Raw genomic sequence first — 57,671 nt, forward strand, 5'->3', positions numbered from 1 at the left:
GGCCGGCAATGTCCGCTCTCAAACGCTGCGTGCGTTCACAAAAGACGAAATCAGCGCGGTTATCGGGCGACTCCCTTAATTCACGCTCCAACCGAAAAAATAAAACGCGCCCCACGACGTTGCATCGTGAGGCGCGTTGCAAGCAGGACGTGTACGCGAATGGCACGCGCCCTGCTCATCACCTACTTTATTCGCCCACTCATTCACCCAGATAGGCGGCCCGAACCTTCGGATCGTCGAGCATCTGTTTCGCGTCGCCCGACATCGTGATCAGACCGGAGTCCATCACGTAACCGCGATTCGCCGCCTGCAGCGCGAGACGCGCGTTCTGCTCGACGAGCAGCACGGTCATGCCTTCGCCCGAAATCAGGCGCACCACTTCGAAGATCTTCTCGACCATGATCGGCGACAGACCCATCGACGGTTCGTCGAGCAGCAACAGTTTGGGACGCGAGATGATCGCGCGCGCCATCGCGAGCATCTGCTGCTCGCCGCCCGACAGCGTGCCCGCGTATTGCGTCGCGCGTTCCTTCAGACGCGGAAAGAAGCCGAACATGCGCTCGACGTCCGACTTGATGCCATCCTCATCGTTGCGCAGATACGCGCCCATCTGCATGTTCTCGACGATCGACATGCGCGCGAAAATGCCACGCCCTTCCGGCACCATCGCGAGACCGCGCTTGAGCAACTCGTGCGCCGGCAGCCCCTTGATCGACTGACCCATGTACTCGATGTCGCCGCCCGCATACGCCTTCAGGCCCGTGATCGCCTTCATCGTCGTGGTCTTGCCCGCGCCGTTCGCGCCGATCAGCGTGACGAGTTCGCCCTGCCCGACTTCGAGGTCGACACCCTTGACCGCCTGGATGCCACCGTAGTTGACCTGCAGGCCCTTGATTTTCAACATTGCTTGCGTCGTGGACATCAGTGGACCCCCGCACCCAGATAAGCTTCGATCACCTTCGCATCCTTCTGCACGTCCTGCGGCAGACCCTGCGCAATCACCTTGCCGTAGTCGAGCACCGTCATCTGGTTGCACAGGCCCATCACGAGCTTCACATCGTGTTCGATCAGCAGAATCGTCCTGCCGTCCGCGCGGATCTTGTCGAGCAGCCTGGTCAGCTCGACCTTCTCGGTGGCGTTCATGCCGGCCGCCGGTTCGTCGAGCGCGAGCAGCTTCGGATCGGTCGCCAATGCACGCGCGATCTCCAGACGACGCTGGTGGCCGTACGACAGGTTGCGCGACGTGTAGTCCGCGTACTGCGTGATGCCGACGTAGTCGAGCAGTTCGAGCGCGCGTTCCTTGATCTCGCGCTCTTCCTGGCGTTCGGCCGGCGTCTGGAACACCGCGCCGAGCAGACCGTGCTTCGTGCGCACATGACGGCCGACCATCACGTTTTCGAGCGCGGTCATGCCGCCGAACAGACGGATGTTCTGGAACGTGCGCGCGATGCCCGCCTTCGCGACCTGATAGACCGCGGTCGGCGTGTAGTTCTCGCCGTCGAGCTTGAACTCGCCTGAATCCGGCGTGTACAGACCCGTGATCACATTGAAGAAGGTGGTTTTGCCGGCGCCGTTCGGGCCGATCAGACCGTAGATCTCGCCCGCGCGGATCTGCAGGCCGACCTCGGAAAGCGCCTGCAGGCCGCCGAAGCGCTTGTTGACGCCCTTCACCGACAGACGGATCGCCGCATTGTTGCTTACGTTATCGCTCATGTCTTTATCTCCACCGGACCTTATGCGCGCACCGGCTTCTTGCCGCTACGCTTCGCCAGTTTCGCAATCTTGTCTTCGTGCTTCGGCGCGGGCCACAGGCCTTCCGAGCGATACAGCATGATCACGACCATCGCGAGACCGTACAGCAACTGACGGATCACTTCGGTATCGACGATTTCATGGCCGAAGATCATGTTCTGCAGCGGACCCATCGTCGAGCGCAGAAACTCGGGGAACACCGCCAGCAGCACCGCGCCGAGGATCACGCCCGGAATGTGGCCCATGCCGCCGAGCACCACGCAGGCGAGCACCACGACCGACTCCCAGAACGTGAACGATTCCGGTGACACGAAGCCCTGGAACGAGCCGAACATCGCGCCCGACAGGCCGCCGAACGACGCGCCCATCGCGAACGCGAGCAGCTTGACGTTACGGGTATTGATGCCCATCGCCTTGGCGGCGATTTCGTCTTCGCGGATCGCGGCCCACGCGCGGCCTATACGCGAATGCTGCAGACGCGTACACGTCCAGATCACGAGCAGCGCGCACAGCACGAACAGGTAGTAGTACAGGTACACCGACGGGAACTGCATGCCGAACAGCGTGTGCGTCTGCGCGAGGCTGAAGCCGCCGACCTGCACCGGGTCGATCCCCGTGATCCCCTTCGGGCCGTTGGTGATGTTCACCGGACGGTCGAGGTTATTCATGAAGATCCGCACGATTTCCCCGAAGCCGAGGGTCACGATCGCGAGGTAGTCGCCCCGCAGTCGCAGCGTCGGCGCACCGAGCAGAATCCCGAACATCGCGGCGATCGCCATCGCGATCGGCACGATGATCCAGATCGGCACGTGGATGCCGTTCGGCGCGAGATGCGCGATCCACTCGAATTGCGTCGCGAGGTGCGGCGAGCTCAGCAGCGCCGCGACGTAGGCGCCGATCGCGTAGAACGCGATGTAGCCCAGGTCCAGCAGGCCGGCAAAGCCCACCACCACGTTCAGGCCCAGCGCGAGCATCACGTACAGCATCGCGAAGTCGAGCACGCGGACCCAGTAGTTGCCGCCCGCCGCGCCGATCACCATCGGCGCGGCGATCACGAAGATCGCCGTGAGGATGCCGATGGTCAGCGTCTTCGTGCGGTTCTTTTCGGGGATGAGCGTCGTGGACGGCTCGATCGGTTGAATTGAGGTCATGATTGTTGACTCCTTGTGGCCCGGGATCAGGCGCGATCCGCGACACGTTCGCCGAGCAGACCCGACGGACGGAACACGAGCACGACGATCAGCACGATGAACGCGAACACGTCCTGGTAGTTACTACCGAACACGCCGCCCGTGAGGTTGCCGATATAGCCGGCGCCCAACTGCTCGATCAGGCCGAGGAGCACACCGCCGACCATCGCGCCGCCGAGATTGCCGATACCGCCCAGCACCGCCGCGGTAAAGGCCTTAAGGCCAGGGATGAAGCCCATGTAGAAGTGCGCGTTGCCGTATTCGGACGCGATCATCACGCCGGCGAGCGCAGCCAGCGCCGAGCCGATCATGAAGGTCGCCGAAATCACGAAGTTCGGGCTCACACCCATCAGGCTCGCGACGTTCGGGTTTTCGGCGATCGCGCGCATTGCACGGCCGAGCCTGGTCTTGTGCACGAGCAGCAGCAGGCCGCCCATCACGAGGAACGCCACCACGATGATCACGATTTCGGTCATCGAGATCACGGCGCCGGGCGTCGTGTCGGTCGCCTTGATCACGTTGATCGGGTCGGTGGGCAACAGCTGCGGGAACGGCAGCGGATTGCGCGACCAGATCATCATCGCGAGCGTCTGCAGCAGAATCGACACACCGATCGCGGTGATCAGCGGCGCGAGACGCGGTGCGCGCCGCAACGGCCGGTAGGCGACCCGCTCGATCGTGTAGCCGACCACCGCGCAGACCGCCGCCGCGATGATCAACGCGATGACGAGCGTCAGCACATTGCCGAGGCCGGGGAAGTGGTTCTGCAGCACACCTATGGCGGAGAGCGCAACCATCGCGCCCACCATCAACACGTCGCCGTGAGCGAAGTTGATGATGCCCAGAATGCCGTAAACCATCGTATAGCCCAGTGCGATGATGGCGTAGACACTGCCAAGCACCAGTCCATTCAGGATCTGCTGGATGAAGATATCCATTTAATGCTCCTTAGCCCGTGCGACTGGATTCGCGTTTTTCATCTGCCGGTGGGCGGTGATGCGCTACGAATCTCAACGGCACTGCGGGTACTGATGTAAAAGACCGGTAAGGGTTATCCGCTGCCGGCTTGCCCTGACGACCGTGATGCGGTCGCGAGCGCCCCTTGGGCGGATGCAAAAACGGCACCGTTGGATGGTGTCGGTGCCGTCAGGCCGAACTTCCCGTCATCACATCTTTACGACGTCGAGCACTGCTTTCTTGCCGTCCTTGAAGTCGTAAAGCGTAATGGCGCCCTCTTTCAAATCACCCTTGTCGTCGAACGCGATGTGGCCGATTACCCCGTTGTAATCGGTCGAAGGCATCGCAGCCAGCACCTTGGGCGCCTCGATAGAATTAGCGCGCTTCATTGCATCGACGATCACATACACAGCGTCATACGTGAACGGCGCGTAAATCTGCACCGGCGTGTGGAAACGGTCCTCGTACTTCTTTTCGAAGTCCGCTCCCTTGTCCATTTTCGAAAGCGCCAGTCCTGCTTCCGAACAGACCAGGTTTTGCACGGCGGTACCCGCCAGCTCACCTACCTTGTCGGTACACACACCGTCGCCGCCAAGGATTTTTGCCCTGATATCGAGCGCCGCCGCCTGCTTCGTGAACGGCCCGCCCGTCGCGTCCATGCCGCCGAACATGATGGCGTCCGGCTGAACACTCTTGATCTTCGTGAGAATGGCCCGGAAATCCGTGGCCTTGTCGTTCGTCGCCTCGCGCGCGACGATCTTCGCGCCGCTCGCCTCGGCGGTCTTCGCGAACTCGTCCGCGAGACCCTTGCCGTAGGCGGTCGCATCGTCCACGACCGCGATGCGTTTGGCGCCCATCGCCTTCGTCGCGTAATTGGCGAGCGCCGGACCCTGCTGCGCGTCGGTCGCGACCACGCGGTAGGTCGTCTTGAACCCCTGCTGTGTGTAGGCCGGATTCGTCGACGACGGCGAGATCTCCACGATGTTCGCGTCGCTATAGATCTTCGACGCCGGAATCGAGACGCCGGAGTTCAGGTGCCCGATCACCGCGACCACGTGATCGTCGACCAGCTTCTGCGCGACGGCGGTGCCGGTTTTCGGGTCCGCCGCATCGTCCTGCGCGTCTAGCTGCAACTGGATCTTGCGACCGTCGATCGTCAGACCTTGCGCGTTGATTTCCTCGACCGCGAGGCGCGCCCCATTTTCGTTGTCCTTGCCCAGGTGCGCGATGCCGCCCGTCAACGGGGCCGCATGACCGATCTTCACGATAGTCGCTTCGCTCGCGGCGGCGACCGCCGCGGCCGAAGCCGCCGATGCGCCCGTTCCCGCTTCGCCATCCTGTTTCTTGCCGCACGCGGTCAGCATCGCAACCGCGGCCGCGATGGACACGGCGTAAGCAAATTTGACTCGCATCAAGTAAGGTCTCCTGCGCCTTGCAAAATCCATTGTTCGGGACCTGAAGGCCTTGAGAACGCGCGCATTGTAACTCCAATTATGCGGGTGGCAATATTGTTGAACCGGTGGGGTTTTCCTGCATTGCAACCTGAATCGGAGACTGAAATGACGCAAAAAGCGCAACCCGGTTGCTACCCGTTTTCGCGCACCAGTTGCACCGTCACAGAGCCCGATGGCATCAAGTGTTGCGGCCGATCGGTCTGGATGCAGGATAGGGCAGGCTTTGCGTCGGTATGACGTTTGAGCGCGCGCTCGCTCGCTTGCACTAAGTCAGTGCATGATTAATTTTGCCGTGGCACGGTAGTGAGCTTAAAACGGGGCTGCATCGCTTGAAAATCAATAAAAGACCTGATCACGTTTCAAAATAATTTCTGCGCGAGATCATCGAACCGGACAAATTCGTCGGATCTGGCACCTAATTTACCTGGACGATCACCGGGCTTGAGCCATAAAAAAAGCGCGCCCTCGGGGCGCGCTTTCCTTTCAGCGATGCTAACGGATTGTCAGGCAGGCAGACCGAGCCCGCGCGGCAGCGGGAACGCGATGTTCTCCTCGATGCCCTCGAGCGCGCGCACGTTGCGCACACCCAGTTCGCGCAGACGCGCGATTACAGCTTGGGCCAGCACCTCCGGCGCGGACGCACCAGCCGTCACGCCGATGCGGTGCTTGCCCTCGACCCAGACCGGATCGATCTGATCGGGCGAATCGACCATATAGGCTGGCACGCCGAGCTTCTCGGCGAGCTCGCGCAAGCGGTTCGAATTCGAGCTGTTGGGACTGCCGACCACAATCACGACGTCGCACTGCGGCGCCATGAACTTCACGGCGTCCTGGCGATTCTGCGTGGCGTAGCAGATGTCCTGCTTCTTTGGCTCACGGATGGACGGGTACTTGGCCTTTAGCGCGCCGATGATCTCGGCGGCGTCGTCGACCGACAGCGTGGTTTGCGTGACAAACGCGATCCGCTCGGGATCGGCGAGCTGCAACGCCTGCACATCCTCGATGTCCTCGACGAGATGCATGCCCTCGGCCGCCTGGCCCATCGTGCCTTCGACTTCCGGGTGGCCCTTGTGGCCGATCATCACGATGTCGAAACCGTCCTGGCGCATCTTCGCGACTTCGATATGCACCTTGGTCACGAGCGGACAGGTGGCGTCGTATACCCGCAGCCCGCGCGACTCGGCCTCCGAGCGCACGGCCTTCGACACGCCGTGCGCGCTAAAGATCACCGTGTTGCCCGCCGGCACTTCGTCCAGATTCTCGATGAAGATCGCGCCCTTCTTGCGCAGGTCTTCGACCACATAGGCGTTATGGACGATTTCGTGACGCACGTAGATCGGCGAGCCATACAGCTTGATGGCCCGCTCGACGATCTCGATCGCCCGGTCGACGCCGGCGCAGAACCCGCGTGGCTGGGCCAGCAGGATCTCCGCTTCGGCAAGAGTCGTATCCGTGATGCTCATGTTTACAGAATCCCGATGATTTTCACTTCAAACGCCAGCGCCTGGCCGGCAAGCGGGTGATTGAAATCGAACAGGGCCGACGTTTCGCCGACTTCCTTCAGCACGCCGGCATAGCGGCCGCCCGCCGGCGCGTTGAATTCGACCAGGTCACCCGGGGAAAAATCCTCGCCGATCATGCTGTTCTCCCGCAGCGTGGCGAGGGACACGCGCTGGATCAGATCCGGATTGCGCGGACCGAACGCCTGCCCCGGCGCTAGCTGAAAGGTCGAATGGTGGCCCACCTTCAAACCCAGCAAAATATCTTCCAGCGGCGGTGCAAGTTGACCGGCGCCGAGCAGCAGCGTGGCCGGCTTGTCGTTGAACGTGTTGATCACTTCGGCGCCATCGGCAAGGGAAAGCCGGTAATGCAGCGTGACGTGTGAACCGGGTTTCACCTCGGAAATATCGATGATGCTCATGCAATGCTCGCTCAGTCGAAGCGCGCTGCACGCGTGCGCCGCGGGCGCAGTCGACGCGTGTGGCTAACCGTCGGGGTGACGTGCGCAAAGCGTCTATTGTAAGCCACCTAGCGGGCGCCGGCTTGAGTCCGTCGCGCGCGACGGCGGCACGGCCCGGCGGCGCGTTGCGCCGCGCGCGCCATCAACCCTACGCGGAGGACTCTATATATATGGCTGATTTCGCCAGCACAATCGACGAAACACCTGCGGCAACGGTGCGGCCGAAGTCGCGGGCACGCGCGAGAGCCGGCGCGACAGCCGCGGCGAATGGGTCGGCCGGTGCTGCTTCGGAAGCCGCCGGCTCGACCGCTCGCAGCCGGCCGCAACTGTTCCGCGGCAAATGGCACCGGCGCGATATGCCGCGCGAACGGCTGATCGACCAGGGCCCCCACGTGCTGTCGGACACCGAAATGATCGCGCTCGTGCTCGGCTCCGGCCTGCCCGGCCACGACGTCTTCAGCGTCGCGCGGGCGCTGCTCGATCGCTTCGGTTCACTGCGCGCGATGCTCGACGCAACTTATGCGGAGTTCGACGGCATCCGCGGTATCGGCCCCGCGAAAAAGGCGCAATTGCTCGCCATCATGGAAATGGCGCGCCGCTCGCTCGTCGACAAGATGCGCAAGCGCCCGCTGATGAATTCCCCCGAAGCGGTCGAAAGCTATCTGCGCCTTCTGGTCGGCGGACAGCCGCAGGAAGTGTTTGTCTCGCTGTTTCTCGACGCGCGGCATCAGCTCATTCGCTGCGAGGAAAGCGCGCGCGGCTCGCTGACGCGCATGGCCGTCTATCCGCGCGAGATCGTGCGGCGGGCGCTCGCCGCCAACGCGGCCAGCCTGATCGTCGCGCACAATCATCCGTCCGGCGCCGTTGAGCCGAGCGCCAGCGACTGCCGCCTCACGCAGACGCTGCGCGATGCGCTCGCGCTCGTCGATGTGCAGCTGATTGATCACTTGGTGATCGGCGCGGACAGTGTATATTCGTTTGCCCGAGCTGGCTGGCCGGGGCTCGCGCGCAAGCCCGCTCGAGCGCGGGAAGCGGAAGGCCCGCTGCACCGCAGCTGTATCACGCATCGCAAATAAGGTTTGATTTTGCGGCTTTTTTTCTGCTAGAATTCCGGTTTTCCTATTTCCAACCCCCTGTTCCGAAGCCATTAAGGCGTTCCGCAAAGGTCGGGCGGCTGTGGTAACGAAGTGCCTCTATGCAACTTCGCACGCCCTCAGCACGGCTCTTTTCGGGAAACTTTCACGGCGTTCGAACTCAGAATTAGCGTATTAGGAGTGCTCTCATGGCACGCGTATGCCAAGTAACTGGGAAAGCGCCGATGAGCGGCAACAACGTTTCCCACGCGAACAACAAGACCAAGCGCCGGTTCCTGCCGAACCTGCAAAACCGCCGTATCTGGGTAGAAAGCGAAAACCGTTGGGTGCGTCTGCGCCTCTCGAACGCCGGCCTGCGCCTGATCGACAAGAACGGTATCGACGCTGTGCTCGCAGACCTGCGCGCACGCGGTGAAGCCTAAGGAGTAAATCATGGCCAAAGGCGCACGCGACAAGATCAAGCTGGAATCGACCGCAGGCACGGGTCACTTCTACACGACCACGAAGAACAAACGCAACATGCCGGAAAAGATGCTGATCAAGAAATTTGATCCGGTCATCCGCAAGCACGTTGACTACAAGGAAACCAAGATCAAGTAATCTTGACTCTCCAGCCTGACGAAGGCAAAAACATGAAAAGCCTCGCATACGTGCGAGGCTTTTTTGTTTTTGCGCGGACCTCTTGATAGCGTCGCAATGCGCGCGCGGAATCGCCCTATTCCGTTTGGCCAGCTTTCGCTAGTGCGTCGCGGCGCGTATCCTTTGACGTTTTCGCGGCGCGCGACTGGCGCGCCGTCATCGCAAAACGAAAGACGGAGATGTGGGCAATGGAATTCGATGTGGCGATTGTCGGTAGCGGTCTGGCTGGTTTGAGCGTCGCGCTCAATCTCGCGCAGACACGGCGCGTCGCTGTGATCGCCAAGCGATCGCTGACCGAGGGCGCGAGCGACTGGGCGCAAGGCGGCATCGCCGCGGTGCTCGATTCCGCGGACAGCGTCGAGAATCACGTGCGCGACACGCTGAGCGCAGGTGGCGGCCTGTGCGACGAGGCGGCGACGCGCTTTATCGTCGAGCATGGGCGCGCCGCGATCGAATGGCTGATCAAACAGGGCGTGCCGTTCACGAAAGACGACGCCGCAGAGCTAGGCTTTCATCTGACGCGCGAAGGCGGTCATAGCCACCGCCGGATCATTCACGCGGCCGATGCGACCGGCCACGCGGTCGTCGCCACGCTCAGCGAACAGGTGCGCCAGCATCCGAACATCAAGCTGTTCGAAGACCATCACGCGATCGACTTGATCACCTCCGAGCGCCTCGGCCTGCCCGGCCGCCGCTGCCACGGCCTGTATGCACTCAATCTGCAAAGCGGCCGCACCGTCACGATCGAAGCGCCACATACGGTGCTCGCGACCGGCGGCGCCGGCAAGGTCTATCTGTACACGACCAACCCCGACACCGCGACCGGCGACGGCATCGCGATGGCATGGCGCGCCGGCTGCCGCGTGTCGAACATGGAATTCATCCAGTTCCACCCGACGTGCCTGTTCCACCCATACGCGAAGTCGTTCCTGATTTCGGAAGCCGTACGCGGCGAAGGCGGCATCCTGAAGCTGCCGGATGGCACGCGCTTCATGCCCAATCACGACGAGCGCGCGGAGCTTGCGCCGCGCGATATCGTCGCGCGAGCGATCGACTTCGAGATCAAGAAACGGGGCATCGATTGCGTGTACCTCGACATCAGCCACCAGCCGGCCGAGTTCCTTCACCAGCATTTCCCGACAATCCTTGCCCGCTGCCTCGAGTTCGGCATCGACATCACAAAAGAGCCGATTCCAGTGGTGCCGGCTGCGCATTACACGTGCGGCGGCGTCGTCACCGATCTGGCTGGACGCACTGATCTCGCGGGTCTCTATGCGGTCGGCGAAACGTCGTGCACTGGCCTGCACGGCGCGAACCGGCTCGCCAGCAATTCGCTGCTCGAATGCCTCGTAATCGGCCGTTCGGCCGCCGAGGCGATCGAAGCGGAAGGTTTTGCTGCCGCCGTCCACGCGCCGCTGCCGGACTGGGACGAAAGCCGCGTGTCCGATCCGGACGAGGAGGTCGTGGTCGCGCACAACTGGGATGAACTGCGCCGGCTGATGTGGAACTACGTCGGCATCGTGCGTACCGACAAGCGGCTCGAGCGCGCGAAGCATCGGCTCGCGCTGCTGCGCGATGAGATCCACGAGTACTACACAAACTTCAAGGTGAGCCGCGATCTGCTGGAGTTGCGCAATCTGGTCGACGTGGCGTCGCTGATCGTCGACGGCGCGCGCTCGCGGCGCGAAAGCCGCGGCCTGCATTTCAGCCGCGACTGGCCGGCCGCATTGCCCAAGGCGCTACCGACGGTGCTGTCGCCGGAGTATGTGCGCAGGCCGAATGCCTGATGGCATTGCGTCGAAACATGCGCTGAAACGGCGCCGTAAACGACAAGGCCGTTGCCGAGATGCTCCTGCAACGGCCTTGTTCAGTCGTCTTGAGCGTTGGTTGCTGCGCCAAAACGCGCGGCGCTCAAACGATCCGCATCGAGTAGTCGGTCGCGCGCACGTCCTTGGTCAGCGCGCCGATCGACACGCGGTCGACGCCCGTCTCAGCGATCGTACGCACGGTGTCGAAATTGACGCCGCCGGACACCTCGAGGACCGCGCGTCCCGCCGTGATACGAACTGCGTCACGCATCATGTCGAACGAGAAGTTGTCGAGCAGGATGGACTGCGCGCGATGCGCGAGCGCGGTTTCCAGTTGTTCAAGCGTTTCGACTTCGATCTGGATCGGCACGCCCGCATCCAACGCGAGCGCCGCGTCCATCGCCGCACCCACGCCGCCGGCCGCGGCAATATGGTTTTCCTTGATCAGAATGCCGTCGTACAGCGCGAGCCGCTGGTTCGCACCGCCGCCGATGCGCACCGCGTACTTCTGCGCGAGCCGCAAGCCTGGCAGTGTCTTGCGCGTATCGAGAATGCGCGTGCGTGTGTGCGCAATAGCGTCGACATAGCGGCGCGTCGCGCTCGCCACGCCCGACAGCAGCTGTAGAAAATTCATCGCGTTGCGCTCGGCGGTCAATAACGCACGCACCGGCCCGCGCAGATCGCAGACCGTCGTGTCGGCGCTCATGCGCTCGCCCTCGCGGTACCGCCATTGCACTTCGATGCGCGGATCGACCGAGCGCATCACCGCGTCGAACCATGGCACGCCGCACAGCACCGCATCCTCGCGCACGATGATGCGCGCGTTGCGGACGTCATCGGCTGGCACGAGGCGGCCGGTCTGATCGCCGCTGCCAATGTCTTCGGCGAGCGCATCGGCGACAATGCGCACGAGCGCCGCGTCGAACGCCGCTCCGTATTGCGCGTGAATCTCCGCGAAAAGCGGCGACACCGCGTTGACCTCTTCACGCGCCACAGCCTGCTTAGGCGCCTTTCCCACCAGCGTCATTACGCTGCCCCCACATTCGAATACAGTTGCGCGTCGCACGCGAGATCGCCGCTCGCTTGCACGCGCTTCTTGCGACGCGCCGCGAAATCGAGCATGCGGTCGATCGGCAGACGCGCGCGCTCGCCAATCGCCCGATCGACGAAAATTTCGTTGTGGCCGCGCTCGAGCACATCGGCCAGGTTGGCGAGGCCGTTCATCGCCATCCACGGGCAATGCGCGCAGCTCTTGCAGGTCGCGCTGTTGCCGGCCGTCGGCGCGGCAATCAGCGTCTTGCCGGGCGCGGCGAGTTGCATCTTGTGCAAGATGCCGAGGTCGGTCGCAACGATGAAATGCGTCGCGTCGAGCTTCTGCGCGGCGTCGATCAGCTGCGTGGTCGAGCCGACCACGTCCGCCTGCGCGACCACGTTGGCCGGCGACTCCGGATGCACGAGCACCTTCGCGTGCGGATAATCGGCGCGCAGCAGATCGAGCTCGATGCCCTTGAATTCGTCGTGCACGAGACACGAACCCTGCCACATCAGCATGTCCGCGCCGGTCTTGCCCTGGATGTAGCTGCCGAGATGACGGTCCGGCGCCCAGATGATCTTCTCGCCGCGCGCATGCAGATCGGCAACGATCTCCAGCCCGATCGACGACGTCACCATCCAGTCCGCGCGCGCCTTCACGGCCGCGCTCGTGTTCGCGTACACGACCACCGTGCGGTCCGGGTGTGCGTCGCAGAACGCCGAAAACTCGTCGACCGGACAGCCGAGGTCGAGCGAACAGGTCGCATCCAGATCCGGCATCAGAATGCGCTTGTCTGGACTGAGAATCTTTGCGGTCTCGCCCATGAAGCGCACGCCCGCGACCACCAGCGTCTGCGCTTCGTGATCGCGCCCGAAGCGCGCCATTTCCAATGAATCGGCCACGCAGCCGCCGGTTTCGTCGGCGAGCGCCTGCAATTCGGCGTCGACATAATAATGCGCGACCAGCACCGCTTTCTCGCGCTCGAGTAACGCGCGTATGCGCGCCTTCAGCGCGCGCTTCTCTTCCGCGGACGGCGTCTCGGGCACCTTCGCCCATGCCTGACCGATCCCGCAGGTTGTGCCTTGCGCCTGAGGCCGATCGTATTCGACGGCCTTGATCGCCTGCTGCTCCATCATCTCCTGTGCCCTCACCTGGCCGCCGCGGCTTGCCACTCGCGCTACACACGCGATGCTTTTCCACGGCCCAAAAATGCAAAACCCCGCCAGCGCGGGGTATTGTGACGTCCTTAAATTTTAATGGATTTCAGGCATAGCGACGCAATCGCATTGCGAAGTCTTGCAGCGCCTTGATACCACTCTGCTCGGCGCGATGACACCAGTCCTGCAATTGCACCAGCAGTTGCTCGCGCGACGCGTTGGAGCGTTCCCACATCGCCGCAAGTTCGTTGCGCATGTCGATGTAGGTCTTCAGCTTCTGGCTGTTGGCGAAAATCTGCGGCAGTTGGAGCTTCTGCGGCTCGTTCAGGCCCGCCTCTTCCTTGTGGAACCAGCTACGCGCGCCGCGCATCACCTGATACTTTTCGCGCGCGCCGACTTCCTTCAGATGCGCGAGCTCCTGGCGGTACGCGCGCTTGATCGCCTTCGCGTAACGCGCCATCACCTCGTAGCGGTTCGCGAGCACGGCCTGCAACGTGTCCTGATCGAGCACGAGCTTGCCAGTGGTCAGGCGCGGCGTCGGCGCGACCTTCTTCACCTTGGCCAGACGAAACGCCTGCATGATGCGGATGTACATCCAGCCGATGTCGAACTCGTACCACTTGTTCGACAGTTTCGCCGACGTCGCATACGTGTGGTGATTGTTATGCAGTTCCTCACCGCCGATGATGATGCCCCACGGGAAAATGTTGGTGCTCGCATCCGACGAATTGAAGTTGCGATAGCCCCAGAAGTGCGCGAGGCCGTTGACCACGCCCGCGGCCCAGAAGGGAATCCACACCATCTGCACGGCCCAGATGGTCAGGCCGACGACGCCGAACAGCGCGACGTTGATCACCATCATCAGGCTCACACCGAGAATCGGGTACTTCGTGTAGACGTTGCGCTCCATCCAGTCGTTCGGCGTACCGTGACTGAACTTGCGCATCGTTTCTTCGTTTTTCGCTTCGGTGCGATAGAGCTCGGCGCCTTCGAGCAGCACCTTCCAGATGCCGCGCGTCTGTGGGCTATGCGGATCTTCTTCGGTTTCGCACTTCGCGTGGTGCTTGCGGTGAATTGCGGCCCACTGGCCGGTCAGCATGCCGGTGGTCATCCACAGCCAGAAGCGGAAAAAATGACTGGCGATCGGGTGCAGATCCAGCGCGCGATGCGCCTGGCAGCGATGCAGATAGACAGTCACGCCGATAATCGTGATGTGCGTCGCAATCAGCGTGTACACGACGAGTTGCCACCACGACAAATGCAGCAGCCCGTGGGCAAGGAAATCGAGCAAAGAATTCAACAAGGTAAGTTACCTGCGGAACGAGAGGTACGGACCACGCGGCGCGTGTGTCATGAAAGTGAAAGCATACAGCGGGATAGGACGATATTCTACTTGAAGCGTTCCAAGTGTTTGTAACAAATAGGGATTTTTTGTGCGCCATCAAGTCGATAGCGATTGCCAGGGCACCAGCGCATGCCTCGCCTGGACACGAACCGGGGCTTAACGACCGTCGTTGGCGGCCCCGTCGGCGGGCCTGAGCGACGTATCGGCCGTGGCGTCGGGAACCGGCTCGGACATTGCTATCGGGTGCGGCATCGCGCCGCCCGCCGGACCAACGATGCGCACCTCGCGTTGCGCGAGCGGAATCGTGATGCCGTGCTCGGAAAAGAGACGCCAGATGTTGCGATTGACCGTCGAGCGTACGCCCCCCGTGCCGTTCGCCGCATCCTCGATCCAGAAGCCCAGCTCGAGATTGATGCCATCCGGGCCGAAGCCGACCAGAAATGGCGTCGGCGCCGGCTCGCGCAGCACGCGCGGCACGTCGGCGGCGGCCTGGGCAAGCAGCGTCATCACCTGCTCGACGTCGGATGTGTAGGCGATCTGCACGGCCGCCCTGGCGTAGCCACGAGTCAGATACGACGACTGGTTCTGCACGACGTCGGTGATCAGCTTTTCGTTCGGAATCAGCGTCTCGATGCCGTCCAGCCCGCGCACGACGGTATAGCGCGTGCGGATCTGCGTGACGCGGCCCTGCAGGCCGCTCACGTTGATCGTGTCGCCGATCCGCAAAGAGCGGTCGAGCAGGATGATGAAGCCCGACACGTAGTTGCTCGCGATCTTCTGCATGCCGAAGCCGAGCCCGACGCCGAGCGCGCCGCCGAACACGCCGAGCACCGTGATGTCGATGCCGACGATCGACAGGCTGATCAGGATTGCCGCCAGAACGAAGGCGGCGCGGCCGACGCGTGCGACCACCACCTTCAGGTTCGCGTCGAGCGTCTTCGAGCGCATCAGACGATCTTCGAACGACGAGCCGAGCCACATTGCGACGATCATCGTGACGCCGACCCACAACAGCCCCGTGATCAGCGACAGTATCGTCATGTGCGCATTGCCGACGCGAAAGCTCACGCTGTCCATCCATGCGATCACGGCGTTCTGAATGCCCAACAGCGTGAGCACCATGCCGATCCACACGACCACCGACACGACCTTCTCGACGAGAAACAGCCACGGATGCTGACCGCCGTCGCGGTTGAACACCCGTCGCGCGAAGAAGAACACGATGTAGATCAGTCCGATGCCGGCGAGCGGCACCAGCGCCAGATCGAGCAGCGCGGTGTCCATGAACTCGTCGGCGATCGCCCGCGCGAGCCACACGAGCGCCGCGCCGATCAGCGGAAAAGCCGCGCGGTCGAGGCTTTCCATGCCGAAACGCAGGCTCTGGTAACGCGGCATCTGCGGCCGCGCGATCCGGCGGCGCAGCGTCCGCGCGAGTAGCCACGCGACGACCAGCGTCGCGAGCAGGATCGCGACCTGCCACAGCATCACCGGCTGACCGAAGTCGCGCGCGATGTCGCTGAACATGTGTGGAAAAGTCGTATGCATGGATGTCGCCGAAATCGCCGGCGCGTGCGGACTCGTCAGTCAATCCGCGCGCGTCGGTCTGCAGCCGGTTGCCTAACTCTGGCGCTCGAGCACGGCGGCGAAAAAGCCGTCGGTCGCGTGGCGGTGCGGCCACAGCGACAGGTAGTCGCCCATCTCCAGCTCGATGCGCTGCTCGGCAAGGACGTCGCGCACCGGCACCAGCGCGAAATCAGGGTGATCCGCGAGGAACTGCTGCACGACCGCCTCGTTTTCCGCTTCGAGAATCGAGCACGTAGCATAGACGAGCCGCCCGCCCTTCTTCACGAGACGCGCCGCGCTCGCGAGAATCGACGCCTGCTTCGGCGCCAGCTCGGCGATCGACTCCGGCGACTGGCGCCACTTCAGGTCCGGGTTGCGGCGCAGCGTGCCGAGGCCGCTGCACGGTGCATCGACGAGCACGCGGTCGATCTTGCCAGCCAGGCGTTTGATCTTCGCGTCGTGTTCGCTGTCGATCAGCACCGGGTTCACGTTCGACAGGCCGCTGCGCGCGAGACGCGGCTTCAGCTTCGCAAGACGCCGCTCGGAGATGTCGAACGCGTAGAGCCGGCCGGTCGAGCGCATCGCCGCGCCGAGCGCCAGCGTCTTGCCGCCCGCGCCCGCGCAAAAATCGACGATCATCTCGCCGCGGCGCGGCGCGACCACCGAGCACAGCAACTGGCTACCCTCGTCCTGCACTTCGAGCCAGCCCTGCTGGAACGCATCGAGCCTGGTCAGCGCCGGCTTGCCGACCACGCGCACCCCGAGCGGCGCGAACGGCGTCGCGCCCGCCTCGATGCCGGCCTTCGACAGCGCACCGAGCACGTCGTCGCGGCTCGCCTTGATCGGGTTTGCGCGCAGATCGAGCGGCGCCGGGTAGTTCAGCGCGGCGGCCAGTTGCGCGAGCTCGGCGGCCTCGAAGCGCGTGCTGAGCGCCTGGCTGATCCAGTCGGGCAGATTCAGGCGAATTCGCAGTGGCAGGCTTTCCGGGTCGATCTTCGCCACGTGTTCGAGCCACGTCGCCTCCGCCTCGGTGACGAACGGCTTCAGCGCCGAGCGTCCGGCCGTCTGCATCAGGCCCAGCAGCGCCATGCGGCGCGCCGGGCTGCCGGTGCCGCTTTCGGCCAGATGCGCGAACTCCATCCGGCGGCGCAGCACCGCGAACACCGCCTCGGCGATCACGCCGCGCTCGGCGTGCCCGAGCTTCGGATGCGCGCGAAAAAAGCGGCTCGTGGCGGCGTCGGCGGGGCCGTTCAGCCGCAGCACTTCGGCCAGCAGCGTTTCAGTTTGTCCAATCAGGAAACCATGCAATCTCATACGCCCTCTCCGGCGGTGTGACCGGCAAAGAGCCATTGCGGCTCCGACGGCGTTAGCGTGACGCGCGAGCCGTCCAGAGCGAGACGCCCTTCGACGAACCAGCGCACCGCGCGTGGATAAATGATGTGCTCGGTAGCGAGCACGCGTGCGGCGAGCGTCTGCGCAGTATCGCCCGCCTCGACAGGTACGGCCGACTGCGCGACGATCGGCCCGTGATCGAGCTTTGATGTGACAAAATGCACCGACGCGCCGTGCAGCCGTACGCCGGCATCGAGCGCCTGCTGGTGGGTCTTCAGGCCCGGAAAGCTCGGCAGCAGCGACGGGTGTACGTTCAGCATGCGCCCAGCGTAATGGTCGACGAAGCGCTCGGTCAGCACGCGCATGAAGCCCGCGAGTACGACGAGGTCTGGGGCGAACGCGTCGATCTGCTCGGCGAGTGCCGCGTCGAAGTTGTCGCGATCCAGAAACTGGCGATGATCCACCACTGCCGTGGCGACGCCACGCGACGCCGCGAATGCGAGCCCCGCGGCATCGGGACGGTTGGCAATCACGGCAGCGACCCGCGCCGGCCAGTGCTCGCTGGCACAGGCGCGCACGATGGCTTCCATGTTGCTGCCCCGTCCGGAAATCAGGATGACGAGTTTTTTCATGCGCGGATTTTATCATTCGGCAGTCGCCGGACCGCGACCGCGCAGCCGTCTGTTGCGCCAAGCGTTTATAATCGATTGTTTTGCGGCACCCCGCCCGCGCCCCTATTGCAACCGCAGCAACCGCTGCAACCCGCTATCGTGAGAGTCTTCCGCGGTCTTCCCAATGCCGAGAGCCGCGCGCCGTGCGCGCTGACCATCGGCAATTTCGACGGTGTCCACCGCGGCCACCAGGCTCTGCTCGCGCACGTGCGCGCGGCCGCGAACGCGCGTGGCCTGCCCGTCTGCGTGATGACCTTCGAGCCGCACCCGCGCGAGTTCTTCAACCCGGCCGGCGCGCCGCCACGCATCGCGATGCTGCGCGACAAGCTCGAGGCGCTGCGCACCAATGGGGTCGACCGGGTCGTCGTCGAGCATTTCAATCACACGTTCGCGAGCCAGTCGCCAGACGCGTTCGTCGAGCGGATCATCGTCAACGGATTGCACGCGCGCTGGGTCATGATCGGCGACGACTTCCGCTACGGCGCGAAACGCGCCGGCGACTTCGCGTCGCTGCAGGCGGCCGGCAGGCAGTATGGTTTCGAAGTCCAACAGATGGCGACGGTCGCCGATCCGTCGGGCGCGCGCATTTCAAGCTCGGGCGTGCGCGCGGCGCTGGTCGGCGGCGACCTCGACGCGGCGCGCGCCGCGCTCGGGCGCGACTATCTGATCAGCGGCCACGTCACGCACGGCATGAAACTCGGCCGCGATCTCGGCTTTCCGACGCTCAACTTGCCGATCGCGCACAAGCGCCCGGCGCTGGCCGGCATCTTCGTCGTGCAGGTGCACGGCATCGCCGAGCAACCGCTGCCGGGCGTCGCGAGCCTCGGCCTGCGGCCCACCGTCGACGATTCCGGCCGCGTGCTGCTCGAAGTGCACCTGCTCGACTGGCACGGCGACGCGTATGGCAAACTCGTGCGCGTCGAATTTCTGAAGAAGTTGCGCGACGAGGAGAAATTCGTCGACCTCGAAACGCTGACCGCCGCGATCGCGCGCGACGTCGCCAATGCGCGCGCATGGTTCGCCGCGGTCGGCGCCGGCACGCCGGGCAGCCGTTCCACCGGTTTCGCCACCTCGGCCACCGACCGAATTAGATAATCACCGCGGTTCCGGCCGGCGCGCCGCGCCGCACGAACCGTCGCCGCGCGTATCGAAGGGCGTCCGGGCTTCACGCGGAGCCGCCTGCCGGGCGCGTCCCACTCTCGTCGCACATCGCGTGCAATCCGCGCGCCGCTACGCATAGAAACGAATTCACCGCCACCCACATCATGAGCAACAAGAAAGCCGATTCGAAACCGCAGTCCCGCTACCCGGTCAACCTGCTCGACACGCCGTTTCCGATGCGCGGCGACCTGCCCAAACGTGAGCCGCAATGGGTCAAGGAATGGCAGGAAAACAAGGTCTACGACAAGATCCGCGCCGCCTCCAAGGGCCGCAACAAGTTCATCCTGCACGACGGCCCGCCGTATGCGAACGGCGACATCCATCTCGGCCACGCGGTGAACAAGATTCTCAAGGACATGATCGTCAAGGCGCGCAATCTGGCGGGCTTCGACGCGGTCTACGTGCCGGGCTGGGACTGCCACGGCATGCCGATCGAAATCCAGATCGAGAAGCAGTTCGGCAAGTCGCTGCCCGCGGCCGAGGTGATGCAGAAGGCGCGTGCCTACGCGACCGAGCAGATCGACAGGCAGAAGGCCGGCTTCCGCCGTCTGGGCGTGCTCGGCGACTGGGACAATCCGTACAGGACGATGAACTTCGCGAACGAAGCCGGCGAAATCCGCGCGCTCGCGAAAATCATGGAAAAGGGCTACGTGTTCCGCGGCTTGAAGCCGGTCAACTGGTGTTTCGACTGCGGCTCGGCGCTCGCTGAAGCGGAAGTCGAGTACAAGGACAAGACCGATCCGACCATCGACGTGCTGTTCAGCTTCGCCGAACCGGAAAAGACCGCGCAGGCGTTCGGCCTCGCCGCGCTACCGCGCAACGAAGGCGGCATCGTGATCTGGACCACCACGCCGTGGACCATTCCCGCCAACCAGGCGCTGAACCTGCATCCGGAAATCGTCTACGCGCTCGTCGACACGCCGCGCGGCCTGCTGATCGTCGCCGAGGAACGCGTCGAGGCGTGCCTGAAGCTGTACGGCCTCGAAGGCACGGTCATCGCGACAACGCCGGGCGAGAAGCTCGTGAATCTGCGCTTCAATCATCCGCTCGCGTCCGCGCACCCGGGCTACAAGCGAACAGCGCCCGTCTATCTCGGCGACTACGTGACGACCGAAACCGGCACCGGCATCGTGCACTCGTCGCCCGCCTACGGCGTCGAAGACTTCGTGTCGTGCAAGGCGCACGGCATGGCCGACTCGGACATCATCAACCCGGTAATGGGCGACGGGCGCTACATCGAATCGCTCGCGCTGTTCGGCGGCCTGTCGATCTGGGCGGCGAATCCGCAGATCGTCGAGGCGCTGCAAGGCGCTGGCTCGCTGCTGCGCACCGAAAAGTACACGCATAGCTACATGCACTGCTGGCGCCACAAGACGCCGATCATCTACCGCGCCACTTCGCAATGGTTCGCCGGCATGGACGTGAAGCCGAACGACAGCGACAAGACGCTGCGCGAAACCGCGCTCGAAGGCATCGAGAACACGGCGTTCTATCCGTCGTGGGGCAAGCAGCGCCTCTTCAGCATGATTGCGAACCGCCCGGACTGGACACTGTCGCGTCAGCGTCAATGGGGCGTGCCGATGGCATTCTTCGTGCACAAGGAAACCGGCGAGTTGCATCCGCGCACGCTCGAATTGCTCGAACAGGTCGCGCAGCGCGTCGAGAAGGAAGGCATCGAGGCATGGCAGACGCTCGATCCGCACGAGCTGATCGGCGACGACGCCAACCTGTACGAAAAGAACCGCGACACGCTCGACGTGTGGTTCGACTCGGGCACCACGCACTGGCACGTGCTGCGCGGCTCGCACAAGGACGAACTCCAGTTCCCGGCCGACCTGTACCTCGAAGGTTCGGATCAGCATCGCGGCTGGTTCCATTCGTCACTGCTGACCGCGTCGATGCTCGACGGCCGCCCGCCCTACAACGCGCTGCTCACGCACGGGTTCACCGTCGACGGCGAAGGCCGCAAGATGAGCAAGTCGCTCGGCAACGGCATCGATCCGCATGAAGTCGCAAACCGCCTCGGCGCGGAAATCATCCGCCTGTGGATCGCGTCGACCGACTACTCGGGCGAGCTCGCGATCTCCGAGGAGATTCTCAAGCGCGTGACGGAAGGCTATCGCCGCATCCGCAACACGCTGCGCTTCCTGCTCGCGAACCTGTCGGACTTCGACTTCGCGCAGCACGCGCAGCCGGTCGAAGACTGGCTCGAAATCGACCGTTATGCGGTGGCGCTATCGGCGGAGCTGCAAAACGACATCCTTGCGCACTACGAGAAGTACGAGTTCCACCCGGTCGTCGCGAAGCTGCAGACGTTCTGCTCGGAAGACCTCGGCGGCTTCTACCTCGACGTGCTGAAGGACCGCCTGTACACAACCGCGGCGGATTCGGTCGCGCGCCGCTCGGCACAAACCGCGCTCTACCACATCGCGCAGGGCCTGTTGCGCGTGATGGCGCCGTTCCTGTCGTTCACCGCGGAGGAAGCGTGGAAGGTGTTCCAGCCCAATAGCGAGACGATCTTCACCGAGACGTACCACGTGTACCCGGCCGTGCCGGACGCGGGTGCGCTGCTCGACAAGTGGACGCTGCTGCGCGCGGTGCGCGGCGATGTGACCAAGGCGCTGGAAGAGGCGCGGGTCGCGAACCTGATCGGCTCGTCGCTTCAGGCGGAAGTCGAAATCCGCGCGAGCGGAGCCCGTTACGACGCGCTAACTAGCCTCGGCGGCGACCTGAAGTTCGTGCTGATCACGTCGGCGGCGAACGTCGTCAAGGTCGACAGCGAAGCGGACGAAGGCGTTGAAGTGATCGCCTCGAAGTACCTGAAGTGCGAGCGCTGCTGGCACTATCGCGCGGACGTCGGCGCGAACGCCGAGCATCCGTCGCTGTGCGGCCGCTGCTTCAGCAATCTGTTCGGCAGTGGCGAAATCAGGAGCGCGGCATAATGGCGAGAACCGTGTCGAAAACGTCCACCGGAAGCAGTTCGCTCGCACCTTGGCTCGGCATCGCGCTGATCGTCATCCTGTTCGACCAGCTGACGAAAATCGCCGTGCGCAAGGTGTTCGCCTACGGTGTGCCGCACGAGATCACGCCGTTCTTCAACCTGATCGTCGTGTTCAACCGCGGCGCCGCGTTCAGCTTCCTCGCGATGGCGGGCGGCTGGCAGCGCTGGGCGTTCACCGCGCTCGGCGTCGTCGCCGCGCTCGTGATCTGCTATCTGCTCAAGCGCCATAGCGGGCAGAAAATGTTCTGTACCGCGCTCGCGCTGATTCTCGGCGGCGCGCTCGGCAATGTGATCGACCGGCTCGCGCATGGCCACGTGATCGACTTCCTCGATTTCCACGTGGGCGGCTGGCACTGGCCGGCGTTCAATCTCGCCGATAGCGCGATCACGATCGGCGCGATCCTGCTCGTGATCGACGAGCTGCGGCGGGTACGCGGCACACGCTAACGTCGCCGACGGGACGCACGGCTGCGGTTACGCGCGGCGTGCGCCGCGTCCGGTTTGAAACGCGCGGCGGCAACGACGGGCAACGCCCTCGCGCCGCCGCGTGATCACGCTTTGTCGGAGGCTTTCGTTGGCAACCGCAGAACTCGTAGGCAAACACCTCGTCCTCGGCATGACGGGGGGCATCGCCTGCTACAAGATCGCCGAACTCACGCGTCTGTTGACCAAGGCTGGCGCGACCGTGCAGGTCGTCATGACCGAAGCCGCGACCCAGTTCATCACCCCCATCACGATGCAGGCCCTGTCGGGCCGGCCGGTCTACACGAGCCAGTGGGACGGTCGCGTGCCGAACAACATGGCGCACATCGATTTGTCGCGCGAAGCCGATGCGATCGTGATCGCGCCGGCGTCGACCGACTTCCTCGCCAAGCTCGCGCACGGCATGGCCGACGATCTGCTGTCGACGCTGTGCATCGCGCGCGACTGTCCGCTGCTCGTCGTGCCGGCGATGAACCGGCAGATGTGGCAGAACCCGGCCACGCAACGCAACGTCGCGCAGCTGCGCGCGGACGGCGTCGAAGTGCTCGGCCCGGATTCGGGCCCGCAGGCCTGCGGCGAGATCGGCGACGGCCGCATGCTGGAAGCGGCCGCGACCTACGAGGCGATCGCATCGTTCTTCGCGCCGAAAATCCTGTCGGGCCGGCGTCTGCTGCTGACCGCCGGACCAACCTTCGAACCGCTCGACCCGGTGCGCGGCATCACGAATCGCTCGAGCGGCAAGATGGGCTTCGCGCTCGCGCGCGCCGCGCAGCAAGCCGGCGCCGACGTGCATCTGGTGACCGGGCCGGTCGCACTGGAGACGCCGTGGGGCGTGTTCCGCGAGGACGTGCAGACCGCGCAACAGATGTACGAGGCGGTCATGCGCACCGTCGCGGACGCGGATATTTTCATCGGCGTCGCCGCGGTGGCCGACTGGCGCGTCGACCAAGTCAGCGATCAGAAGATAAAGAAAACCGCCGAGCGCACGCTGCCAAGCTTTTCATTCGTCGAGAATCCGGACATCCTCGCCGCGGTCGCGAAGCTGCCGAAGCCGCCGTTCGCGGTCGGCTTCGCCGCAGAGAGCGACAACCTGGAAATCCACGGCGAGGAAAAGCGCGCGCGCAAGAACGTGCCGCTGCTGATCGGCAATCTGGGTCCGCAAACATTCGGGCTCGACGACAACGAAGTGATCCTGTTCGAAGCAGGCGGCGCGACGAAGCTGCCACGCGCCGACAAGCAGACGCTCGCGCGCGCACTGATCGCGGAAATCGCGAAGCGTCTGCCGTCCGACACCAGCCCGGTTCGCTGACCGAGCGCAAAGCGGCGGGTCCGTGTGGCCACGCCGCCTTGCCCGGTCAGCCGACCGGAATCATCTGGAGCACTACTGCCATGACGCTACTCTCCGTGCTCGATCAAACACCGGTGATCGCCGGCCATTCGGTGGCGGACGCGATCGCCGCCACCGTCGAACTCGCGCAGCTCGCCGACGACCTCGGCTACACGCGCTACTGGTGCGCCGAGCACCACGGCCTGCGCGGCGTGTCGAACCCCTGCCCTGAAGTGATGCTGGCGCGCCTCGGCAGCGTGACCAAACGCATTCGCATCGGCTCGGGCGGCATCATGCTGCCGTACTACAGCCCGTTCAAGGTCGCCGAGCAGTTCATGATGCTCGAGGCGCTGTTTCCGAACCGCGTCGATCTCGGCGTCGGACGTGCGCCGGGCGGGGATATGCGCACCGCGCAGGCGGTCGCCGCCGGCGCCTACAATCGCGGCGAGCTTTTCCCGCAGCAGGTCACTGAGCTGCTGAACCTCATGCACGGTACGCTGGCCGACGATCACCTCGCGCAGGGTGTGCTGCTTCAGCCGCAGATCGATACGCGCCCGCAGCTGTGGATGCTCGGCTCGAGCGAATTCGGCGGTCTGCTCGCGGCGCAGCTCGGCATTCGCTTCTCGTTCGCGCATTTCATCAATGCGCATTTCGGCAAGCAGGTCGCGCTTGCGTATCGCGAGCGCTTCCAGCCCGGTAACGAGGCGTCGCAGCCGTATCTGACGGCCGCGGTCTTCGTGATCTGCGCCGATACCGAGCAGGAAGCCGGGGACCTCGAAAAGGCCGTGGACCTGCGTCGGGTGCAGATGTCGTATGGCCTGAACGAACCGATTCCGACGATCGAGCAAGGCATCGCGCAGGAGTATGGCCAGCGCGAACAGCTGGTGATCGACCGGGAAAAGCCGCGCAGCATCATCGGCACGCCTGAGCACGTGACCGAGCGGCTCACGGATTTACAGCAGCAGTTCCAGGCCGACGAACTGATGGTGCTGACCGTCGCCGGCAGCTATCGCGCGCGCTTGCGCTCCTACGAACTGCTCGCCGACGCGTTCCAGCTCGGCTCGAACAAGGCGGCTTGATCGCAGAGGTTTTGCCTGTCAGCCGCGTGGCCCCTTCACCAAACCCACACCCACTATCGAACCTGAATGAAACTCGACCTGAAGATTCTCGATCAACGCATGCGCGAACAGCTTCCCGCCTACGCGACGACCGGTAGCGCCGGCCTCGATCTGCGCGCCTGCCTCGACGAACCGCTGACCCTGCAACCCGGCGAAACCGCGCTGGTGCCGACCGGACTCGCGATCCACGTCGGCGACCCCGGTTATGCGGCGCTGATTCTGCCGCGCTCGGGCCTTGGCCATAAGCATGGGATCGTGCTCGGCAATCTCGTCGGCCTGATCGATTCCGATTACCAGGGTCAACTGATGATTTCGACGTGGAATCGCGGCGAAACGACGTTCGTGCTGAATCCGATGGAACGCCTCGCGCAACTGGTGATCGTGCCGGTCGTGCAGGCCGCGTTCAACATCGTCGACGACTTCGAGGAAAGCCTGCGCGGCGCGGGCGGGTTTGGCAGCACCGGCAAGCATTGATGGATTGCTGCGACGCGGCGACTGGGTCTTTCCGCGCGCGGCGCCAGCATAAAACCAGAGCATGAAAAAACGGCGCGGGGTAAAACCCGCGCCGTTCTGCTTTCGGCTCAACCGGCGTAAGGCAACGCCGGCCTTACTACTCGGATCACTCGACTTCCACCGCCTCCGGATTTGGATTGCGCGGCGCCGGATGCTCGTCGAAGGTCAACTGCACCTTGTCGTCGGCATCGACGTCGACCGTCACGCGGCCGCCGTTCATCAGCTTGCCGAACAGCAACTCGTCGGCGAGCGCGCGACGGATCGTGTCCTGGATCAGGCGCTGCATTGGCCGCGCGCCCATCAACGGATCGAAACCGTGCTTCGCCAGATGCTTGCGCAGCGCGTCGGTGAACAGTGCATCGACCTTCTTCTCGTGCAGCTGATCTTCCAGCTGCATCAGGAACTTGTCGACCACGCGCATGATGATTTCCTCATCGAGCGAACGGAAGCTAATCGTCGCGTCCAGACGGTTGCGGAACTCCGGCGTGAACATGCGCTTGATGTCGACCATCTCGTCGCCCGCCTCGCGGCGGTTCGTGAAGCCGATCACCGACTTGCCCATCGCCTCGGCGCCCGCGTTCGTCGTCATGATGATGATGACGTTGCGGAAGTCCGCCTTGCGACCGTTGTTGTCCGTCAGCGTGCCGTGGTCCATCACCTGCAGCAGCACGTTGAAGATGTCCGGATGCGCCTTTTCGATTTCGTCGAGCAGCAGCACGCAGTGCGGCTTCTTCGTGATCGCCTCGGTCAGCAGGCCGCCCTGATCGAAACCGACGTAGCCCGGCGGCGCGCCGATCAGCCGGCTCACCGCGTGACGCTCCATGTACTCCGACATGTCGAAGCGGATCAGCTCGATGCCGAGCGTGAACGCGAGTTGCTTGGCGACCTCGGTCTTGCCGACGCCGGTCGGACCCGAGAACAGGAATGCGCCGATCGGCTTGTCGAGCTTGCCGAGGCCCGCGCGCGCCATCTTGATCGCGGCCGACAGCGCGTCGATAGCCGGATCTTGACCGAACACGACGCTTTTCAGATCGCGGTCGAGCGTCTGCAACTTGCTGCGATCGTCCTGCGACACGCTTTGCGCCGGCACGCGCGCGATCTTGGAGATGATTTCCTCGATCTCGTTCTTGCCGATCGTCTTCTTCTGCTTCGACTTCGGCAAAATGCGCTGCGCCGCGCCCGCTTCGTCGATCACGTCGATCGCCTTGTCCGGCAAGTGACGATCGGTGATGAAGCGCGCCGACAGCTCAGCCGCCGCCGACAGCGCACCCGATGAATACTTGACGCCGTGGTGCTCTTCGAAGCGCGACTTCAGCCCGCGCAGGATCGCGACCGTCTGCTCGACGGTCGGCTCGGTCACGTCGATCTTCTGGAAACGACGCGACAGCGCCGCGTCCTTTTCGAAGATGCCGCGATATTCGGTGAAGGTGGTCGCGCCGATGCACTTCAGCGTGCCCGACGAAAGCGCCGGCTTCAGCAGGTTCGACGCATCCAGCGTGCCGCCCGACGCGGCGCCCGCGCCGATCAGCGTATGGATTTCGTCGATGAAGAGAATGGCGTGCGGACGCTCCTTCAGTTCCTTCAGCACCGTCTTCAGACGCTGCTCGAAGTCGCCGCGATACTTGGTGCCCGCGAGCAGCGCGCCCATGTCGAGCGAATACACCTGGGCATCCGCGAGGATGTCCGGCACCTCGCCGCGCGTGATGCGCCATGCGAGCCCTTCGGCGATCGCGGTCTTGCCGACACCCGCCTCGCCGACCAGCAGCGGATTATTCTTGCGCCGGCGGCACAGCACCTGCACCACGCGCTCGACTTCCGACTCGCGTCCGATCAGCGGATCGATGCGGCCATCCTTCGCCATCTGGTTCAGGTTCTGCGTGAACTGGGCGAGCGGCGTTTCCTTCTGCGCGGCGGCTTCGTCAGACTCGGCATTCGCGTCGCTCGCTTTCGCGGCGTCCGAACTGCTCGTCTTGGCGATGCCGTGCGAGATGAAATTGACCACGTCCAGACGCGTGACGCCCTGCTGCTGCAGGTAGTACACCGCATGCGAGTCCTTCTCACCGAAGATCGCGACCAGCACGTTCGCGCCGGTCACTTCCTTCTTGCCGTTCGAGGTGGACTGCACATGCATGATCGCGCGCTGGATCACACGCTGGAAACCGAGCGTGGGCTGCGTGTCGACGTCGTCCGTGCCCGGCACGGTCGGCGTGTTGTCATGAATGAAGTTGCGCAGGTTCTGACGCAGATCCTCGATATTGGCCGCGCATGCGCGCAGTACCTCTGCCGCCGTCGGGTTATCCAACAGCGCGAGCAAAAGATGTTCGACCGTTATGAACTCGTGCCTTGCCTGGCGCGCTTCCATGAACGCCATATGCAGGCTGACTTCCAGTTCCTGGGCAATCATGCTTCCTCCATCACACACTGCAGCGGATGCCCGGCCTGCCGTGCGTGGGTAACGACTTGCTCGACTTTGGTCGACGCGATGTCCCGCGTATAGACCCCACAAACTCCCCTGCCCTCGCGATGCACCTTCAACATGACCTGCGTTGCGGTTTCACGATCTTTATTGAAATATTCCTGCACGATCATCACGACAAATTCCATCGGCGTGAAGTCGTCATTCAGCAGCACCACCTTGTACATGGACGGCGGCTTGAGTTTCTGCTCCTGCCGCTCCAGTACGGTGCCGTCCTGCTTGTCCGGGATAATCGCCATACACCCATTCTAAACAACTAGGACAGGCCCGCAATCCTGTCAAAACACGGCCGCTCGGCCGATGAGCCCGTTCGCTACTGCCGGGCAGGTCACGACACGGTCATGATCGGCCTTGCATGCGCGTTTTCGACGGGCCGATTGCGGTGCCGGCCCCCAATCCTGTCGTGCGCAGCACGTGCTGCACTGCGGTCGGATCGAGTATCGCACAACCTGCCGGTACTGGCTGGGAGCGCTCGCCGCGCTGGGCGTCGACGCCGCGGGCACAGCCAACATGTGAGTCGATTATGCGACTTTTCAAGCCACGCCGCTTGCGCCACCGCACATACGGAAGCGGTAAAAACCCTGGAAAGCGGCCTGTTTGTAACTCGACAACGACGTCTCAAAATTTTCTTGACACTCGAATAAAGAGCCCCAACAATCAAGCTGGCACTTTTTTCACTAAGCCATAATTCGAAAAAATGCCGATGGTGAGCTTGTGAGGAGGGAGCGGTTGCTTCGTGCGGCCGTGGCTTTTTCGAGGGCTCGTGGTAGTGACATGAGTTACAGGGGAAGTTGGAATGGCAACTGGTACGGTCAAATGGTTTAACGACGCAAAGGGTTTCGGATTCATCACGCCTGACGAGGGTGGTGAGGATTTGTTTGCACACTTCTCGGCCATCCAGATGAATGGGTTCAAGACCCTCAAGGAAGGCCAGAAGGTCACCTTTGAGGTCGTGCAAGGCCCGAAAGGCAAACAGGCATCGAATATTCAGGCGCCAGCCTGAGACGGTTCGATACCCGTCCTTTTTAAAGCCCGGCTCCCGCCGGGTTTCTTTTTTGCGGCTGCTTTCCGTTGCAGCGGATTTTCGGCCCAAGAACCGCGCGAATATTCAGGGTAAAAAATACCCGGGCCGCTTGCTGGCGCCCGGGGTTTTTATGCACATTTTTTTTTTTTTTTTTTTTTTTTTTTTTTTTTTTTTTTATTTTTTTTTTTTTTTATTTTTTGTTTTTTTTTTTTTTTTTTTTTTTTTTTTTTTTTTTTTTTTTATTTTTTATTTTTATTTATTTTTTTTTATTTTTATTTTTTTTTTTTTTTTTTTTTTTTATTTTTTTTTATTTTTTTTTATGATTTTTTTTTTTTTTTTTGTTTTATTTTTTTTTTTTATTTTTTTTTTTTTTTTTTTTTTTTTTTTTTTTTTTTTTTGTTTTTTTTTTTTTTTTTTTTTTTTTTTTTTTTTTTTTTTTTTTTTTATTTTTTTTTTTTTTTTTTTTTTTTTTTTTTTTTTTATTTTTTCTTTTCTTTTTTTTGTTTTTTTTTTTTTTTTTTTTTTCTTTTTTTTTTTTTTTTTTTTTTTTTTTTTTTTATATATTTTTTTTTTTTTATTTTTTTTTATTTTTTTTTGTTTTTTTATTTTTTTTTTGTTTTTTTTTTTTTTTTTTTTTTTCTTTTGTTTTTTATGCACATTGAATATTTTTTTTCTTTTTTTTTTTTTTTTTTTATGCACATTGAATAATCCCGACGCATCAGTTACATATTTTCGATCATCACTTGCCCGAATGCCGAGCACGACACCTGGGTCGCGCCTTCCATCAGCCGGGCAAAATCGTAAGTAACGCGCTTTTGCAGGATCGATTTTTCCATCGAGCTGATTATCAGATCCGCCGCCTCGAACCAGCCCAGGTGACGCAGCATCATTTCCGCTGACAGGATTTCCGAGCCCGGATTCACGTAGTCCTTGCCCGCGTATTTCGGCGCCGTGCCGTGCGTCGCTTCGAACATCGCAACCGAATCCGACAGGTTCGCGCCCGGCGCGATGCCGATGCCGCCGACCTGCGCGGCGAGCGCGTCCGAGATGTAGTCGCCGTTCAGGTTCAGCGTGGCGATCACATCGTATTCGGCCGGACGCAGCAGGATCTGCTGCAGGAACGCGTCGGCGATCACGTCCTTCACGACAACGTCGCCGCCCGTCTTCGGATTCCTGACTTTCATCCACGGACCGCCGTCGATCAATTCCGCGTTGAACTCCTTCTGCGCGAGCGCGTAGCCGTAGTCGCGGAACGCGCCTTCGGTGTACTTCATGATGTTGCCCTTATGCACCAGCGTAACCGAGCGGCGTTCGTTATCGATCGCGTACTGGATCGCCTTACGCAGCAGACGCTCGGTACCTTCGCGCGACACCGGCTTGATGCCGATGCCCGACGAATCCGGAAAGCGGATCTTCTTGACGCCCATTTCTTCGCGCAGGAACTTGATGACCTTCTTCGCCTGCTCGGATTCGGCGGGCCATTCGATACCCGCGTAGATGTCTTCCGAGTTCTCGCGGAAGATCACCATGTCGGTTTTTTCGGGCTCGCGCACCGGCGAGGGCACGCCCTTGAAATACTGCACCGGGCGCAGGCACACGTAGAGGTCCAGTTCCTGACGCAACGCGACGTTCAGCGAGCGGATACCGCCGCCGACCGGCGTGGTGAGCGGCCCCTTGATCGATACGACGTATTCCTTGACCGCCTGCAGCGTTTCGTCCGGCAGCCATACGTCCGGGCCGTACACCCTGGTCGCCTTCTCGCCTGCGAAAATTTCCATCCAGTGAATTTTCTTCTTGCCGCCATACGCCTTTTCGACCGCCGCATCCACGACCTTGATCATGACCGGCGTGATGTCCAGGCCGGTGCCGTCGCCTTCGATATACGGGATGATCGGTTCATCGGAAACGTTGAGCGTGAAGTCGGCGTTGACGGTGATCTTGTCGCCACCGGTCGGAACCTTGATGTGCTGATACGGCATGATCGGACTCCAGTGAAAGCTGTGCAAAAGCTGATGGGAGACTGCGAAAAAGATGCCCTCGCCGCGCGATGCCGAACGTCCGCGAGCGGCCTGGCCGCTATTCTAGCCCACGCCTCGCGCGCCACGCGGCCACCCCGGACTCCGGGTTTTCCAACATGGACGGACCCTCAACCGCGCTACGCTCCTCTATAAGATACGAGAATCTGCTTCCGATTTATGCATTATCATCGCGCCATTCATCATCGGCGAAGCGCGCGCTGGAGGCTGCTCGCCGCGCTGCCGTTTCGCCTTTCTATGCGCCTTCTCGCCCTCAACAAGCCGTTCGGCACCATCTGTCAATTTTCGTCACACGAAACGCGCCCGTCACTTGCCGACTGGGTCAAGGTGCCGGGCGTCTATCCGGCCGGCCGGCTCGACTCCGATAGCGAAGGCCTGTTGCTGCTCACCGACGACGGCGCGCTGCAGGCGCGCATCGCCGAGCCCCGCCACAAGCTCGTTAAACGCTATTGGGCGCAGGTCGAAGGCGCGATCGACATCGCCGCGTTGAAAAAGCTGGCGCGCGGCGTCGATCTCGGCGACTACGTGACACGCCCATGTCAGGCGACCTATGTCGACCCGGACAACTCGCTGTGGACGCGCACGCCGCCGATCCGCTATCGCGCCGCGATACCAACCGCGTGGATCGAGCTATCGATCACCGAAGGCAAGAATCGTCAGGTGCGTCGGATGACCGCCGCGGTCGGTTTTCCGACGCTGCGTCTGGTACGCGTCGGCATCGGTGCGCTTGACATTTTTTCACTCGGACTGCAACCCGGAGAGAGCATCGAGTTGCGAGCCAACGCGCCATGGGATGGCGTCGCCTGAACATTGTTTGACGATTGTTTGTTCATCGCCACAGCACCGCGTGCCGAATTCACGCACGCGCGAATCCGCCTTCGCATGACCACTCAGAAACCGTTTCACGGTTGTGACAATCGACGCTAACTCGTTGTAGCAGCACGCAAAGTAATGCGTGAAACGCCAGCCCGAAATGCGTGAAACAACTGGGCTCGCGCAAGCGTCTGCGATGCAGTTTCATCTCGCGTCCTGGCGTTGAAAATTTCCGCGCAAGTCGCGTCAACCGCAGTACAACCCCACGCGTTATTCGACGCAGATGCCGCCGAAGCTGTCCGGCATTCAGCCTTAAAGACCTTTGCATAAGCCGCTTTTGCGGCGAGTACGAAAGTCGGAGCGCTAGCAGACGCGTCGAAATTTTGTTCGATGCGGCTGTCAACCGAAAGGTGGATGGCACGTTTACCGACATGACTCTACATAAGCCGGGTCATTTGGTTAATTAACTCAAGCTGAGGATTCACAAAATGAACAAACTGATCGCCGCTCTGGTCGCTGGCCTCTTCGCAACGGCAGCATTCGCACAAGCATCGGCACCGGAAGCAGCTTCGGCAGCTCCGGCAGCAGCAGCTTCGTCGGCAAAGAAGACGACCAAGCACGCTCACAAGAAGTCGCACAAGAAGGCAGCAGCTGCAGCTTCGGCAGCTTCGGAGTAAGTTGCTTGTAAAAACGCAGTCAAGAACTAGCTTCATTGCCGTTCTTACGGCGTTGTAAGGCAGATCACCGCAAGGCGATCTGCCTTTTTGTTTTTGACGCGCTCGCGTAACATGCGCGGGTCAATTTCAGCAAGGAGTCTTGCCGTGCGATTTTCCATGCGCTCGTGGATGGCGCGTTTCGCCGTTGCCGTTGCCCTGCCGCTCGCGGCCCTCTCGTTCGCCGCCACCCCCGCTTCCGCCCAGGCGCAGCAGATGCCGCCGGGCGCCAGGCAACCGGGCGAGTTTCCACGCGTCAAGTTGACCGCTGGCATGTTCGTGATCGACGCGGCCGTCGCCGCCAACGACGCGGACCGCGAGCAGGGCTTGATGTATCGCACGAATCTCGCGCCGAACGAAGGCATGCTGTTTGTGTTCAACGAGAACGCGGGCCACTGCTTCTGGATGAAGAACACGCTGATCCCGCTGTCGATCGCGTTCATGCGCGCCGACGGCACGATCACCGACATCGACGAGATGCAGGCCGAGACCACCAACAACCACTGCCCGACGCACAACGGCGTGTTCGCGCTGGAAATGCCCAAGGGCTGGTTCTCGTCGAAAGGCATCAAGCCGGGCATGCGGATCCAGGGCTTGCCGCCGGTGCCGGGTATCACGCAATAGAGTCCCGCGCCGCCGGGCTGCGCGTCTGCGCGGCCACCTGAGCGGCCCGGCCGCCCCGCGGCGCTTTCCCGCGAAAAGCCGGCGCCTCGCCCCGAGGCGCCGGCTTTTTTTCGTCCGCGCAGCCCCCGCGCGGCCAGCCTTGGCGCCGGCTGGCAGGATTCATGCAAAAGACCAATCGAAGCGCTATCCTTGTAATCTCAGTAAGCAGCACCCAGACTCCCCGGGCGGCCCACGCGGTCGCCCGGCATGCGTTTCAGGCGCGCCATTACAAGGAGATTCACGTGCCCCGCAAGACTCCCATCGAGCGCTACCGGAATATCGGCATCAGCGCCCACATCGATGCCGGCAAAACCACCACTACCGAACGGATCCTGTTCTACACCGGCGTGACCCACAAGATCGGCGAGGTTCACGACGGCGCGGCGACGATGGACTGGATGGAACAGGAGCAGGAGCGCGGCATCACGATCACGTCGGCGGCCACCACCGCGTTCTGGAAGGGCATGGCCGGCAACTATCCCGAGCATCGGATCAACATCATCGACACCCCGGGGCACGTCGACTTCACGATCGAAGTCGAGCGCTCGATGCGCGTGCTCGACGGCGCCTGCATGGTGTATGACTCGGTCGGCGGCGTGCAGCCGCAATCGGAAACCGTGTGGCGCCAGGCGAACAAGTATAAGGTGCCGCGCATCGCATTCGTCAACAAGATGGACCGCGTCGGGGCGGACTTCTTCCGCGTGCAGCGGCAGATCGGCGATCGTCTGAAGGGTGTCGCCGTGCCGATCCAGATTCCGATCGGCGCGGAAGAGCACTTCCAGGGCGTGGTCGACCTCGTCAAGATGAAGGCGATCTACTGGGACGATGACAGCCAGGGCATCAAGTTCGAGTACCGCGACATTCCGGCTGAACTCGCGGCCACCGCCAAGGAATGGCACGACAAGATGGTCGAGGCCGCGGCCGAGGCGAACGAGGAACTGCTCGAGAAATACCTCGGCGGCGAACAACTCAGCGAAGCAGAAATCAGGCACGGCATCCGCGCGCGCACGATCGCCAACGAGATCGTGCCGATGCTGTGCGGCAGCGCGTTCAAGAACAAGGGCGTGCAAGCGATGCTCGACGCGGTGATCGACTATCTGCCGTCGCCCGTCGACGTGCCTGCGATCACCGGTCACGACGAGCACGACAAGGAGATCGAGCGTCATCCCAACGACGACGATCCGTTCTCGGCGCTCGCCTTCAAGATCATGACCGACCCGTTCGTCGGCCAGCTGATCTTCTTCCGCGTGTACTCGGGCGTCGTCAATTCGGGCGACACGGTCTACAACGCGGTCAAGGAAAAAAAGGAGCGCCTCGGCCGCATCCTGCAGATGCACGCGAACGAGCGCAAGGAAATCAAGGAGGTCTACGCGGGCGACATCGCCGCGGCCGTCGGTCTGAAGGAAGCGACCACCGGCGACACGCTCTGCGATCCTAACCATGTGATCATCCTCGAAAAGATGATCTTCCCGGAGCCCGTGATCTCGCAGGCCGTCGAGCCGAAGACCAAGGCCGACCAGGAAAAGATGGGCATCGCGCTGAACCGTCTCGCGCAGGAAGATCCGTCATTCCGCGTGCAGACCGATGAGGAATCCGGACAGACGATCATCTCCGGCATGGGCGAGCTGCACCTCGAAATTCTGGTCGACCGGATGAAGCGCGAGTTCGGCGTCGAGGCGACCGTCGGCAAGCCGCAGGTCGCGTATCGCGAAACGGTGCGCAACAAGGTCGAGGACGTCGAAGGCAAGTTCGTCAAGCAGTCGGGCGGTCGCGGACAGTACGGTCACGCGGTGATCGCACTCGAGCCGAGCGCACAGGGCAAGGGCTACGAGTTCATCGACGCGATCAAGGGCGGCGTAATTCCACGCGAATTCATTCCGGCCGTCGACAAGGGCATCCAAGAAACGCTGAAGGCCGGCGTGCTGGCCGGCTATCCGGTCGTCGACGTGAAGGTCACGCTGACCTTCGGTTCGTATCACGACGTCGACTCGAACGAAAACGCGTTCCGCATGGCCGGCTCGATAGCGTTCAAGGAAGCGATGCGCAAGGCGAAGCCCGTGCTGCTCGAACCGATGATGGCCGTCGAGGTGGAAACGCCCGAGGACTTCATGGGCAACGTGATGGGCGACCTGTCGAGCCGGCGCGGCATGGTGCAGGGCATGGAAGACATCGCGGGCGGCGGCGGCAAGCTGGTGCGCGCGGAAGTGCCGCTCGCCGAGATGTTCGGCTACTCGACGTCGCTGCGCTCTGCCACCCAGGGCCGGGCGACCTACACGATGGAGTTCAAGCACTACGCCGAAACGCCGAGCAATGTCGCCGAGGCTGTGATCAACGCGAAGAAGCAATGACACTGACGCCACGGCGTTGAGCGCGACGACTCGAACCCCGCTCCCTGCGAGCGGGTTTTTTTTCGCGGCGGCCTTTGCACGGTCACGCCACGCAGCCGTTTTTTGAACGTGCCAGAATGTCGATCAGCCATGCGGCACGACCCTCAAGCGCACGACCGAAGCGAACGACTTGAACGCGGCACGCAAGCCGAGGAGGAGAGACGATGAGCCAGGATCACGAACATCCGCATTACCGGGCCGAGCACGAAACCGCCGAGGCCAGCCAGCAGATCGACTGGCGCGAGCACGGCGTGAAGGTCATCCGCGGCGATCAACTCGACACCAACACCGCGCAAACGCCGGGCATGAATCGCGCGGCCGCAATCAATGCGGCGCGCGTCGGCGCGCAGAAGATCTGGGCCGGCACGGTCACGATCCATCCGAATGCAAAGACCGGCGCGCATCATCATGGCGCACTCGAAAGCGTGATTTACGTGGTGCGCGGCCAGGCACGCATGCGCTGGGGCGAGCATCTGGAGTTCACCGCCGAGGCCGGTCCCGGCGACTTCATCTTCGTGCCGCCCTATGTGCCGCATCAGGAGATCAACGCGAGCACCGACGAGCCGCTCGAATGCGTGCTCGTGCGCAGCGACAACGAAGCGGTCGTCGTCAATCTGAACATCGACGCGGTCGAGCAGCCGGAAACGGTCTACTGGGTCGATCCGATCCACAAGCATCCAGACGATCACTAAACCGCTCGCTAACCCGCTCATACAACGGCTCATTCACCTGCTCATTCATCCGCCCGCGCCACATGACGCCTCCTGCCTCGCTGCGCCCTCGCCTCGTCACGCTCTACGCGGTGCTGATCGCCGCCAACCTCGGCGCCTGGCTGTGGGCGCTGATCGCGTTTCGTCACTACCCGCTGCTGCTCGGCACCGCGCTGCTCGCGTATGGCTTCGGCCTGCGTCATGCGGTCGACGCCGACCACATTGCGGCGATTGATGCGGTCACCCGCAAGCTGATGCAGACCGGCGAGCGACCGCTCGGCATCGGGCTCGCGTTTTCGCTCGGACATTCGACGATCGTGATCGCGGCGACGGTCGGCATCGCGTGGACCACGCATTCGCTGCTTGGGCGCTTCGAGAGCCTCAAGGAAGTCGGCGGCACGCTCGGCACGATGGTCTCGGCGACATTTCTGCTGGTGCTCGCCGCGGTCAATCTCGTGATCCTGCGCGACGTGTGGCGCCGCTACCGGCACGCGCAGCTCGGCGGCTCCGCGACCACACCGTCAGCCGATGCGCTCGCCCCAGCCGGGCTGCTGTCACGTGCATTGCGTCCACTGTTCCGGCTGGTCACGAAAAGCTGGCATATGTATCCGGTCGGCGCGCTGTTCGGCCTAGGCTTCGACACTGCGACCGAGGTCGGCCTTCTCGCGATCGCCGCGTCGCAGGCGAGCACCGGGCTGCCGCTCTGCTCGATCCTCGCGTTCCCGGCGCTCTTCACTGCCGGTATGACGCTCGTCGATTCGACCGACAACGTGCTAATGGTGCAAGCGTACGGCTGGGCGATGGACGACCCGAAGCGCAAGCTGTACTACAACGCGAGCATCACGTTCGTATCGGCGGTGGTCGCCATCGTGATCGGCGGCGTCGAGGCGTTGGGATTGTTGTCGGTCCGCTTCGGCTGGAGCGGCGGCGTGTGGGATGCGATCGTCGGCATCAACGATCATTTCGGCGCGCTCGGCTATGCGACCGTTGCGGCCTTCATGGCGTGCTGGATCGGCTCGGTGCTGTTTCATCGCTGGAGACGGCCGGATCCGGCGGCAAGATAAGTCGGCGGATATCTGTATCCCTAGCCGTGCAACAACGCTTCGGCTTGGTATCAACCACCGACTCGTTCTTGCGAATCGGTTCTTTCCACCAGAACTTCATTGACCAGTGCAAGCATTTGCACAGCCAGTCCGTGGGTCTCGAACAGGTAACGGAAGCGCAAAGTCAGAAGCGACGATACTGCGCTGCGCCATATACCGCTTCTTCCAAGGCTGGGTCGGACAGACCGAACCACTGCGGCACAAGATGGATCTGCACCATCGTCGATCGGGGGAACGGCGGCCGTCCTGCCTTGACCGTCGGATAGTGCGGTTCGATCAGCGAAGTGAGCCCGGACCAAGGCATAGCGCGACGCATCTCATCGAGAATTCCGGCTTACGCGTGTTCTCCGTTGTCAGGCCCAGATCCAGTCGTGGTTGCGTCATCATGGCTCTCCTCCACTCACTCCGTTCATCTCGGATGGCTCTCGGGAGGATCCACGTCAGCATTTTTGCAGACCTTCCCAACATTCCAAAAGCCTAATGTCGCAACAACGTCTAGCGCTCCCGGAACGCTTCACGCGCTTTGAAAATCGGCTTCAGCAGGTAGTCAAGGATGGTTTTCTCACCGGTACGGATGTCGACCGTCGCGACCATACCCGGCAGAATCGGTAGACTTTTCCCGCCAGCGTGCAACTCACTGGCGTCTGTCAGCACAAGCACACGGTAGTAGGTGGCGTCGGCCCGGCCCGCTGCGGCTTTCTGGTCATCCTTGAGGGTGTCAGGACTGATGTGCTCGACCTTGCCCGTCAGGCCACCGTAAATACCGTAGTCGTAGGCGCTGATCTTCACAGTGGCCGGTTGCCCGGGATGCAAGAATGCGACGTCCGCCGGCTTAATGCGTGCCTCGACGAGCAACTGATCCTCCAGTGGCACGATTTCCATGATGTGCTCGCCCGGCTGAATGACCCCCCCAATCGTATTGACGCGTACATTCTTCACCGTGCCATATACGGGCGCCACCACCGTCGTGCGCTGCAGGACATCCGCGCGACCCACCACGGTTTCGCTGGTTTGCGCCAGTTCCAGTTCCAGCTTCGTCAGCTCCGAGTTTGCATCTGCCTGAAACTTGTTCCGCCGCTCGACGATCTGCGAACGCAGATCGTTTGCCTGACGGCGCATGCGCAGCAGTTCGACTTCGGATAACAGCCCCTTGGCCGCCAGCGGCTCGGCCAGCCCGATTTCCTTGCCGGAGAGCGAGTAGCTCTTTTCCAGCGCAGCCACGCTGTCGTCCAGTGCTCGCCGTCGCGCGTTGTATGCGAGCGTCTCCTGCTTCACGACCGCAGGCACCGCCTTCACGTCGTCCGGAAACATCAGCGGTTGTCCGTACGCCTCTGCACGCAAACGCGCAATCGTCGCCTTCAGGCCGACCGATTTGGACCAAGCTTCGCGATAGCTTGTCTCCGCACGCGTTGGATCGATCTTTGCCAACACCTGGCCCTTCTTGACGATATCGCCTTCGCGTACATCTAGTTGCTCGAGAATCCCGCCCTCGAGACTTTGGATGACCTGCTCGCGGCTCTTTGAAATGATGGTCCCGTCGCCGTGCGTAATTTCTTCCACGCGAGCAAAGTGCGCCCAGGTCAGACCGACTGTCAGAATCGCAAGAATCACGTAAAGCACGATCATCGAGCCCGGAGTCGACTGCGTGAGCAGCGATTCCTTGATGTCGCTCATGAATGCGGCGTCGCCTGGAGCAAGCCCAGCATTGTTCGCGCCGCGTCTGAAAATATTGAAGTTCATTAAACTTGCTCCTCGTTCGGCACGACTGCATGCGTGCTATCGGCTTGCGCAGTGGCTGGTGAAACGACCTTTTTTTCCGCGACGATCCTGATACCCGTGGTGGCGGCTTTAGGCATCCCAGGCGTAGCGGCCAAGCCGGAAGCGGTTTCCACGCCCCCGGGCGGGGTGCGCTGTTGCAAGTTCGGCTGCCCTTCATCCACTGCAGCCGCCCCAGGCTTGCCCGACAGCGCGGCGAGGATCTTGTGCTTCGGACCGTCGGCCACGACTTTGCCTTCCTCGACGACGACAATCCGGTCGACCAGTGCCAACAAGGATGGCCGATGAGTTACGACAACGATCGCCTGCCCGACCGTTGCGCGCGCGAGGTGCTCAAGGAAAACCGCCTCGGTCTGGCTGTCCATCGCGCTGGTCGGCTCATCGAGCAACAGGAGCTGCGGTCGGGCAAGGAGGCTGCGAGCTAACGACACCAGTTGACGCTGGCCGCCGGAGATGCCTAGACCCCCTTCTCCGATCGGAAGGTTGATGCCCTTTGGATGGCGGCTGGCGAAGTGGTCAAGGCCGGTCAGACGCATCACGCGCATAAACTCGTCAGCGCTCGCTTCGGGTCGGCCGATCATCACGTTTTCGCGCAGGGTACCGTGAAAAAGACGCGCGTCCTGGCCCACGTAAGCCACCGCTTTGCGCCAGTCGGCCAGGTCAATCTGCTCGACGTCGAGACCGTCCGCGAACACCTGGCCGCCGACCGGTGCATAAAGACGCGCCATGACACGCAGCAGGGTCGATTTACCGCTACCAATGCGGCCCAGGATGGCGACCCGCTCACCGGCTTCGACGCTCAGATTGACGTCCTTGAGAATCGACGGATTTGGATGCATTGCCGGCGCGGGGTATGAGAAGCACACGTCCTTCAGCGTGACTTGTCCCGAGAGCGGTGGCTTGGGCAGATAGGTGCGTGACGGATCACGATCGACCGGCATCGCCATCAGGCTGTTCAACGAGTGCAGCGCAGCCTTCGCCTGTTGAAAGCGCAAGGCGAGTCCCATCACCTGGCCCAGCGGCGCAGTAATGCGACCGGCCAGCATCACGGTACCGATCAGTGCACCTTGCGTGAGTTCGCCTGCGGCAATTAAGTACACACCCAACACGACCAGCACCACCGTCTGCAATTGCTGCAACAAGGTGATGAAGCTCATTGCCTTGCTGGAAATCTGGCGCGACTTCATCGACGAGGATGCCGCCATCGCGCTGAAGGTCTCCCAACGCTTTTGCATATGACCTTCGCCACCCACCGCTTTGAGTGTTTCAAGACCTTCAATCGACTCGATCAGTACTCCCTGCTTGAGCGACGCTTCCTTGAGATTCTCTTTCATGAGTCGGGCAAGCGGCCACTGCACGAACAAACTCGCCCCGATGATCAACGGGATCATTAACAACGGTACCCAGCCGAGCGAGCCTCCGACCGCGAACACTACGCCCACGAAGACCAACACGAACGGCAGATCGGAAATCGCAGAGAGCGTCGCGGAGGTCGCGAAGTCTCGCACCGACTCGAACTCACGCAGTTGGTTGGCGAATGAACCAGCCGATGCCGGCTTGTGCTCCATCCGGATGGAGAGCGCTCGCCGAAATAGAAGCGTGCCCATGATGAGATCGGCCTTCTTGCCGGCGACGTCCAGCAAATGGCTACGGACATGACGAGAGATCGCTTCAAACAGGATCGCAATGCCAACCCCGATCGCGAGCGACCAGAGCGTGACGTAGGCTTGGTTCGGTACCACGCGGTCGTACACATTCATCGTGAAAAAGATGCTGGCGAGGCCGAGCACATTGATCAGCAATGCGCCGAGCGCGGCACTTGCGTAATAGCGCCGATAGCGCCACAGCGTACCCCGCAACCAGTGGCCCGCCGGTTCGACGCTGTCTCCTTCGTGCAACTCGACTCTGGCCGTCGGCTTGACCAGAATGGCGTAGCCCGCATAGATCTCATCCATTTCCTCTTGGGTGTATTCCACCGGCTCAGGGCCGATTTCCGGTACCACCACCTGATACAGAACGCGGTTTTTGGCTTCCCTATCCGGATTCGCCCGCCGACCCAGAAGCACGCATCCGCCCATGCGGTGATGCAGCAATATAACCGGCAGCACGTGCCCCGGCAGCAGTTGGAGGCGGCGCTCCACGAGGCCCGCCGTGAGACCAGCATTTGACAGAGCGCCGAGCGCCAGTGACGGCGAAAGCATCCCGCTCTTCGGCAGACCAGCCGTCAGCGCTTCCGCAGTCTTGCCACAACCGTAACGCTCGCAGATCCACATTACGGAACTGAGTAGACCGTCCTCGTTGGTGAGGGTCTGCGCCGCAGTCTGCACTTTGGGAAAAGCGTCTTGAGTCATGATCGGAACCGGTTAGATTGATCGTTGTGGCGCGACACCTGAACCGTGATCTCGACGTACAGAACGATGAAACAGTTCTTGTGGTCTAAGGTTCGATTCGGCTACTTCGCGTGATTGATGAGCGAAACAAAAAACGTGGCACTGGCTCCCATTGTCTGAAAATCAGTCAGTTGGCAAAATCGGACGGTCACCCCGACGTGGCAGGACCAGTACGAATTTGTACCTCGCCCCGCCTTTCGCCCGGGGCCGTTGAACGAAGCAGCGCTAAGCCAAGCACTTTCGTGAGTGGCGCGAAATTCAAGGCGAAAGCTCGCCACTGGCGTCTTTTGCACGTCGAATCGATACACGAAGACATCCTGAATATTGAAGAATCCTTGCGAAAAACCCCGGCAGCACGCCGGCCCGTGACCTAACACGAACCCAGGCGCTCGCGCTGTGCTCAATTCTCTCCGGCACCGATAGCTGGATCGGGAATTGGTTGTGGGGCGATGCGAAGCTGGACTGACTGCGCCGCCATGTTGTGCAGGAACACTGGCATTCGTTCGCACGGGGGCCAAGCGCAGGATCCGAAGCGGCTCGAGGCGTGCTACGTTCGCTGGATAAGTGACCTGTGTCCGCCGCTATAAGCAATCGTCAATTCCGGCGTACACGGGGGCGTTATGATCAGGCGGCCAGCGCTTGAGGAGCCGGTGTGCTTTCGACCACCGGGGTTCCGTCCTAGGTGGAAATGCGTTTTAGGAGCGGTGCGCCAGCCTCGACTGCTTTCGGGTACCCGGTTACGTACGTTCGGTGAGCCGGTTGAGCACGACGATCGCATCCGCGCGCCGCAGCATCCCAGGTCTCGGCGAGTGCCACCTTGACCTCGCCGTGCCGCGACTTCAGCATGACGCTGAGTACGCCGCCGATCTTCTGTAACCAGCAGTAGTGATGCCGTATCTATGTGAACACCTCGTCGAGCGCTGGCCACAATCTGAGCGCTGCATCATTCGGACATGGGAGCCAATACGCGAGCCAAGCGTTCCACTCAAAGCTGGGCGAATATGGCATGTGGTGCTCAATGAGTCGCAAGCAAAATTGCCGGGGTAGCGCTCCGACGGAGAGCTTCTTCGATAGACTGAAGAACGAAAGGGTCCATGCAATGGGCTATCAGATCCGTCAGGACACCGTAGCCGAATTCGTATAGCCGGTCAGTTGCTGCAGGAATGGATCCAAGCCTGGCAGACCAAAGATACGGCTGTGCTAGATCTGCTGCTCCATCATCGACGAATCAAGAAAGCGATCCATAACTCGATATGGACATTCGGGCGCATGAAAACCACCGGCACGACAGCGCGGTATCACATATTGATTTGCCCGTTACTCTGAATCGCTATCAACGCGGTCTGCAATATTGCGGGGGCACCATCACCTCTGTTGTTCTCGCGTTCGTGACCGGTGCCATACTGTATTCACTCGTAAAGGATGAGGTCGCCGAACGGTAAGCGGAATTCGTCCTGCATGACACGCCCCTGCACCCCAATGCCGGAGCGATCATTCATCGACAGTTTCTCGGAGAAGGGCGGCCGCATCGTCTTGCAGCGAAATGGTCGCTTCGCGCTCATGCTGGTACTCGTGGATATCACGGCTCAGAATCATATCGACGCTTTACCGCTGCATCCTGCAATGACCAAAGTGTTCGCATCGCAAGTCGGCACATGTATGCAAGAGCTAAGCTGGAATCGACTTGGCAATTTTTACGCCTATAGACCCGAAACAGTTTTCGTCGCGTTTATGCCCCGCGTCAATGAATAACGCGCCAATCGACGCAAGTCATGCAACATCTGTCTGAGCCGCCCCGGATTTGATCTCAGGGTTACCCATAAGTCGCTCGTGACTGTGCGATTGAAGGGCGATGGCTTGTAAACGGTGACGACCGACGTTACTAAGCCGAAACAAAGTAACCGGACATGAATCATGCCGCGTAGCGGACTGACGGATGTTGAAACATGGATCGGACCAGGGCTGGAATCTTCTGCAGCGAGCGCAGAACCGCTCGAACACGCTGCTTGAGATGCCCCGGACCTTTGATGGCAAGCTTGCCGATCTTGTGATGTTTGAGATAACCCCATACCAACTCGTCCGGGTTCAGATCTGGCGAGTAAGCAGGAAGGAAGAACAGACAAAGGCGCCCATCCGATTCTGCGGCAAGCTGCCGGATCGCTTTGCAACGATGTACCGGATGACCATCGGCAATCAGGAAGACAGGCGCATCAGCGGTGAGCATCAGCCGTTTGACGAAGTCGACGTACACGGGGATCTTGAAGCTGCCTTCGAAACACATGAATCGAAGTTGACCACGCGGGCTGATCGCTGAGATCAGGTTCACCTTGAAGCGCGCGCCAGTGACTTCGACTACCGGTGTTTGACCGACCGGTGCCCAGGTCGTGCCGCTGTGATAGTCCGATCGCACCGTCGATTCGTCGACGAAGAAGATCTGTGCCCCGCAGCGTTTGGCCTGCCCGACAATGGCCGGGTATTCGTTCTGCATCCATGACTCGACCAGTTCAGGGTCGCGTTGGTAAGCACGCGCAAGCGGCCGCTGGGGTGAAAGCCCGAGCTTGCGCAGCAGTCGACCGGCAGACACCTCGGAGAGCCTGACGTTGAAATGATCGCGAATCAACTCCCGCACCATGTCTCGCGTCCACAATGCAAACTCGAACTTCATCTGCATTGGGTTCTTCGTTGTGACCGTCTGATAGACGAAGCGGATAGCCTCGGACGGCAGCTTCATCGGTCGACCAGGGATTGCCTTGGCTCGTAACGCCTCGATGCCCCCTTCGCGCCAGGCCGCCAACCACTCGTAAATACGCGCTCTCGAGAATCCCAGCGTGCGGATCACGTCCTCCGGCGACTCGCCAGCTTCGACACGCTTGACCGCCCGAATGCGGATCTCTTCCAGCGTTGCATGTGAAAGCTGCCGGCCGTCGTCCTCGCGCATCTCGCCTCTCCCTAAGCCCCTTACAAGCGTTAACAAAATGAGTTCTTCAGTTTTCGCCAGCAGATGATGCAGCAGGCGATTTTCATGAAGGCTTCATGGATGAATGCAAGACGTTCGAAGCGGATGCGCAGTCGTCGAAAGTTATGGAGCCATGAAATGGTGCGCTCGACAACCCAGCGTGTTCTGCCGAGTCCGCTGCCGTGTGGCTCGCCACGTCGAGCGATTTCAGTCACGATGCCGGCTGCGTGTAGCGGACGGCGGTATTTGTCGTGATCGTAGCCCCGGTCGCCCTGAACAATGCGGGGCTTCGAAAGCGGCCGGCCGCGCTTGCCAGCAATGGGCGGGATGGCGTCAACCAGTGGGTGAAGCTGGGTAACATCGTTACGGTTGGCGCCCGTGAGGATTACCGCGAGCGGGATGCCCTGTGCTTCGGTGATGAGATGGTGCTTTGAACCTGGTCGCGCGCGGTCCGTGGGATTCGGTCCCGTTTTTGACCTGCGCCCACTGCGCGGATCGAGGAGGAATCGACGACGACACGGGACCAGTCAATCTGGTCAGCCGCGCGCAGCTTTGCGAGCAGGACTTCATGCAGTCGGTCCCAGACGCCGGCAGCCTGCCAGTCCCGCAGACGGCGCCAGCAACTCATGCCGCTGCCGCAGCCCATCTCGCGCGGCAGCAGGTCCCAGCGCAGGACCGTCTGCAGGATGAACAGAAGCCCGTGAGCAGCCCACGATCATCGAGTGGCTTGCGCCCTGGATAACGGCTTCGCCTTGGTTTGGGAGGGGGCAGCAATGGTTCGATGAGTGCCCAAAGTTCGTCGTCGAGTATGGGTTTAGCCATGTCCTTTTCGTCGTCGAAACAATGAAAAGGTTAACAGGATTCATCGAGAGTAAACAGCCCCTTTCTTTATTTTGTTAAGAGTTCTTAAAGCTTAGAGGGTGTTAGGCACTTTTTGTCGGACCTGGTATCCTGGCAGGATGAAAAAACGCAGGCCATACCCAACGGATGTGTCGGACGAGGAATGGTACTTCGCCGCTCCGTACCTGACCTTGATGAACAAGGACGCACCGCAACGCCGTTACGAACTGCGCGAGATGTTCAACGCGCTACGCTGGATCGTACGCGCGGGTGCACCATGGCGTTTGTTGCCAAATGACTTTCCGCCCTGGGAACTGGTCTACCAGCAGACGCAACGCTGGATTCAGGCCGGCTGTTTCGAGGCTATAGTCAATGACCTGCGTTCGATCATCCGGATCGCGCAGCAGCGTCGTGGCCAACCCAGCGCGGTCATTCTCGACGGACGGACGCTGCAGTCGACCTGCGAAAGTGGACCTCGCGCCGGTTACGACGGTTACAAGCGCAAACGCGGCAGCAAGGTCCACATGGCGGTTGATACTCTGGGGCAACTGCTTGCTGTGCATGTTACGCCGGCCAACGAACAGGAACGCGCGCAGGTCGGAGAACTGGCCCGTCAGGTTCAGCAGGCCACCGGCCAGACGGTCAAGGTGGCGTTCGCGGACCAGGGATATACCGGCGAAGAGCCTGCGCAGGCTGCACTCGACGAAGGAATAGAGCTTCAGGTAATCAAGCTGTCGGAGGCGAAAAAGGGCTTCGTGCTGTTGCCGCGCCGTTGGGTGGTCGAGCGCAGCTTCGGCTGGCTCAACCGCTTCCGCCGACTGGCCAGAGACTATGAGCGATTGCCTGAAACCTTGGCCGGTTTGCACTTCGTCGTATTCTCCGTGCTTATGCTTGTTCACTTTGCAGCCCTTAACAAAAGTGCCTAACACCCTCTAGGGCAATGCTGATCAAGTCCACCGAGTTGGTACTTCACGCGTTATATAGATCGTGTTTAAAGAGGCAGGCAGAACAGGATGAAGCAGCAGACGCTGGCGATGGCAGCCGATCAAGGTGCGGGTTTCGAGACCCACCGCAAACGCACGCGGCGCGACGAGTTTCTCGACACGATGAATGCGATCGTGCCATGGTCGCAGTTGTGCGCGGTGATCGAGCCGCATTATCCGAAGCGCGGCAATGGCCGCCCGCCAATTGGTCTGGAGCGCATGCTGCGGATCCACTTCGTGCAGCACTGGTTCAATCTGGCCGACTTCGCTTGCGAAGAAGCGCTCTACGACAGCGCCAGCCTGCGTCGCTTTGCCGGAATTGACCTGGGTTGTGAAGCCGTACCGGACGCGACGACGCTGCTCAAATTCCGGCGCCTGCTGGAGACGCACAAACTGGGCGCGCAATTGTTTGCCGAAGTCGGCCGGGTGCTGCAGGCCAGCGGCATGAAGCTCAAAAGCGGCACCATCGTGGACGCGACGATCATCGGCGCGCCGAGCTCGACGAAGAATGAGCAGAAGGCGCGCGACCCCGAGATGCATCAGACCCGCAAGGGTCGCCAATGGTATTTCGGCGCCAAGCTGCACATCGGTGTGGACAGCCAAAGCGGTCTGGCGCACAGCGCGGTGCTCACGCCGGCCAACGTGCATGACAAGCATCCACTGCCGCAATTGCTGCACGGGCAGGAGCGGCGCGTCTACGGCGACAGAGCCTATGCGAGCCAGAAGGAACTGATCCACAGCAAGGCGCCCAGGGCGCGCGACTTTACCAATCAGCGCACGCGCCGTGCGGGCGGCGAAGTCGACGAAGTGCAACGGGGCAAGAACCGCAACAAGTCGAAGATTCGCGCCCGGGTGGAACATGTCTTCGCGGTCGTGAAGCGACTGTGGGGATTTACCAAGGTGCGCTATCGCGGGCTGGCAAAGAACGCCAACCGGGCGTTCGTCGCGCTCGCGCTGGCGAACGTCTACCTGTCGCGAAAGAAACTGATGGCACCGGTACGCCCATAGTGGGCGAAAGGCGGGCAAAGTGCCCGCCCAACAGGCCCGCGAGGGCCGAAAAGCAATGGCTTAAGCTCGGCCTCATGACTTGGCGACGTTCAAGTCGCTGACACGTCGCCGATTTGGTGGCTTGTTCAGCTTAGCCTTAGACCATGGCGTCGATTTATGTTCGCTTATTTATGCACTGGTTAGTAACTCTGAGTCTTTGGCAGCCATAGGTGTCCACCTCGAATTGGTGGACACCTATATTGCCAACGTCACTGCCAATTGATAGACGTCAACGATGGACCGCATACGTTCAGTCCATGAACTGCTCAGCCATGTTGCCCCCGATCGCGGCGGCCTGGCCGATCCGGCCACCGTCTCAAGACTGCCCATCGAACCCCATCCAGTATCGCAACCTGATACCCAGCTAATGGAGCGCTGATTGCCGCCCAACCCACCGCACCCGGTTATCGAGCCGATGTCGTCAATAGCGGTAGCGTCGCAGTACCCCGTGCCCTGGAGCGTTCGTACGACGTCGTGCTTATCGACCTCCATATGCCGGTATGGACGACTATGCATTGGATGAGACGCTTCGGCTTCAGGGTGCGGTGGCGGAGACCGTCGCGATCGCCGCACGTTGGGAATGAGGAGCGCCAGCGCTGGAAAAAGACCGGAATAGAGTCTGAGGTCGTGAGGCCGGCTGGTTCAATCGAGGTTCGGATTGGCCGGGCAGTAGTCAAGGTCGACGGCATTGTCGACGCTGAGATGCTTCGGACGGTGTTGGGGAGTTTGCGCTCGTGATTTCTCTGCCAACGGGTACGCGTATCTGGCTTGTTGCGGGCATTACGGACATGCGCTGCGGCTTCCAGGGACTTGCTGCCAAGGTACACACGGCGCTTGAGGAGAATCCGCTGGGCGGTAACGTCTTCATATTCCGCGGGCGCCGCGGCGATCTCGTGAAGGTGCTTTGGGCTACTGAGGACGGGCTCTGGCTTCTCGCGAAACGGTTGGAGCGAGGGCGTTTCATCTGGCCACAGGCCGATGGCGGCAAGATCCATCTGACGAGCGCACAGTTGTCGATGTTGCTCGAGGGAATCGACTGGCGACAGCCACGACGCACCGCCGCACTCTCGATGTTGTAAACCGCGAGGAAGGCTCGTAAACTGCGACGCATGTCCGATCAGGCGCCGCTTCCCGATACTGTCGCCGAGCTCCGTGCCATGGTGCTCGCGCAACAGGCATCGCTGCTTGAGCACCAGGCATCGATTGCGAAGATGGTGGAGGAACTCGCCGCGCGAGATGACGAGATCGAGCGCCTGAAGGCGCAGATCGACAAGCTCAGGCGGATGCACTTCGGGCGCAAGTCCGAGCAACTCGCGAAGCAGATCGACAAGCTCGAGGCGCAGCTGGAGGACCTGACCGCCGGCCGGGGTGCTGCCGAGGCGCGTAACCAGCGCGACAGGACACCGAATGCGCCGGCCAGCAAATCGCCTTCGCGAGAGCCGCTCCCGCCGCACCTGCCGCGCGAGGAGATCGTACTCGAGCCTGATCCGCTCTGCCCCAGGTGCGCGACGACCATGCAGCCGCTGGGCGAGGACGTCTCCGAACAGCTCGCGCGCGTAGCCGCCGCATTCAAGGTGATCCGCACGATCCGGCGCAAATTGCTTTGCCCCGGCTGTAGGCATATCGAACAACTGCCGATGCCAGGCCTGCCAATCGAGCGCAGCATCGCACATCCAAGCCTGCTGGCCGATATCGCAGTATCGAAGTTCGCGGATCACCAACCCCTGTATCGCCAGTCGGAGATCGCGGCGCGCGACGGCGTGACGCTTGATCGCGCCAGCATGGGCCGCTGGGTCGGCCAGATCGTCGAACTCTGCATGGTGCTGGTCGAAGCAATCCAGCGCTACGTGCTGGCTGCCGGTAAGCTCCATGGCGACGACACGACGGTTCCCGTCCTCACACCGGGCAACCAGAAGACGACAACCGGCCGATTCTGGGTCTATGTGCGCGACGATCGACGCTCGGGCTCGACGGAGCCTGCGGCAGTCTGGTTCTCGTACTCGTCGGACCGCAAGGGTGTTCATCCGCAAACGCACCTCGCCAACTTCAAGGGAATCCTGCAGGCGGATGCCTACGCCGGCTTCGATCAGCTGTACGCAAGCGGCGACGTCTTCGAAGCGGCATGCTGGGATCACGCGAGGAGGTACATATACGACGTTCACGAGCGTACGCCGACTCCGGATACCCAGAAACTGCTCGAGATGATCGGCGAGCTCTACAGCATCGAAGCCGACATTCGCGGCAAACCTCCCGATGAGCGGTTGCGTGTGCGGCAGGAGAAGAGCAAGCCTCTGCTCAACACGTTCGAATCGACGATCAGGGCCAAGCTTGCGACGCTGTCGAAGAAGTCTATGCTCACGGGCGCGATCAACTACTCGCTGAACCACTGGGCGGCGCTCACGTTCTATTGCGAGGACGGACGCGCCGAGATCAGCAATGTACTCGCAGAAAATGCCCTGCGTTGTGTAGCGTTGGGCAGGAATAATGCGCAGCCGCAAGTTATGCGGAGTTTACCGCGTATGGAACGTCACGAGCGCCTGTGCGAAGGGCGTTGCAGGGATCTGTCTGTTGCAGCAAACTGCGCATAAAAGAGGTGCTTTCCTGTTTGGGTAGTTATCCATTTCAGGAGAGTTATCATGATCGCCCTGGTTCCGCTACGACCACAACCCCAGGCATGGTTGTGGCACAGCGTCCTTGCTCCCTTCGCAGAGCGCTACAGCGAATATCTTGTTGAGACCGGCTACGCCGCCGGCACTGTCAATCGCTACGTGAGGTGCGTCGCACACTTCGCGTATTGGCTTACAACACACCGCATAGGCATAGCTCGCGTCGACGATCGACTTGTCCGCACCTTCGTGAACGACCATCTCCGGCGATGCAACTGCCCCGATCCCATTCCGAGAAGTCGCACAGACGTAAGTGCTGCGCTCCGGCATCTGCTGGTCGTGTTGGGAGTGTGCACTGTCCCTCGGTATCTGTGGTCAGAATCGGACTCTTTACGACATGAGGTTTGTCGATTCACAGAACACCTCAGAGACGTATGCGGTCTCGCCGAGTGCACGCGATATCAGCGCGGCCGAATAGTTCGCGATTTCTTGCATCACCACTTCGCTCGCAAGCACATAGACCTGGCTCAGCTAACGGTCCAGGATATCCACCGATTCGTGACGCATTACCCTACGGGGTGCAAGGCGGGAGCAGCCCATGTTGCTGGGGTGACGCTGCGCAGCTATCTGCGATTCAGGACCATGCAATACGACGATCGCGTTCAAGAGCTGATCGCGGCGGTCCCGGGCGTAGCCGGATGGAGGCTAGCGGCACTGCCCGAAACGCTTTCGGACACACAGGTCGGGCAGTTCCTGAATTCCTTCGGTCGTGATACGGCTTCCAGCTTGCGCGACTACGCAATGGCTCGATGCCTGGCAGATCTCGGCCTGCGGGCCGCGGAGGTCGTGCAAATCCAGCTCGACGATTTGAACTGGCGCGAAGGCACGCTACAAATCCATCGCACCAAGTCGAGACGGGCGTACGCAGTTCCGCTGCCGGAACCGACAGGTCGTGCGATCGCTGACTACATCCGGTTGGCCCGGAAGGCAACAACGACTTCACGGGCTGTCTTTGTGCGGCATTGCGCACCTGTTGACGTTCCGTTGGGTACTGGCCGCGTTCATCAGGCAGTGCATGCTGCATATGTTCGTTGCGGCTGGACCGATCGATCGGGAACTCATCTTCTGAGGCACAGCGTCGCCCGACGTCTCCTTCAATCAGGCTCGTCGTTGAAGGAGGTAGCCGACATACTGCGCCATCAAAGCATCGACACCACCGCTATCTACACGAAGATCGACCTGCGAAGCCTGGAGGGCGTGGCGCTTCCCTGGCCCGGGAGCACATCATGAAGCGCGCCGTCAAAAAAACGTCAGCCACAATGGTATCGCTCGTGGAAACGTGTCTCGCAGAGCGACGCAGTCTCGGCTTCGATCTTGGGATATCGGGGCAAGTGCTGATGAACTTTGCCCGCTTCGCGGATACGACGGAGCATCGCGGTCCGATCACCGAAAGTCTGGCGCTCGCCTGGGCACACTCGACACCGAGCGAAAGGGCCATTACGTGGGCGCGACGGATTGAGGTAATTCGCCCCTTCGCGAAGTATCTCAAACAGTTCTATCCCGATACGGTTGTTCCGCGACGCGACCTGTGCGGCCGGGCTCATCGTCGTCTGGCGCCGCACATCTACACGGAGCGGGAACTCGATGAACTCCTCACCGCGTCGGCGGCGATGTTGCCCGCCGGCTCGATCAGACCGCTCACCTACGAAACGTTGTTTGGTCTGATTGCGGCAACCGGCTTGCGTATCTCGGAAGCCATCAATCTGTCCCGAGACGACGTGAACATTGCTGGCGGCACGCTAATTGTGCGCAAGACGAAGTTCCACAAATCGCGCCTTATCCCGTTGCATCCCACCGTAACTTTGGCGATGAAGCGTTACGCTGTCCGCCGTGCGCTGGTCATCGCCGCTGAGCCGTGCCATTCGTTCTTTGTGAATCTTGATGGCAGGAAGTTGCACACCAGAACAGTCCACTGGGCGTTTGGTCGTCTTCGCGAGCAACTCGGGTGGATTGCTCGAGGGGACCATGCATTGCCTCGAATCCATGATCTTCGTCACACGTTTGTGTGTCGGCGCATTCTGAAGTGGCATCAAGAAGGCGTGAATGTCGACAACCGTATGATGGCCCTGTCAACGTATCTTGGGCATGTGAAACCGAGCGATACCTACTGGTATCTGACTGCCGTTCCGGATCTCATGGAAATCGCGAGTGAGAAATTTGCGCGCCTCGCCGAGGGAGTGGACCATGAGTAAAGTCTGTCTGGCACCGTCCTTCGCCACGCTCCTGCAGGACTTCTTCGTCGAACGGTTGATGGAACAACGCGCGGTCAGCCCGGAGACGATATCGAGCTATCGTGATTCGTTTCGTCTGTTTCTCCTGTTTGCATCAGATCGCGTTGGTAGATGCCCATCTGACCTGACGCTGGCAGATATGGACGCGCCAATGGTGCTGGCCTTTCTGCGACATCTCGAGGTGAATCGGCACAACAGCACGCGTACGCGCAATGTTCGCCTCGCTGCGTTACGCTCGTTCCTGAAATACGCTGCACACCGCGACCTCTCAGCATTGGCCGTTGTACAGCGCGCGCTCGCCGTACCAATGAAGCGGTGTGATAAACCGATGGTTGGATATCTGTCGCGCGACGAGGTCCAGCAACTATTAACAGCGCCTGATCCAGACACCTGGTGCGGTCAACGCGACACGGTACTGCTGGCAACCATGTATAACACTGGAGCACGGGTCTCAGAGATCCTCGCTCTGCGCGTCGGCGATGTCATCCTGGGTTCGTCACCCTGTGTCCATATTCTTGGCAAGGGCCGCAAGGAGCGCACGGTACCTCTATGGCGTTCTACAGCAACGCTGATCAAACGATGGTTGCCACGTATCCAGGATGTGGCGAGCCAGAGGCTCTTTCCAAACCGCTCGGGGAACGCGATGACTCGCTCGAACGTCGCTGACCGGATGAGAATCGCCGTAACGCGAGCGAAGGGCGAATGTCCGCAACTCGCCAAACGACGCGTTTCTCCCCACCTGGTACGTCACGCGACTGCCATGCATCTACTTCAGTCAGGCGTTGACCTATCGGTCATCGCACTCTGGTTGGGACACGAAAGCCCGTCGACAACACACGGCTATATGGAAGCGGATTTGACAATGAAGGAGCGAGCACTGAACAGCATTCAACCGCCGCAGGTGAAGAACCGTCGATATCGACCGCCAGACCGCATTCTCCAGTTCCTGGAGTCGCTGTAATTATGCGCAGTTCGCCGGACCGAAAGTACTCGGGGACCGGCTCGGCGACTCGCATCGCACTGTCCGGCAGCGGCAGGCTCCGCATAAGTTTCGACTGCGCATTATTCCTGCAATGCACATATTTGCATTGCAGGAAAAACTATTTGTTCGTTGGCTCCGACAGCGGCGGTGAGCGCGCGGCGGCGATGTACAGTCTCATCGGTACGTGCAAACTCAACGAAGTCAACCCACGTGCCTACCTCGAATACGTGCTCACTCATATTGCGGACCACAAGGTCAACCGCATCGACGAACTGCTTCCCTGGAACGTGGCCGACAAACTGAAGCTGGCCGCTCCGCTCACGTCCACGGTTTGACCGGGTAGATCCAGATAGATCGTGGCCACGATCATGGAACGATCTTCACGTGGTCTACGCCGGACCTACCCACGCTCTCACATCATGCCCCACGCGCGCGCGAATCGGGGACCGGCCCTGCCGAGCCGCTTACGTATCAGCAGGACTATGCGACCATGCGACAGGCTGCCTAGCGTAGCAAAACAGCGAGTCGCAAATACGCTGGAAGGTTGCGAAGGTAAATAACGACGTGATGGCAAGATAGGTTGGACCGCAAGAACATAAGCCTGATTGACGCTGAGCGCTTCGAGCGCGCTGGATAGTAGAGGCCGTTCTTGGCGCATTCCATCAGGGCGCGCAGCATCGCGCTGCAGACGCCGGATATAAGCCTGCAGCCAAACCCTCATCGAGCGTCGCAGTGTTATTTCCTTGCAAGCCGGGCGGCGTTCATATAAGCGTCAAGCAGAACCGCTGGTCTCGCCAAGATTGTCGCGGCCCGATGGCGTTAGCTTGCCCCCGGTTTTGTGTCGTCCGGCCCACCATTGCGGTCTTCGTTATCCGGCTCCTCCGCAAGCGCCACGCCGATCGAGTACTTGATCAGCTCGGTATCGGTCTCCACTCCAAGCTTACGCATGGCACTGGTCTTTTGCGCGCTGATGGTCTGTTTACTGCGCTTGAGTCGCGCCGCAATTTCGTTGACAGAGAGTCCCGATACAAACAGCCGAATTACTTCAGATTCACGCTTGGTGAGCGCGCGGCTACTGGAACCCGCCGATTCGATGTCGAGCTGCCAGACAATCTTCGATATGGCAGGGGAAAAATAACGACCATTTGCGTATGCGCCATGAATTGCCGCTAGCAGATGATCCGTCGTATCAGCCTTGCTGAGAATGCATTCAATGCCTAGTTTGAGAATGGAGCGAATAACACCAGGATTGTCAATCATGGTCAATATGACAATCCGTAGAGCCGGGTACCGGCGCCGCAAAAACGAAAACAGTGTGATGCCGTCGCCGTAATCGCCGCCGGGCATCGCGTAATCCGACACGAGTACGTCGCACGGCTGCTTGCCAAGTGCGGCAAGTAATTCGGTAGAATTGCCAACCGTATCCACAACGTCAAGCGTGCGATGCTTCTTGAGCGTATGAAGTAATCCGGCAACGACTGCTGGATGGTCATCGGCGAGAATGACCCGGATGGTGAAATCATCCATTTGAAGTTTTCCTGCATTGAAATGTAGTCACATACATTACAGATTTTGAATAAATCGATAATGATTGGGAAACGGCTGCACCGATTCGGATAGCCGAGCAAATCGATTGACCGGGGCCTGGGCCAGCGATAGTCGTGGCAAAGGAACCCGAAAGATGACCAAGAGAACCCGGCGGACGCACTTTTCCGCGTTCAAAGCCAAGGTGGCGCTGGCAGCGGTTAAATTCGAGCGGACGCTGGCCGAATTCGCGCATTCCCGACCGCGGCCGGTGAGAGAGGTCAAACAGTTGCTGATGCGACGAATCGACGAACTGCATACGGAGTTTCCGTTTGCCGCAGCACAGAGGCTCATGGGTGCGCAGTCGCTGTAGTGCAAGCCAAACACCAGCCGCGGCAACGAACAACACAGTGTCTGCCCGCATTTGCAGCGCAGCCTGCAGATCAAGCGGGCCAACCAGGCGTGGACACGCGGCACGACGTATATTCCAACGGTGCGTGACTTCGTGACTCTCACAGCGGTGGCGGACTGAACGAATCGCAAAGTACTCGCAAACCGGGTCGCCATCACGCTGCAAGCAAAGGACGCTATTGACGCACTCGAGGAAGCATTCGCGCGCCACTCGCTGCCCGACATCGTGAGCACCCATCAAGGCAGCCAGTGCACGGGGGACCCGTTCACCGATGCCTTGTTGGACCGAGGCATCCGGCTGCCGATGGATGGCCGTGGCAGCTCGCGTGACAACGCGGTCGTCGAATGAGCCCGGCCCAACATCAAGTACGAGGAAGTCTCTCTGAAGGCCAATGAGTCGGTCAGCCATGCTCGGCGCTCCATTGGCGAATACATCGAGCTGTACAACTGGAAATGGCCCCATTCGAGCCTGGCACACGCCGGGTGAGGCACGTCGCTACGCTGCGTGCGATCAACTCGGCAGCATGATTGTCTCGGACGCTCCACTTGAAAGTATCGAAAACCCGTCCGAAAGAGCGAGACCACCTCTTCCCGCTCGAGTGTGGCGGGTTTGTCCAGCTCAAGAAAAAGCGCTCATTCAGACACATTCCTAGTTATCCTGACGTTGAGTGATTATGTCAGAATATCGTGCACAACAATCGCGGCAACCCAAAATAATGGGCAACCGTCCGGAAACATCCGACTGACCTGAATTGCCGGAATGACACGTCGCAGAGCGATAGCTGACAAAGCTTTGACCGATCCTACAATCTGGTTTGCAAACAAGAACAAATATTCTTACAAAGACAACGCACTCGGCCTGTGGATTTCTCCGAAGCTGCTTTCATGACAGCCGTTCAACGCTCATTGCCGGCACATGCGTTCGTGTTCGGTCATCAAGGTGACGAACAGTCGACTACCACGGTCGCGGCGCACCCGGGCCGTAGCGGCACGCCTGATCGCTATCCTTCGTATTTGCGTATCGTCTTGCGGCCCATGTTCAGTCGAGCGGCGATGACGGAGACAAAAAGCGTCCCCGACGCTGCAGTTCTCCAATCGTCATCACTTCTTCCAGCTCGACCACCCACAGCCCACGACCGATCTCAAGGTTGATATCGTCGGTGAGCGGTCGGTGCGGCGGCGGCCACCGTCATGGCCTTCCCGATGCAACAGGCGCGGCCGGATCCGAGCTCCGACAAACAGGAAAATCCGTGTGCCGGTCGTCGATTCGTCGCATCTGCAACTGATTGGCCTCGCTCACCGGCCACTGTCGGTAATACGTGCTCGATCTCGCGATGCCGGCCAGCCGCGTCTATTGCGGAATCGACAGCACATGCGTACGGTCGATCATCGCTTGCGTCCAGCAATCCCGCTTCCGTGCGCTCAACCGGCTGAGCGAGCAGTCTCTAGCCAGTCAACCAAGGCACCTGCCGCCGCGTATTCCTGCAGTACCGCCGCGTAGGCGTCGAAGCGATTCGTCACTTCGCTCACGCTGTTGCCATAGTGATCATTCTCGGCGAGCAACACATCGAGCAGGGTTCGTTTGCCCAAGTGGTACCACTGTTCGAAGAAGGCCTTGCGCACCTGATCCGTCTCGGCGGATAGTCGCTCGTATTGGTCCGCGCGGCTGAGCATGGTGTGCGCATCCTGATCCGCGGCGCGAATCCCATACTCAAGGTCACGCCGCCGCTGATCGAAGCGCTGCCACGTAGCCTGTGCTCGATACCCGGCCGCAGCCGTCGCCGCCTGCGTTGAGCCGCCGCGAAATGCTGCCCAGTTGAGCGTCATCATGGTCTGCCATGGCGCTCGTTGTCCCGCGCCTCCGACGCCGGCATTCGCACTGACAACCCAGTTCACCGACGGCAGCCCTGACGCTTTCACCGCCTTGGCATTCAGGTTGGCCGCATTAGCCTCTGACTGAATCTGTCGCAGGCTCGAGTGAGTATCTACCTGCTGCAGAAGTTGCGGCAGATTGCCCGGTCGGATGGGCCAGTGGTGCGTGGGCGGAAGCGGCGGCGTGGTCTCACCCACCAGCTTTTGCAACTTCAATTCTGCATCGCGCACCTTAGCTTGTGCGGAATCACGCGCGGCTTCAGCCTGCAGCAGACGGGCCTTCGCCTGCGTGAGTTCGCTGCCGCGACCTCGGTCGACAGCCACAATTTCACTCAGCATTTTCACGAGCGTCGCCATGCGCTCGACGAATTGCTGGCTCAGGCCAACTATCGCGCGTTGCTTGCCCAACTCGACAAGCGTGCTCGTCACGTCGAACGCATTCTGGTCGCGAACCACCGCGTAATTGCTGCGCGCGGCATCCGAGAGATGCTCACGGCTTCCAATAGTGTT

At 61.1% G+C, this 57,671-nt stretch carries 48 protein-coding genes and 5 pseudogenes (2 of these 53 only partly in view); 28 read left to right on the forward strand and 25 right to left on the reverse strand.

The annotated features are described in order from the left end of the window. Positions 1-79, forward strand: partial view of a GYD domain-containing protein gene (locus tag OKW43_RS29010; RefSeq protein ID WP_187637170.1) — the 3' portion only. 215 nt of this gene lie to the left of the window's left edge; the window shows 79 of its 294 coding nt (coding positions 216-294); the start codon falls outside the window, past its left edge; the stop codon is at positions 77-79. A gap of 120 nt (positions 80-199) precedes the next feature. Here OKW43_RS29010 and OKW43_RS29015 read toward each other — a convergent pair whose 3' ends face one another. The 7 genes from OKW43_RS29015 to OKW43_RS29045 all read right to left on the reverse strand — a co-directional run bounded on the left by OKW43_RS29015 (position 200) and on the right by OKW43_RS29045 (position 7,274). After that, positions 200-904, reverse strand: a complete 705-nt coding sequence (locus OKW43_RS29015; protein ID WP_376776435.1) for an ABC transporter ATP-binding protein — start codon at positions 902-904, stop codon at positions 200-202. A gap of 17 nt (positions 905-921) precedes the next feature. Next, positions 922-1,713 (reverse strand): ABC transporter ATP-binding protein, encoded by a 792-nt coding sequence (locus OKW43_RS29020; RefSeq protein ID WP_187637172.1) that lies wholly within the window; start codon positions 1,711-1,713, stop codon positions 922-924. A gap of 20 nt (positions 1,714-1,733) precedes the next feature. Continuing rightward, positions 1,734-2,903, reverse strand: a complete 1,170-nt coding sequence (locus OKW43_RS29025; RefSeq protein ID WP_429451222.1) for an ABC transporter permease subunit — start codon at positions 2,901-2,903, stop codon at positions 1,734-1,736. A 26-nt stretch (positions 2,904-2,929) separates the two neighbouring features. Continuing rightward, on the reverse strand, positions 2,930-3,880 hold the full coding sequence (locus OKW43_RS29030) for a branched-chain amino acid ABC transporter permease (RefSeq protein ID WP_187637174.1): 951 nt from the start codon (positions 3,878-3,880) through the stop codon (positions 2,930-2,932). Between the two features lie 228 nt (positions 3,881-4,108). Then, positions 4,109-5,311 (reverse strand): branched-chain amino acid ABC transporter substrate-binding protein, encoded by a 1,203-nt coding sequence (locus tag OKW43_RS29035; protein ID WP_187637175.1) that lies wholly within the window; start codon positions 5,309-5,311, stop codon positions 4,109-4,111. 545 nt (positions 5,312-5,856) lie between these two features. Further along, on the reverse strand, positions 5,857-6,816 hold the full coding sequence (ispH, locus tag OKW43_RS29040; RefSeq protein WP_187637176.1) for a 4-hydroxy-3-methylbut-2-enyl diphosphate reductase: 960 nt from the start codon (positions 6,814-6,816) through the stop codon (positions 5,857-5,859). Between the two features lie 2 nt (positions 6,817-6,818). Further along, complete coding sequence (locus tag OKW43_RS29045; RefSeq protein ID WP_187637177.1) at positions 6,819-7,274, reverse strand: FKBP-type peptidyl-prolyl cis-trans isomerase; 456 nt, start codon at positions 7,272-7,274, stop codon at positions 6,819-6,821. Positions 7,275-7,483: 209 nt separating this feature from the next. Between OKW43_RS29045 and radC the strand changes: the two genes are divergently transcribed. The 4 genes from radC (at position 7,484) to nadB (ending at position 10,833) form a co-directional block, all read left to right on the forward strand. Then, complete coding sequence (gene radC, locus OKW43_RS29050) at positions 7,484-8,389, forward strand: RadC family protein (protein ID WP_187637178.1); 906 nt, start codon at positions 7,484-7,486, stop codon at positions 8,387-8,389. A gap of 206 nt (positions 8,390-8,595) precedes the next feature. Next, a complete protein-coding gene (gene rpmB / locus OKW43_RS29055) occupies positions 8,596-8,829 on the forward strand; it encodes a 50S ribosomal protein L28 (RefSeq protein WP_187637179.1) in 234 nt (77 codons plus the stop codon). Positions 8,830-8,839: 10 nt separating this feature from the next. Then, positions 8,840-9,007, forward strand: a complete 168-nt coding sequence (gene rpmG, locus OKW43_RS29060; protein WP_008919555.1) for a 50S ribosomal protein L33 — start codon at positions 8,840-8,842, stop codon at positions 9,005-9,007. Positions 9,008-9,234: 227 nt separating this feature from the next. Then, positions 9,235-10,833, forward strand: a complete 1,599-nt coding sequence (nadB, locus tag OKW43_RS29065; protein ID WP_187637180.1) for an L-aspartate oxidase — start codon at positions 9,235-9,237, stop codon at positions 10,831-10,833. Between the two features lie 124 nt (positions 10,834-10,957). Here nadB and nadC read toward each other — a convergent pair whose 3' ends face one another. The 6 genes from nadC to purN form a co-directional block, all read right to left on the reverse strand. Further along, positions 10,958-11,881: a carboxylating nicotinate-nucleotide diphosphorylase gene (nadC, locus tag OKW43_RS29070; protein ID WP_187637181.1), complete on the reverse strand. Its 924-nt coding sequence runs from the start codon at positions 11,879-11,881 to the stop codon at positions 10,958-10,960. Continuing rightward, positions 11,881-13,020 (reverse strand): quinolinate synthase NadA, encoded by a 1,140-nt coding sequence (nadA, locus tag OKW43_RS29075; RefSeq protein ID WP_429451810.1) that lies wholly within the window; start codon positions 13,018-13,020, stop codon positions 11,881-11,883. Before nadA ends, nadC begins: the two co-directional genes overlap by 1 nt. Before the next feature lie 130 nt (positions 13,021-13,150). Continuing rightward, positions 13,151-14,347 (reverse strand): DesA family fatty acid desaturase, encoded by a 1,197-nt coding sequence (locus OKW43_RS29080; RefSeq protein WP_184058173.1) that lies wholly within the window; start codon positions 14,345-14,347, stop codon positions 13,151-13,153. A gap of 198 nt (positions 14,348-14,545) precedes the next feature. Continuing rightward, on the reverse strand, positions 14,546-15,934 hold the full coding sequence (locus OKW43_RS29085; protein ID WP_429451226.1) for a mechanosensitive ion channel family protein: 1,389 nt from the start codon (positions 15,932-15,934) through the stop codon (positions 14,546-14,548). 72 nt (positions 15,935-16,006) lie between these two features. Then, on the reverse strand, positions 16,007-17,266 hold the full coding sequence (locus OKW43_RS29090) for an RsmB/NOP family class I SAM-dependent RNA methyltransferase (protein WP_187637182.1): 1,260 nt from the start codon (positions 17,264-17,266) through the stop codon (positions 16,007-16,009). Beyond that, a complete protein-coding gene (purN, locus tag OKW43_RS29095) occupies positions 17,263-17,916 on the reverse strand; it encodes a phosphoribosylglycinamide formyltransferase (protein ID WP_429451229.1) in 654 nt (217 codons plus the stop codon). The genes OKW43_RS29090 and purN overlap by 4 nt, the downstream gene beginning before the upstream one ends. Before the next feature lie 138 nt (positions 17,917-18,054). On the opposite strand from purN, the gene OKW43_RS29100 reads away from it, so the two are divergent. The 6 genes from OKW43_RS29100 (at position 18,055) to dut (ending at position 25,519) form a co-directional block, all read left to right on the forward strand. Then, a complete protein-coding gene (locus OKW43_RS29100; protein WP_187637184.1) occupies positions 18,055-19,050 on the forward strand; it encodes a bifunctional riboflavin kinase/FAD synthetase in 996 nt (331 codons plus the stop codon). A 170-nt stretch (positions 19,051-19,220) separates the two neighbouring features. Further along, complete coding sequence (gene ileS / locus OKW43_RS29105) at positions 19,221-22,058, forward strand: isoleucine--tRNA ligase (protein WP_187637185.1); 2,838 nt, start codon at positions 19,221-19,223, stop codon at positions 22,056-22,058. Beyond that, positions 22,058-22,564: a signal peptidase II gene (gene lspA, locus OKW43_RS29110; RefSeq protein ID WP_187637186.1), complete on the forward strand. Its 507-nt coding sequence runs from the start codon at positions 22,058-22,060 to the stop codon at positions 22,562-22,564. The genes ileS and lspA overlap by 1 nt, the downstream gene beginning before the upstream one ends. A gap of 127 nt (positions 22,565-22,691) precedes the next feature. After that, the gene (gene coaBC, locus OKW43_RS29115) at positions 22,692-23,909 is read left to right on the forward strand and encodes a bifunctional phosphopantothenoylcysteine decarboxylase/phosphopantothenate--cysteine ligase CoaBC (RefSeq protein ID WP_187637187.1); all 1,218 of its coding nucleotides are present in this window, start codon (positions 22,692-22,694) and stop codon (positions 23,907-23,909) included. An 80-nt stretch (positions 23,910-23,989) separates the two neighbouring features. Continuing rightward, on the forward strand, positions 23,990-25,006 hold the full coding sequence (locus OKW43_RS29120; RefSeq protein ID WP_187637188.1) for an LLM class flavin-dependent oxidoreductase: 1,017 nt from the start codon (positions 23,990-23,992) through the stop codon (positions 25,004-25,006). A 66-nt stretch (positions 25,007-25,072) separates the two neighbouring features. Next, positions 25,073-25,519 (forward strand): dUTP diphosphatase, encoded by a 447-nt coding sequence (gene dut / locus OKW43_RS29125; protein WP_187637189.1) that lies wholly within the window; start codon positions 25,073-25,075, stop codon positions 25,517-25,519. Between the two features lie 145 nt (positions 25,520-25,664). Here dut and clpA read toward each other — a convergent pair whose 3' ends face one another. Both clpA and clpS read right to left on the reverse strand, forming a co-directional pair. Then, complete coding sequence (clpA, locus tag OKW43_RS29130; protein ID WP_090801577.1) at positions 25,665-27,962, reverse strand: ATP-dependent Clp protease ATP-binding subunit ClpA; 2,298 nt, start codon at positions 27,960-27,962, stop codon at positions 25,665-25,667. Then, complete coding sequence (gene clpS, locus OKW43_RS29135) at positions 27,959-28,273, reverse strand: ATP-dependent Clp protease adapter ClpS (protein WP_008919570.1); 315 nt, start codon at positions 28,271-28,273, stop codon at positions 27,959-27,961. Before clpS ends, clpA begins: the two co-directional genes overlap by 4 nt. A gap of 557 nt (positions 28,274-28,830) precedes the next feature. On the opposite strand from clpS, the gene OKW43_RS29140 reads away from it, so the two are divergent. Beyond that, complete coding sequence (locus tag OKW43_RS29140; protein ID WP_007180614.1) at positions 28,831-29,037, forward strand: cold-shock protein; 207 nt, start codon at positions 28,831-28,833, stop codon at positions 29,035-29,037. A 318-nt stretch (positions 29,038-29,355) separates the two neighbouring features. On the opposite strand, the gene OKW43_RS29145 is transcribed toward OKW43_RS29140, so the two are convergent. Beyond that, a complete protein-coding gene (locus tag OKW43_RS29145) occupies positions 29,356-29,820 on the reverse strand; it encodes a hypothetical protein (RefSeq protein WP_429451842.1) in 465 nt (154 codons plus the stop codon). Further along, positions 29,781-31,037: an NADP-dependent isocitrate dehydrogenase gene (gene icd / locus OKW43_RS29150; RefSeq protein ID WP_429451233.1), complete on the reverse strand. Its 1,257-nt coding sequence runs from the start codon at positions 31,035-31,037 to the stop codon at positions 29,781-29,783. The genes OKW43_RS29145 and icd overlap by 40 nt, the downstream gene beginning before the upstream one ends. A 294-nt stretch (positions 31,038-31,331) precedes the next feature. Here icd and OKW43_RS29155 point away from each other — a divergent pair, with 294 nt between their 5' ends. From OKW43_RS29155 to OKW43_RS29180, 6 genes are all read left to right on the forward strand, one after another. Further along, a complete protein-coding gene (locus OKW43_RS29155) occupies positions 31,332-31,901 on the forward strand; it encodes a pseudouridine synthase (RefSeq protein WP_429451235.1) in 570 nt (189 codons plus the stop codon). 494 nt (positions 31,902-32,395) lie between these two features. Further along, a complete protein-coding gene (locus OKW43_RS29160) occupies positions 32,396-32,584 on the forward strand; it encodes a hypothetical protein (RefSeq protein WP_018421598.1) in 189 nt (62 codons plus the stop codon). A gap of 144 nt (positions 32,585-32,728) precedes the next feature. Further along, positions 32,729-33,244, forward strand: coding sequence for a DUF192 domain-containing protein (locus tag OKW43_RS29165; protein ID WP_187637192.1), 516 nt, complete (start codon positions 32,729-32,731; stop codon positions 33,242-33,244). A gap of 281 nt (positions 33,245-33,525) precedes the next feature. Further along, a complete protein-coding gene (fusA, locus tag OKW43_RS29170) occupies positions 33,526-35,631 on the forward strand; it encodes an elongation factor G (protein ID WP_187637193.1) in 2,106 nt (701 codons plus the stop codon). A 203-nt stretch (positions 35,632-35,834) separates the two neighbouring features. Continuing rightward, complete coding sequence (locus tag OKW43_RS29175) at positions 35,835-36,362, forward strand: cupin domain-containing protein (RefSeq protein WP_187637194.1); 528 nt, start codon at positions 35,835-35,837, stop codon at positions 36,360-36,362. A 62-nt stretch (positions 36,363-36,424) separates the two neighbouring features. After that, the gene (locus OKW43_RS29180; RefSeq protein ID WP_429451238.1) at positions 36,425-37,444 is read left to right on the forward strand and encodes a HoxN/HupN/NixA family nickel/cobalt transporter; all 1,020 of its coding nucleotides are present in this window, start codon (positions 36,425-36,427) and stop codon (positions 37,442-37,444) included. A gap of 80 nt (positions 37,445-37,524) precedes the next feature. On the opposite strand, the pseudogene OKW43_RS29185 reads toward OKW43_RS29180, so the two are convergent. The 3 genes and pseudogenes from OKW43_RS29185 to OKW43_RS29195 all read right to left on the reverse strand — a co-directional run. Next, positions 37,525-37,867 (reverse strand): annotated as a pseudogene (locus OKW43_RS29185) (transposase); the annotation flags it as partial. A gap of 111 nt (positions 37,868-37,978) precedes the next feature. Further along, complete coding sequence (locus tag OKW43_RS29190; protein WP_187637197.1) at positions 37,979-39,223, reverse strand: HlyD family type I secretion periplasmic adaptor subunit; 1,245 nt, start codon at positions 39,221-39,223, stop codon at positions 37,979-37,981. Beyond that, positions 39,223-41,610, reverse strand: coding sequence for a type I secretion system permease/ATPase (locus tag OKW43_RS29195; RefSeq protein WP_429451240.1), 2,388 nt, complete (start codon positions 41,608-41,610; stop codon positions 39,223-39,225). Before OKW43_RS29195 ends, OKW43_RS29190 begins: the two co-directional genes overlap by 1 nt. A 994-nt stretch (positions 41,611-42,604) precedes the next feature. On the opposite strand from OKW43_RS29195, the pseudogene OKW43_RS29200 reads away from it, so the two are divergent. Beyond that, a pseudogene (locus tag OKW43_RS29200) lies at positions 42,605-42,846 on the forward strand (IS3 family transposase); the annotation flags it as partial. A gap of 212 nt (positions 42,847-43,058) precedes the next feature. Here OKW43_RS29200 and OKW43_RS29205 read toward each other — a convergent pair. The 3 genes and pseudogenes from OKW43_RS29205 to OKW43_RS29215 form a co-directional block, all read right to left on the reverse strand. Next, positions 43,059-43,211 carry a hypothetical protein gene (locus OKW43_RS29205; protein ID WP_187637199.1) on the reverse strand — a complete coding sequence of 51 codons (153 nt, stop codon included), beginning with the start codon at positions 43,209-43,211 and terminating at the stop codon, positions 43,059-43,061. Between the two features lie 350 nt (positions 43,212-43,561). Further along, positions 43,562-44,587, reverse strand: a complete 1,026-nt coding sequence (locus tag OKW43_RS29210) for an IS630 family transposase (protein WP_429451242.1) — start codon at positions 44,585-44,587, stop codon at positions 43,562-43,564. A 29-nt stretch (positions 44,588-44,616) separates the two neighbouring features. After that, a pseudogene (locus tag OKW43_RS29215) lies at positions 44,617-45,427 on the reverse strand (IS5 family transposase). Between the two features lie 137 nt (positions 45,428-45,564). Here OKW43_RS29215 and OKW43_RS29220 point away from each other — a divergent pair. The 8 genes and pseudogenes from OKW43_RS29220 to OKW43_RS29255 all read left to right on the forward strand — a co-directional run. After that, the gene (locus OKW43_RS29220) at positions 45,565-46,371 is read left to right on the forward strand and encodes an IS5 family transposase (protein WP_429451244.1); all 807 of its coding nucleotides are present in this window, start codon (positions 45,565-45,567) and stop codon (positions 46,369-46,371) included. A gap of 87 nt (positions 46,372-46,458) precedes the next feature. After that, positions 46,459-47,436 (forward strand): IS5 family transposase, encoded by a 978-nt coding sequence (locus OKW43_RS29225; protein ID WP_429451246.1) that lies wholly within the window; start codon positions 46,459-46,461, stop codon positions 47,434-47,436. Positions 47,437-48,209: 773 nt separating this feature from the next. Then, the gene (tnpB, locus tag OKW43_RS29230) at positions 48,210-48,554 is read left to right on the forward strand and encodes an IS66 family insertion sequence element accessory protein TnpB (RefSeq protein ID WP_183708802.1); all 345 of its coding nucleotides are present in this window, start codon (positions 48,210-48,212) and stop codon (positions 48,552-48,554) included. A 30-nt stretch (positions 48,555-48,584) separates the two neighbouring features. Continuing rightward, a pseudogene (tnpC, locus tag OKW43_RS29235) lies at positions 48,585-49,961 on the forward strand (IS66 family transposase); the annotation flags it as partial. A 762-nt stretch (positions 49,962-50,723) separates the two neighbouring features. After that, positions 50,724-51,371, forward strand: coding sequence for a tyrosine-type recombinase/integrase (locus tag OKW43_RS29240; RefSeq protein WP_429445608.1), 648 nt, complete (start codon positions 50,724-50,726; stop codon positions 51,369-51,371). After that, positions 51,368-52,333 (forward strand): tyrosine-type recombinase/integrase, encoded by a 966-nt coding sequence (locus tag OKW43_RS29245; RefSeq protein ID WP_429445610.1) that lies wholly within the window; start codon positions 51,368-51,370, stop codon positions 52,331-52,333. Before OKW43_RS29240 ends, OKW43_RS29245 begins: the two co-directional genes overlap by 4 nt. Beyond that, positions 52,326-53,333 carry a tyrosine-type recombinase/integrase gene (locus OKW43_RS29250; RefSeq protein ID WP_429445612.1) on the forward strand — a complete coding sequence of 336 codons (1,008 nt, stop codon included), beginning with the start codon at positions 52,326-52,328 and terminating at the stop codon, positions 53,331-53,333. Before OKW43_RS29245 ends, OKW43_RS29250 begins: the two co-directional genes overlap by 8 nt. A 131-nt stretch (positions 53,334-53,464) precedes the next feature. Continuing rightward, positions 53,465-53,689: pseudogene (locus OKW43_RS29255) on the forward strand (transposase domain-containing protein); the annotation flags it as partial. A gap of 484 nt (positions 53,690-54,173) precedes the next feature. Here the strand turns inward: OKW43_RS29255 and OKW43_RS29260 are convergent. Continuing rightward, positions 54,174-54,881 (reverse strand): response regulator transcription factor, encoded by a 708-nt coding sequence (locus tag OKW43_RS29260; protein WP_187639512.1) that lies wholly within the window; start codon positions 54,879-54,881, stop codon positions 54,174-54,176. A 154-nt stretch (positions 54,882-55,035) separates the two neighbouring features. Here OKW43_RS29260 and OKW43_RS29265 point away from each other — a divergent pair, with 154 nt between their 5' ends. Beyond that, a complete protein-coding gene (locus tag OKW43_RS29265) occupies positions 55,036-55,251 on the forward strand; it encodes a hypothetical protein (RefSeq protein ID WP_376776524.1) in 216 nt (71 codons plus the stop codon). A gap of 1,460 nt (positions 55,252-56,711) precedes the next feature. Here the strand turns inward: OKW43_RS29265 and OKW43_RS29270 are convergent. Then, positions 56,712-57,671 carry the 3' portion of a TolC family protein gene (locus OKW43_RS29270; RefSeq protein ID WP_187639513.1) on the reverse strand. The gene runs 573 nt beyond the window's last position, so the window shows 960 of its 1,533 coding nt (coding positions 574-1,533); its start codon lies off the right edge, out of view — the gene reads right to left on this strand; its stop codon occupies positions 56,712-56,714.

The sequence above is a fragment of the Paraburkholderia sp. WC7.3g genome (genome assembly GCF_050436345.1).
Lineage (GTDB): Bacteria > Pseudomonadota > Gammaproteobacteria > Burkholderiales > Burkholderiaceae > Paraburkholderia > Paraburkholderia podalyriae.

Bases quoted from the DNA above. Each gene is read 5' to 3' on its own strand.
- OKW43_RS29015 (WP_376776435.1), bottom strand. From the start codon at position 904: ATGTTGAAAATCAAGGGCCTGCAGGTCAACTACGGTGGCATCCAGGCG.
- OKW43_RS29020 (WP_187637172.1), bottom strand. From the start codon at position 1,713: ATGAGCGATAACGTAAGCAACAATGCGGCGATCCGTCTGTCGGTGAAG.
- OKW43_RS29025 (WP_429451222.1), bottom strand. From the start codon at position 2,903: ATGACCTCAATTCAACCGATCGAGCCGTCCACGACGCTCATCCCCGAA.
- OKW43_RS29030 (WP_187637174.1), bottom strand. From the start codon at position 3,880: ATGGATATCTTCATCCAGCAGATCCTGAATGGACTGGTGCTTGGCAGT.
- OKW43_RS29035 (WP_187637175.1), bottom strand. From the start codon at position 5,311: ATGCGAGTCAAATTTGCTTACGCCGTGTCCATCGCGGCCGCGGTTGCG.
- ispH (WP_187637176.1), bottom strand. From the start codon at position 6,816: ATGAGCATCACGGATACGACTCTTGCCGAAGCGGAGATCCTGCTGGCC.
- OKW43_RS29045 (WP_187637177.1), bottom strand. From the start codon at position 7,274: ATGAGCATCATCGATATTTCCGAGGTGAAACCCGGTTCACACGTCACG.
- radC (WP_187637178.1), top strand. From the start codon at position 7,484: ATGGCTGATTTCGCCAGCACAATCGACGAAACACCTGCGGCAACGGTG.
- rpmB (WP_187637179.1), top strand. From the start codon at position 8,596: ATGGCACGCGTATGCCAAGTAACTGGGAAAGCGCCGATGAGCGGCAAC.
- rpmG (WP_008919555.1), top strand. From the start codon at position 8,840: ATGGCCAAAGGCGCACGCGACAAGATCAAGCTGGAATCGACCGCAGGC.
- nadB (WP_187637180.1), top strand. From the start codon at position 9,235: ATGGAATTCGATGTGGCGATTGTCGGTAGCGGTCTGGCTGGTTTGAGC.
- nadC (WP_187637181.1), bottom strand. From the start codon at position 11,881: ATGACGCTGGTGGGAAAGGCGCCTAAGCAGGCTGTGGCGCGTGAAGAG.
- nadA (WP_429451810.1), bottom strand. From the start codon at position 13,020: ATGGAGCAGCAGGCGATCAAGGCCGTCGAATACGATCGGCCTCAGGCG.
- OKW43_RS29085 (WP_429451226.1), bottom strand. From the start codon at position 15,934: ATGCATACGACTTTTCCACACATGTTCAGCGACATCGCGCGCGACTTC.
- OKW43_RS29090 (WP_187637182.1), bottom strand. From the start codon at position 17,266: ATGAGATTGCATGGTTTCCTGATTGGACAAACTGAAACGCTGCTGGCC.
- purN (WP_429451229.1), bottom strand. From the start codon at position 17,916: ATGAAAAAACTCGTCATCCTGATTTCCGGACGGGGCAGCAACATGGAA.
- ileS (WP_187637185.1), top strand. From the start codon at position 19,221: ATGAGCAACAAGAAAGCCGATTCGAAACCGCAGTCCCGCTACCCGGTC.
- lspA (WP_187637186.1), top strand. From the start codon at position 22,058: ATGGCGAGAACCGTGTCGAAAACGTCCACCGGAAGCAGTTCGCTCGCA.
- OKW43_RS29120 (WP_187637188.1), top strand. From the start codon at position 23,990: ATGACGCTACTCTCCGTGCTCGATCAAACACCGGTGATCGCCGGCCAT.
- dut (WP_187637189.1), top strand. From the start codon at position 25,073: ATGAAACTCGACCTGAAGATTCTCGATCAACGCATGCGCGAACAGCTT.
- clpA (WP_090801577.1), bottom strand. From the start codon at position 27,962: ATGATTGCCCAGGAACTGGAAGTCAGCCTGCATATGGCGTTCATGGAA.
- clpS (WP_008919570.1), bottom strand. From the start codon at position 28,273: ATGGCGATTATCCCGGACAAGCAGGACGGCACCGTACTGGAGCGGCAG.
- OKW43_RS29140 (WP_007180614.1), top strand. From the start codon at position 28,831: ATGGCAACTGGTACGGTCAAATGGTTTAACGACGCAAAGGGTTTCGGA.
- icd (WP_429451233.1), bottom strand. From the start codon at position 31,037: ATGCCGTATCAGCACATCAAGGTTCCGACCGGTGGCGACAAGATCACC.
- OKW43_RS29155 (WP_429451235.1), top strand. From the start codon at position 31,332: ATGCGCCTTCTCGCCCTCAACAAGCCGTTCGGCACCATCTGTCAATTT.
- OKW43_RS29160 (WP_018421598.1), top strand. From the start codon at position 32,396: ATGAACAAACTGATCGCCGCTCTGGTCGCTGGCCTCTTCGCAACGGCA.
- OKW43_RS29175 (WP_187637194.1), top strand. From the start codon at position 35,835: ATGAGCCAGGATCACGAACATCCGCATTACCGGGCCGAGCACGAAACC.
- OKW43_RS29180 (WP_429451238.1), top strand. From the start codon at position 36,425: ATGACGCCTCCTGCCTCGCTGCGCCCTCGCCTCGTCACGCTCTACGCG.
- OKW43_RS29190 (WP_187637197.1), bottom strand. From the start codon at position 39,223: ATGAACTTCAATATTTTCAGACGCGGCGCGAACAATGCTGGGCTTGCT.
- OKW43_RS29195 (WP_429451240.1), bottom strand. From the start codon at position 41,610: ATGACTCAAGACGCTTTTCCCAAAGTGCAGACTGCGGCGCAGACCCTC.
- OKW43_RS29205 (WP_187637199.1), bottom strand. From the start codon at position 43,211: ATGAGCGCGAAGCGACCATTTCGCTGCAAGACGATGCGGCCGCCCTTC.
- OKW43_RS29210 (WP_429451242.1), bottom strand. From the start codon at position 44,587: ATGCGCGAGGACGACGGCCGGCAGCTTTCACATGCAACGCTGGAAGAG.
- OKW43_RS29220 (WP_429451244.1), top strand. From the start codon at position 45,565: ATGAAAAAACGCAGGCCATACCCAACGGATGTGTCGGACGAGGAATGG.
- OKW43_RS29225 (WP_429451246.1), top strand. From the start codon at position 46,459: ATGAAGCAGCAGACGCTGGCGATGGCAGCCGATCAAGGTGCGGGTTTC.
- OKW43_RS29240 (WP_429445608.1), top strand. From the start codon at position 50,724: ATGCAATACGACGATCGCGTTCAAGAGCTGATCGCGGCGGTCCCGGGC.
- OKW43_RS29245 (WP_429445610.1), top strand. From the start codon at position 51,368: ATGAAGCGCGCCGTCAAAAAAACGTCAGCCACAATGGTATCGCTCGTG.
- OKW43_RS29250 (WP_429445612.1), top strand. From the start codon at position 52,326: ATGAGTAAAGTCTGTCTGGCACCGTCCTTCGCCACGCTCCTGCAGGAC.
- OKW43_RS29260 (WP_187639512.1), bottom strand. From the start codon at position 54,881: ATGGATGATTTCACCATCCGGGTCATTCTCGCCGATGACCATCCAGCA.
- OKW43_RS29265 (WP_376776524.1), top strand. From the start codon at position 55,036: ATGACCAAGAGAACCCGGCGGACGCACTTTTCCGCGTTCAAAGCCAAG.